At 65.5% G+C, this 54,076-nt stretch carries 65 protein-coding genes (2 of these 65 cut by a window edge); 49 read left to right on the top strand and 16 right to left on the bottom strand.

The annotated features are described in order from the left end of the window. The 35 genes from fusA (ACM9LZ_RS04525) to ACM9LZ_RS04695 all read left to right on the top strand — a co-directional run. A protein-coding gene (fusA, locus tag ACM9LZ_RS04525; RefSeq protein WP_416618156.1) for an elongation factor G crosses the window boundary here: on the top strand, nt 1-1,147 show its 3' portion. 926 nt of this gene lie to the left of the window's left edge; only the last 1,147 of its 2,073 coding nucleotides appear in the window; its start codon lies beyond the left edge, outside the window; the stop codon is at nt 1,145-1,147. A gap of 37 nt (nt 1,148-1,184) precedes the next feature. Next, nucleotides 1,185-2,372: an elongation factor Tu gene (tuf, locus tag ACM9LZ_RS04530; RefSeq protein ID WP_416618142.1), complete on the top strand. Its 1,188-nt coding sequence runs from the start codon at nt 1,185-1,187 to the stop codon at nt 2,370-2,372. A 106-nt stretch (nt 2,373-2,478) separates the two neighbouring features. Continuing rightward, nucleotides 2,479-2,787, top strand: coding sequence for a 30S ribosomal protein S10 (gene rpsJ, locus ACM9LZ_RS04535; RefSeq protein ID WP_029013602.1), 309 nt, complete (start codon nt 2,479-2,481; stop codon nt 2,785-2,787). A 66-nt stretch (nt 2,788-2,853) separates the two neighbouring features. After that, nucleotides 2,854-3,558 carry a 50S ribosomal protein L3 gene (rplC, locus tag ACM9LZ_RS04540; protein ID WP_416618157.1) on the top strand — a complete coding sequence of 235 codons (705 nt, stop codon included), beginning with the start codon at nt 2,854-2,856 and terminating at the stop codon, nt 3,556-3,558. A gap of 3 nt (nt 3,559-3,561) precedes the next feature. Continuing rightward, entirely contained in the window at nt 3,562-4,182 is a 621-nt protein-coding gene (gene rplD / locus ACM9LZ_RS04545; protein WP_416618158.1) for a 50S ribosomal protein L4, read from the top strand. Then, nucleotides 4,179-4,496 carry a 50S ribosomal protein L23 gene (locus ACM9LZ_RS04550; protein WP_416618159.1) on the top strand — a complete coding sequence of 106 codons (318 nt, stop codon included), beginning with the start codon at nt 4,179-4,181 and terminating at the stop codon, nt 4,494-4,496. Before rplD ends, ACM9LZ_RS04550 begins: the two co-directional genes overlap by 4 nt. A 10-nt stretch (nt 4,497-4,506) precedes the next feature. After that, entirely contained in the window at nt 4,507-5,331 is an 825-nt protein-coding gene (gene rplB / locus ACM9LZ_RS04555; RefSeq protein ID WP_416618160.1) for a 50S ribosomal protein L2, read from the top strand. A 12-nt stretch (nt 5,332-5,343) separates the two neighbouring features. Continuing rightward, the gene (rpsS, locus tag ACM9LZ_RS04560; protein WP_054168362.1) at nt 5,344-5,622 is read left to right on the top strand and encodes a 30S ribosomal protein S19; all 279 of its coding nucleotides are present in this window, start codon (nt 5,344-5,346) and stop codon (nt 5,620-5,622) included. Nucleotides 5,623-5,624: 2 nt separating this feature from the next. Beyond that, nucleotides 5,625-6,023, top strand: a complete 399-nt coding sequence (gene rplV / locus ACM9LZ_RS04565) for a 50S ribosomal protein L22 (RefSeq protein ID WP_416618161.1) — start codon at nt 5,625-5,627, stop codon at nt 6,021-6,023. Continuing rightward, nucleotides 6,023-6,700: a 30S ribosomal protein S3 gene (gene rpsC / locus ACM9LZ_RS04570; RefSeq protein WP_416618162.1), complete on the top strand. Its 678-nt coding sequence runs from the start codon at nt 6,023-6,025 to the stop codon at nt 6,698-6,700. The genes rplV and rpsC overlap by 1 nt, the downstream gene beginning before the upstream one ends. 42 nt (nt 6,701-6,742) lie before the next feature. After that, nucleotides 6,743-7,168, top strand: a complete 426-nt coding sequence (gene rplP, locus ACM9LZ_RS04575; RefSeq protein ID WP_416618163.1) for a 50S ribosomal protein L16 — start codon at nt 6,743-6,745, stop codon at nt 7,166-7,168. After that, complete coding sequence (gene rpmC, locus ACM9LZ_RS04580) at nt 7,165-7,374, top strand: 50S ribosomal protein L29 (RefSeq protein WP_416618164.1); 210 nt, start codon at nt 7,165-7,167, stop codon at nt 7,372-7,374. Before rplP ends, rpmC begins: the two co-directional genes overlap by 4 nt. 12 nt (nt 7,375-7,386) lie before the next feature. Beyond that, complete coding sequence (gene rpsQ, locus ACM9LZ_RS04585; protein ID WP_416618165.1) at nt 7,387-7,644, top strand: 30S ribosomal protein S17; 258 nt, start codon at nt 7,387-7,389, stop codon at nt 7,642-7,644. An 18-nt stretch (nt 7,645-7,662) separates the two neighbouring features. Next, the gene (rplN, locus tag ACM9LZ_RS04590) at nt 7,663-8,031 is read left to right on the top strand and encodes a 50S ribosomal protein L14 (RefSeq protein ID WP_094456275.1); all 369 of its coding nucleotides are present in this window, start codon (nt 7,663-7,665) and stop codon (nt 8,029-8,031) included. Next, nucleotides 8,028-8,348 (top strand): 50S ribosomal protein L24, encoded by a 321-nt coding sequence (rplX, locus tag ACM9LZ_RS04595; RefSeq protein WP_211098329.1) that lies wholly within the window; start codon nt 8,028-8,030, stop codon nt 8,346-8,348. Before rplN ends, rplX begins: the two co-directional genes overlap by 4 nt. Before the next feature lie 8 nt (nt 8,349-8,356). Continuing rightward, nucleotides 8,357-8,917 (top strand): 50S ribosomal protein L5, encoded by a 561-nt coding sequence (gene rplE / locus ACM9LZ_RS04600; RefSeq protein ID WP_416618166.1) that lies wholly within the window; start codon nt 8,357-8,359, stop codon nt 8,915-8,917. After that, nucleotides 8,910-9,215 carry a 30S ribosomal protein S14 gene (gene rpsN / locus ACM9LZ_RS04605; protein WP_416618167.1) on the top strand — a complete coding sequence of 102 codons (306 nt, stop codon included), beginning with the start codon at nt 8,910-8,912 and terminating at the stop codon, nt 9,213-9,215. The genes rplE and rpsN overlap by 8 nt, the downstream gene beginning before the upstream one ends. A gap of 13 nt (nt 9,216-9,228) precedes the next feature. Then, the gene (gene rpsH / locus ACM9LZ_RS04610; RefSeq protein ID WP_416618168.1) at nt 9,229-9,627 is read left to right on the top strand and encodes a 30S ribosomal protein S8; all 399 of its coding nucleotides are present in this window, start codon (nt 9,229-9,231) and stop codon (nt 9,625-9,627) included. Between the two features lie 11 nt (nt 9,628-9,638). After that, a complete protein-coding gene (gene rplF, locus ACM9LZ_RS04615) occupies nt 9,639-10,172 on the top strand; it encodes a 50S ribosomal protein L6 (RefSeq protein ID WP_416618169.1) in 534 nt (177 codons plus the stop codon). An 11-nt stretch (nt 10,173-10,183) separates the two neighbouring features. Next, complete coding sequence (gene rplR / locus ACM9LZ_RS04620; protein WP_416618170.1) at nt 10,184-10,546, top strand: 50S ribosomal protein L18; 363 nt, start codon at nt 10,184-10,186, stop codon at nt 10,544-10,546. 10 nt (nt 10,547-10,556) lie between these two features. Continuing rightward, entirely contained in the window at nt 10,557-11,183 is a 627-nt protein-coding gene (gene rpsE / locus ACM9LZ_RS04625; protein WP_416618171.1) for a 30S ribosomal protein S5, read from the top strand. Next, nucleotides 11,183-11,374, top strand: a complete 192-nt coding sequence (gene rpmD / locus ACM9LZ_RS04630) for a 50S ribosomal protein L30 (RefSeq protein WP_416618172.1) — start codon at nt 11,183-11,185, stop codon at nt 11,372-11,374. The genes rpsE and rpmD overlap by 1 nt, the downstream gene beginning before the upstream one ends. 35 nt (nt 11,375-11,409) lie before the next feature. Further along, entirely contained in the window at nt 11,410-11,880 is a 471-nt protein-coding gene (gene rplO / locus ACM9LZ_RS04635) for a 50S ribosomal protein L15 (protein ID WP_416618173.1), read from the top strand. A 404-nt stretch (nt 11,881-12,284) separates the two neighbouring features. Beyond that, nucleotides 12,285-13,628: a preprotein translocase subunit SecY gene (gene secY / locus ACM9LZ_RS04640; RefSeq protein ID WP_416618174.1), complete on the top strand. Its 1,344-nt coding sequence runs from the start codon at nt 12,285-12,287 to the stop codon at nt 13,626-13,628. After that, nucleotides 13,625-14,269 carry an adenylate kinase gene (locus tag ACM9LZ_RS04645; protein ID WP_416618175.1) on the top strand — a complete coding sequence of 215 codons (645 nt, stop codon included), beginning with the start codon at nt 13,625-13,627 and terminating at the stop codon, nt 14,267-14,269. Before secY ends, ACM9LZ_RS04645 begins: the two co-directional genes overlap by 4 nt. A gap of 366 nt (nt 14,270-14,635) precedes the next feature. After that, complete coding sequence (gene rpsM, locus ACM9LZ_RS04650) at nt 14,636-15,004, top strand: 30S ribosomal protein S13 (RefSeq protein WP_416618176.1); 369 nt, start codon at nt 14,636-14,638, stop codon at nt 15,002-15,004. 17 nt (nt 15,005-15,021) lie between these two features. Next, nucleotides 15,022-15,417 carry a 30S ribosomal protein S11 gene (rpsK, locus tag ACM9LZ_RS04655; RefSeq protein ID WP_416618177.1) on the top strand — a complete coding sequence of 132 codons (396 nt, stop codon included), beginning with the start codon at nt 15,022-15,024 and terminating at the stop codon, nt 15,415-15,417. A gap of 130 nt (nt 15,418-15,547) precedes the next feature. After that, nucleotides 15,548-16,564 (top strand): DNA-directed RNA polymerase subunit alpha, encoded by a 1,017-nt coding sequence (locus tag ACM9LZ_RS04660; protein WP_416618178.1) that lies wholly within the window; start codon nt 15,548-15,550, stop codon nt 16,562-16,564. A 155-nt stretch (nt 16,565-16,719) separates the two neighbouring features. After that, a complete protein-coding gene (gene rplQ, locus ACM9LZ_RS04665) occupies nt 16,720-17,148 on the top strand; it encodes a 50S ribosomal protein L17 (protein WP_102113032.1) in 429 nt (142 codons plus the stop codon). Between the two features lie 683 nt (nt 17,149-17,831). Next, entirely contained in the window at nt 17,832-19,973 is a 2,142-nt protein-coding gene (fusA, locus tag ACM9LZ_RS04670) for an elongation factor G (RefSeq protein ID WP_416618179.1), read from the top strand. 111 nt (nt 19,974-20,084) lie between these two features. Beyond that, nucleotides 20,085-20,975, top strand: coding sequence for a DMT family transporter (locus ACM9LZ_RS04675; RefSeq protein ID WP_416618180.1), 891 nt, complete (start codon nt 20,085-20,087; stop codon nt 20,973-20,975). A gap of 136 nt (nt 20,976-21,111) precedes the next feature. After that, on the top strand, nt 21,112-21,375 hold the full coding sequence (locus ACM9LZ_RS04680) for a DUF2312 domain-containing protein (RefSeq protein ID WP_054168339.1): 264 nt from the start codon (nt 21,112-21,114) through the stop codon (nt 21,373-21,375). 207 nt (nt 21,376-21,582) lie between these two features. Beyond that, a complete protein-coding gene (locus ACM9LZ_RS04685; RefSeq protein WP_416618181.1) occupies nt 21,583-23,037 on the top strand; it encodes a TrkH family potassium uptake protein in 1,455 nt (484 codons plus the stop codon). An 88-nt stretch (nt 23,038-23,125) separates the two neighbouring features. Next, a complete protein-coding gene (locus ACM9LZ_RS04690; protein ID WP_416618182.1) occupies nt 23,126-24,919 on the top strand; it encodes an acyl-CoA dehydrogenase in 1,794 nt (597 codons plus the stop codon). Nucleotides 24,920-25,146: 227 nt separating this feature from the next. Next, complete coding sequence (locus ACM9LZ_RS04695; RefSeq protein ID WP_416618183.1) at nt 25,147-26,214, top strand: Rieske 2Fe-2S domain-containing protein; 1,068 nt, start codon at nt 25,147-25,149, stop codon at nt 26,212-26,214. Nucleotides 26,215-26,235: 21 nt separating this feature from the next. Here ACM9LZ_RS04695 and ACM9LZ_RS04700 read toward each other — a convergent pair whose 3' ends face one another. Together ACM9LZ_RS04700 and ACM9LZ_RS04705 are read right to left on the bottom strand one after the other, a co-directional pair. Continuing rightward, a complete protein-coding gene (locus ACM9LZ_RS04700) occupies nt 26,236-26,709 on the bottom strand; it encodes a thermonuclease family protein (protein WP_416618184.1) in 474 nt (157 codons plus the stop codon). 160 nt (nt 26,710-26,869) lie between these two features. After that, nucleotides 26,870-27,043 carry a succinate dehydrogenase assembly factor 4 gene (locus tag ACM9LZ_RS04705; protein WP_416618185.1) on the bottom strand — a complete coding sequence of 58 codons (174 nt, stop codon included), beginning with the start codon at nt 27,041-27,043 and terminating at the stop codon, nt 26,870-26,872. Between the two features lie 226 nt (nt 27,044-27,269). Between ACM9LZ_RS04705 and htpX the strand changes: the two genes are divergently transcribed. Beyond that, nucleotides 27,270-28,259, top strand: coding sequence for a zinc metalloprotease HtpX (gene htpX / locus ACM9LZ_RS04710; RefSeq protein WP_416618273.1), 990 nt, complete (start codon nt 27,270-27,272; stop codon nt 28,257-28,259). A gap of 39 nt (nt 28,260-28,298) precedes the next feature. On the opposite strand, the gene ACM9LZ_RS04715 is transcribed toward htpX, so the two are convergent. Further along, complete coding sequence (locus ACM9LZ_RS04715; protein WP_416618186.1) at nt 28,299-29,180, bottom strand: ribose-phosphate diphosphokinase; 882 nt, start codon at nt 29,178-29,180, stop codon at nt 28,299-28,301. Between the two features lie 324 nt (nt 29,181-29,504). Here ACM9LZ_RS04715 and ACM9LZ_RS04720 point away from each other — a divergent pair, with 324 nt between their 5' ends. Then, on the top strand, nt 29,505-30,482 hold the full coding sequence (locus ACM9LZ_RS04720; protein ID WP_416618187.1) for a protein phosphatase CheZ: 978 nt from the start codon (nt 29,505-29,507) through the stop codon (nt 30,480-30,482). A 6-nt stretch (nt 30,483-30,488) separates the two neighbouring features. Then, on the top strand, nt 30,489-31,754 hold the full coding sequence (locus ACM9LZ_RS04725; protein ID WP_416618188.1) for a pentapeptide repeat-containing protein: 1,266 nt from the start codon (nt 30,489-30,491) through the stop codon (nt 31,752-31,754). Nucleotides 31,755-31,915: 161 nt separating this feature from the next. Here ACM9LZ_RS04725 and acs read toward each other — a convergent pair whose 3' ends face one another. Then, complete coding sequence (acs, locus tag ACM9LZ_RS04730) at nt 31,916-33,856, bottom strand: acetate--CoA ligase (RefSeq protein ID WP_416618189.1); 1,941 nt, start codon at nt 33,854-33,856, stop codon at nt 31,916-31,918. 299 nt (nt 33,857-34,155) lie between these two features. Between acs and ACM9LZ_RS04735 the strand changes: the two genes are divergently transcribed. Continuing rightward, nucleotides 34,156-34,377 carry a hypothetical protein gene (locus tag ACM9LZ_RS04735; RefSeq protein ID WP_416618190.1) on the top strand — a complete coding sequence of 74 codons (222 nt, stop codon included), beginning with the start codon at nt 34,156-34,158 and terminating at the stop codon, nt 34,375-34,377. Nucleotides 34,378-34,441: 64 nt separating this feature from the next. Here the strand turns inward: ACM9LZ_RS04735 and ACM9LZ_RS04740 are convergent, their stop codons facing one another. The 5 genes from ACM9LZ_RS04740 to ACM9LZ_RS04760 form a co-directional block, all read right to left on the bottom strand. Then, nucleotides 34,442-34,777, bottom strand: a complete 336-nt coding sequence (locus tag ACM9LZ_RS04740) for a Rieske (2Fe-2S) protein (protein ID WP_416618191.1) — start codon at nt 34,775-34,777, stop codon at nt 34,442-34,444. Next, the gene (locus tag ACM9LZ_RS04745) at nt 34,774-35,187 is read right to left on the bottom strand and encodes an EVE domain-containing protein (protein WP_416618192.1); all 414 of its coding nucleotides are present in this window, start codon (nt 35,185-35,187) and stop codon (nt 34,774-34,776) included. Before ACM9LZ_RS04745 ends, ACM9LZ_RS04740 begins: the two co-directional genes overlap by 4 nt. 47 nt (nt 35,188-35,234) lie before the next feature. Then, the gene (locus tag ACM9LZ_RS04750) at nt 35,235-35,516 is read right to left on the bottom strand and encodes a YciI family protein (RefSeq protein ID WP_416618193.1); all 282 of its coding nucleotides are present in this window, start codon (nt 35,514-35,516) and stop codon (nt 35,235-35,237) included. A 127-nt stretch (nt 35,517-35,643) separates the two neighbouring features. Beyond that, the gene (locus tag ACM9LZ_RS04755; protein WP_416618194.1) at nt 35,644-36,159 is read right to left on the bottom strand and encodes a L,D-transpeptidase family protein; all 516 of its coding nucleotides are present in this window, start codon (nt 36,157-36,159) and stop codon (nt 35,644-35,646) included. Nucleotides 36,160-36,183: 24 nt separating this feature from the next. After that, nucleotides 36,184-37,488: a penicillin-binding protein activator gene (locus ACM9LZ_RS04760; protein WP_416618195.1), complete on the bottom strand. Its 1,305-nt coding sequence runs from the start codon at nt 37,486-37,488 to the stop codon at nt 36,184-36,186. Nucleotides 37,489-37,528: 40 nt separating this feature from the next. On the opposite strand from ACM9LZ_RS04760, the gene rsmI reads away from it, so the two are divergent. Both rsmI and ACM9LZ_RS04770 read left to right on the top strand, forming a co-directional pair. Next, the gene (gene rsmI / locus ACM9LZ_RS04765; RefSeq protein ID WP_416618196.1) at nt 37,529-38,506 is read left to right on the top strand and encodes a 16S rRNA (cytidine(1402)-2'-O)-methyltransferase; all 978 of its coding nucleotides are present in this window, start codon (nt 37,529-37,531) and stop codon (nt 38,504-38,506) included. Continuing rightward, nucleotides 38,490-38,873: a YraN family protein gene (locus ACM9LZ_RS04770; RefSeq protein ID WP_416618197.1), complete on the top strand. Its 384-nt coding sequence runs from the start codon at nt 38,490-38,492 to the stop codon at nt 38,871-38,873. The genes rsmI and ACM9LZ_RS04770 overlap by 17 nt, the downstream gene beginning before the upstream one ends. A 157-nt stretch (nt 38,874-39,030) precedes the next feature. Here the strand turns inward: ACM9LZ_RS04770 and ACM9LZ_RS04775 are convergent, their stop codons facing one another. After that, nucleotides 39,031-40,353 (bottom strand): RsmB/NOP family class I SAM-dependent RNA methyltransferase, encoded by a 1,323-nt coding sequence (locus ACM9LZ_RS04775; RefSeq protein WP_416618198.1) that lies wholly within the window; start codon nt 40,351-40,353, stop codon nt 39,031-39,033. A 145-nt stretch (nt 40,354-40,498) separates the two neighbouring features. Between ACM9LZ_RS04775 and msrA the strand changes: the two genes are divergently transcribed. Beyond that, nucleotides 40,499-41,008: a peptide-methionine (S)-S-oxide reductase MsrA gene (gene msrA, locus ACM9LZ_RS04780; protein ID WP_416618199.1), complete on the top strand. Its 510-nt coding sequence runs from the start codon at nt 40,499-40,501 to the stop codon at nt 41,006-41,008. A gap of 21 nt (nt 41,009-41,029) precedes the next feature. Here the strand turns inward: msrA and ACM9LZ_RS04785 are convergent, their stop codons facing one another. Then, nucleotides 41,030-42,196, bottom strand: a complete 1,167-nt coding sequence (locus ACM9LZ_RS04785; protein ID WP_416618200.1) for an iron-containing alcohol dehydrogenase — start codon at nt 42,194-42,196, stop codon at nt 41,030-41,032. A gap of 214 nt (nt 42,197-42,410) precedes the next feature. Between ACM9LZ_RS04785 and ACM9LZ_RS04790 the strand changes: the two genes are divergently transcribed. Next, a complete protein-coding gene (locus ACM9LZ_RS04790) occupies nt 42,411-42,824 on the top strand; it encodes a cytidine deaminase (protein WP_416618201.1) in 414 nt (137 codons plus the stop codon). Nucleotides 42,825-42,855: 31 nt separating this feature from the next. After that, the gene (gene deoC, locus ACM9LZ_RS04795) at nt 42,856-43,617 is read left to right on the top strand and encodes a deoxyribose-phosphate aldolase (protein ID WP_416618202.1); all 762 of its coding nucleotides are present in this window, start codon (nt 42,856-42,858) and stop codon (nt 43,615-43,617) included. Here the strand turns inward: deoC and ACM9LZ_RS04800 are convergent. The 4 genes from ACM9LZ_RS04800 to ACM9LZ_RS04815 all read right to left on the bottom strand — a co-directional run bounded on the left by ACM9LZ_RS04800 (nt 43,611) and on the right by ACM9LZ_RS04815 (nt 46,415). Beyond that, entirely contained in the window at nt 43,611-44,255 is a 645-nt protein-coding gene (locus ACM9LZ_RS04800; protein ID WP_416618203.1) for an ATP-binding cassette domain-containing protein, read from the bottom strand. The genes deoC and ACM9LZ_RS04800 overlap by 7 nt on opposite strands. Further along, complete coding sequence (gene modB, locus ACM9LZ_RS04805) at nt 44,248-44,943, bottom strand: molybdate ABC transporter permease subunit (protein WP_416618204.1); 696 nt, start codon at nt 44,941-44,943, stop codon at nt 44,248-44,250. Before modB ends, ACM9LZ_RS04800 begins: the two co-directional genes overlap by 8 nt. A gap of 3 nt (nt 44,944-44,946) precedes the next feature. Continuing rightward, complete coding sequence (gene modA, locus ACM9LZ_RS04810) at nt 44,947-45,714, bottom strand: molybdate ABC transporter substrate-binding protein (RefSeq protein ID WP_416618205.1); 768 nt, start codon at nt 45,712-45,714, stop codon at nt 44,947-44,949. Nucleotides 45,715-45,791: 77 nt separating this feature from the next. Continuing rightward, nucleotides 45,792-46,415 carry a DUF938 domain-containing protein gene (locus ACM9LZ_RS04815; protein WP_416618206.1) on the bottom strand — a complete coding sequence of 208 codons (624 nt, stop codon included), beginning with the start codon at nt 46,413-46,415 and terminating at the stop codon, nt 45,792-45,794. 173 nt (nt 46,416-46,588) lie between these two features. On the opposite strand from ACM9LZ_RS04815, the gene fdxA reads away from it, so the two are divergent. The 4 genes from fdxA (at nt 46,589) to ACM9LZ_RS04835 (ending at nt 50,089) form a co-directional block, all read left to right on the top strand. Continuing rightward, nucleotides 46,589-46,921 (top strand): ferredoxin FdxA, encoded by a 333-nt coding sequence (gene fdxA, locus ACM9LZ_RS04820; RefSeq protein WP_416618207.1) that lies wholly within the window; start codon nt 46,589-46,591, stop codon nt 46,919-46,921. Nucleotides 46,922-47,260: 339 nt separating this feature from the next. Beyond that, nucleotides 47,261-47,761, top strand: coding sequence for a CarD family transcriptional regulator (locus ACM9LZ_RS04825; protein WP_416618208.1), 501 nt, complete (start codon nt 47,261-47,263; stop codon nt 47,759-47,761). A 169-nt stretch (nt 47,762-47,930) separates the two neighbouring features. Continuing rightward, on the top strand, nt 47,931-48,749 hold the full coding sequence (locus tag ACM9LZ_RS04830; RefSeq protein WP_416618209.1) for a metallophosphoesterase family protein: 819 nt from the start codon (nt 47,931-47,933) through the stop codon (nt 48,747-48,749). Nucleotides 48,750-49,114: 365 nt separating this feature from the next. Further along, nucleotides 49,115-50,089, top strand: a complete 975-nt coding sequence (locus tag ACM9LZ_RS04835) for an RNA polymerase factor sigma-32 (RefSeq protein ID WP_416618210.1) — start codon at nt 49,115-49,117, stop codon at nt 50,087-50,089. Between the two features lie 214 nt (nt 50,090-50,303). On the opposite strand, the gene typA is transcribed toward ACM9LZ_RS04835, so the two are convergent. Next, entirely contained in the window at nt 50,304-52,127 is a 1,824-nt protein-coding gene (gene typA / locus ACM9LZ_RS04840) for a translational GTPase TypA (RefSeq protein WP_416618211.1), read from the bottom strand. A 337-nt stretch (nt 52,128-52,464) separates the two neighbouring features. Here typA and ACM9LZ_RS04845 point away from each other — a divergent pair, with 337 nt between their 5' ends. Next, on the top strand, nt 52,465-54,076 hold the 5' portion of the coding sequence (locus ACM9LZ_RS04845) for an autotransporter assembly complex protein TamA (protein WP_416618212.1). The gene runs 194 nt beyond the window's last position; 1,612 of the gene's 1,806 nt are visible here — the first part of the coding sequence; it begins with the start codon at nt 52,465-52,467; its stop codon lies off the right edge, out of view.

Consider the following 54,076-nt stretch of genomic DNA (forward strand, 5'->3'; position numbering starts at 1 on the left):
CGCCCTGGCGTTCAAGGTGATGAACGATCCGTTTGTCGGGTCATTGACCTTCGCCCGTATCTATTCCGGCACTTTGCGTCAGGACGCCATGATGGTGAACCCAGGCAAGAAGCTGGAAGAGACGGCTGGCCGCATGCTCCTGATGCATGCCAACAGCCGGGAGGAGATCGGGGAGGCGTTTGCAGGTGACATCGTCGCCTTCGCCTCCCTTGAGGGGACGACGACGGGGGATACGCTGTGTGATCCGGCCCATCCGATCCTGTTGGAGCGGATGGAGTTTCCCGAGCCGGTGATCGAGGTGGTGGTCGAGCCGCGCACGCAGCCCGATCATGACCGGATGGCGGTGGCGCTTGGCCGTCTGGCGGCCGAGGACCCGTCGTTCCGGATCGGCCGCGATCCTGAATCGGGGCAGGTGATCCTGCGGGGCATGGGTGAACTCCATCTGGAGATCATCGTGGACCGCATGCGGCGGGAATTCCGGGTGGAAGCGGCGGTCGGCACTCCGAAGGTGGCCTACCGGGAGACCGTGACCGCGCGGGGCGAGGCCGATTATACCTATCGGCGCCAGATCGGTGCCGTTGGCCATTTCGCCCGCGTCAAGCTGGCGATCATGCCGGCGGTGGCGGGACAGGGGCTGGTATTCGTGAATGATCCGGCGGCCGAAGCGCTGCCAAAGGAATTCGTCACGGGCGTGCAGAAGGGGCTTGAGGCCGCCAGAACCTCGGGGATCGTCGCCGGATATCCGGTGGTCGATATCCGGGTGGAACTGGTCGATGGCGCCTTCCACGATGTGGAGAGCTCTGCGCAGGCGTTTGAAATCGCGGCGCGGGCGGCATTGCGGGAAGGGCTGGCCAAGGCTCGCCCCGTCCTGCTGGAGCCTGTGATGAAGGTCGAGGTGGTGACCCCGGACGAATATCTGGGGGACATCATCGGCGACCTGAACAGTCGCCGGGGGCAGATCCTGGGCATCGACCAGCGGGGCAATGCCCGGGTGATCGATGCGAAGGTGCCGCTGGCGACGATGTTTGGTTACGTGAACACGCTCCGGTCCGTCAGTCAGGGCCGGGCACAGTACTCGATGCAGTTTGAACGTTATGAACAGGCGCCGCACGCCATTGCGGAGGAACTCCGCAGCAAAGTGGCTTGAACCGGTCGTCAACCGATTGAAATGAGGACGGAACATCATGGCTAAGGCAAAGTTTGAGCGCACGAAGCCGCACTGCAACATCGGCACGATCGGCCACGTCGACCATGGCAAGACGTCGCTGACGGCCGCCATCACGAAGGTGCTGGCTGAAAAGGGCGGCGCGACCTTCACCGCCTACGATCAGATCGACAAGGCGCCGGAAGAGAAGGCCCGCGGCATCACGATCTCGACCGCTCACGTTGAGTACGAGACGGACAACCGCCACTATGCCCACGTGGACTGCCCGGGCCACGCCGACTATGTGAAGAACATGATCACGGGTGCGGCGCAGATGGACGGCGCGATCCTGGTGTGCTCGGCCGCCGACGGCCCGATGCCGCAGACGCGCGAGCACATCCTGCTGGCCCGTCAGGTCGGCGTGCCGGCGCTGGTGGTGTTCCTGAACAAGATGGACCTGGCCGATCCGGACCTGGTCGAGCTGGTTGAGCTGGAGCTGCGCGAGCTGCTGTCCTCCTACGGCTTCCCGGGCGACGATATTCCGATCGTGAAGGGTTCGGCGGTCTGCGCGCTGAACGACACGCAGCCGGAGATCGGCCGCGAGGCGATCCTGGCGCTGATGGCCGAGGTGGACAAGTACATCCCGCAGCCGGAGCGTCCGATCGACCGGCCGTTCCTGATGCCGATCGAAGACGTGTTCTCGATCTCGGGCCGTGGCACCGTGGTGACGGGCCGCGTCGAGAAGGGCATCGTCAAGGTGGGTGAGGAAGTCGAGATCGTCGGCCTGAAGGCCACGGTGAAGACGACCGTGACGGGCGTCGAGATGTTCCGCAAGCTGCTGGACCAGGGCCAGGCTGGCGACAATATCGGTGCGCTGCTGCGCGGCACGAAGCGTGAGGACGTGGAGCGCGGCCAGGTTCTGGCCAAGCCGGGCTCGATCACCCCGCACACGGACTTCGAGGCCGAGACCTACATCCTGACCAAGGAAGAGGGCGGCCGTCACACCCCGTTCTTCGCCAACTACCGTCCGCAGTTCTACTTCCGTACCACGGACGTGACCGGCTCGGTGACCCTGCCGGAAGGCACGGAGATGGTGATGCCGGGCGACAACATCCGCATCGGCGTCAAGCTGATCGCCCCCATCGCCATGGACGAAGGCCTGCGCTTCGCCATCCGCGAGGGCGGCCGCACCGTCGGCGCCGGCGTCGTGTCGAAGATCGTCAAGTAAGCCTATCGCTTCGACGCATCACAGCAATGTGGTGGGGCCGGCCCGAAAGTACTTGGGGCCGGCCCACTCTTTGGGTATAAACCCTGCTCTTTTTGGGGTCTAGGACATGGACAATCAGAATATCCGGATCCGCCTTAAGGCGTTTGATCATCGCGTGCTCGACCAGAGCACCAGCGAGATCGTCAACACCGCGAAGCGGACCGGTGCGCGCGTCCGCGGTCCGATTCCGCTGCCCACGCAGCTGGAGAAGTTCACGGTGAACCGCAGCCCGCATATCGACAAGAAGTCGCGCGAGCAGTTCGAGATTCGCACCCACAAGCGCCTGCTGGACATCGTCGATCCGACGCCGCAGACGGTTGATGCGCTGATGAAGCTCGACCTGGCCGCCGGCGTCGATGTCGAGATCAAGCTGTAATCAGTTTTGGTGTGAGTACGGGACCTCTCCCGATCTGAGGATGTCCCGAGTGATGGAGAAAAACAGATGCGATCCGGATTGATCGCGCAGAAGGTCGGCATGACCCGCGTCTTCACCGACGAGGGTGAGAGCGTGCCGGTGACTGTGCTGAAGCTGGACCAGGTCCAGGTCGTCGCCCACAAGACGGAAGCGAAGGATGGCTACACCGCCCTCCAGCTCGGCGCCGTCAAGGCCAAGGTGAAGAACGTCGCCAAGGCCCAGCGTGAGGTGTTCGCCCGGGCCAAGGTCGAGCCGAAGAAGAAGCTCGTCGAGTTCCGCGTGGCTCCCGCCAACCTGATCGAGGTTGGTGCCGAGCTGACCGCGGATCATTTCGTTGCCGGCCAGTTCGTGGACGTGCAGGGCACGACCCTGGGTAAGGGTTTTGCCGGCGGTATGAAGCGCTGGAATTTCGGCGGTCTGCGGGCGACCCACGGCGTGTCCGTGTCGCACCGCTCCATCGGTTCGACCGGTGGCCGTCAGGATCCGGGTAAGACCTTCAAGAACAAGAAGATGCCCGGTCATCTGGGCTCTGAGACCGTCACCGTCCAGAACCTGAAGGTCGTGTCGGTCGACGCCGAGCGCGGTCTGATCCTGGTCAAGGGTGCCGTCCCGGGCCATGAGGGCGCCTTCGTCCTCGTCAAGGACGCCGTCAAGAAGAAGCTGCCCGAGGGCGTGCCGTTCCCCGGTGCCTTCCGTGCTCCGGCTGCTGAAGCTGTCGCGGCGGAGGGCTGATAAATGAAGACGTCCATCAAGAACCTGAACAACGAGACCGTCGGCGAGATCGAGCTGTCGGAAGCCGTGTTCGGCCTGCCGGCCCGCCAGGACATCCTGGCTCGCATGGTGCTGTGGCAGCTCGCCAAGCGCCGCGCCGGCACGCACAAGACCAAGGGGATCTCCGAGATCTCCGGCACCACGAAGAAGCCGTGGCGTCAGAAGGGCACCGGCCGCGCCCGTCAGGGTTCCGTCCGTTCGCCGCAGTTCCGCGGCGGTGCGCGCATTTTCGGGCCGGTCGTTCGTTCCCACGAGCATGACCTGACCAAGAAGGTTCGCAAGCTGGCCCTGAAGACCGCCCTGTCGGTCAAGGCCGCCGAGGGCAAGCTGGTCGTGCTGGAAGCTGCGAAGACCGATAGCCACAAGACCAAGGCGCTGTTCGGCCAGCTCCAGGCCCTCGGCCTGAAGTCGGCTCTGATCATCGACGGCGCCAATGTCGACGTGAACTTTGCCCGTGCCGCCGGCAATATTCCGCACATCGACGTGCTGCCGGAACAGGGCGCCAACGTGTACGACATCCTGCGCAAGGACGTTCTCGTCCTGACGCGCAACGCGGTCGAGCAGCTGGAGGCTCGCCTGAAATGAGCACGAGCAAGAAGACCATCATCTCGGCCGAGCGCATGTACGATCTGATCGTCGCGCCCGTGATCACCGAGAAGGCCACCATGGGCTCCGAGCATAACCAGGTCACCTTCAAGGTGCGCCTGGATGCGAAGAAGCCCGAAATCAAGGCCGCGATCGAAGGCCTGTTCAAGGTGAAGGTCACGGCGGTGAACACCGTCGTGGTCAAGGGGAAGACCAAGCGCTTCCGTGGGACGATCGGTCGCCGGTCGGACTACAAGAAGGCCGTGGTCACCCTCGCCGAGGGCAGCTCCATCGACGTGACCACCGGCGTGTGAGGGTAGAGCTATGGCTTTGAAGACTTTCCGTCCGATTACGCCCAGCCTCCGCCAGCTCGTTCTGGTGGATCGCTCGGAGCTGCACAAGGGCAAGCCTGTGAAGATGCTGACCGAGGGCCTGTCCGGCTCCGGCGGTCGCAACAACACCGGTCGCATCACGGCCCGCCGCATGGGTGGCGGGCACAAGCGCACCTACCGTATCGTGGACTTCAAGCGTCGCAAGTTCGACGTCCCGGCCACGGTGGAACGCCTGGAATATGACCCGAACCGTACCGGCTTCATCGCCCTGGTGAAGTACGAGGACGGCACGCTCTCCTACATTCTGGCCCCGCAGCGCCTGAAGGCCGGCGACGTCATCGTCTCCGGCGAAAAGGTCGATGTGAAGCCCGGCAATGCCATGCCGCTGAAGAACATCCCCGTCGGCACCATCGTCCACAATGTGGAGCTGAAGGCCGGCAAGGGTGGTCAGCTGGCTCGTTCCGCCGGTACGTACCTGCAGCTCGTCGGTCGCGACCAGGGCTATGCCCAGCTCAAGCTCCCCTCGGGCGAGCTGCGCATGGTCCGTGGTGAGTGCATGGCCACCATCGGTGCTGTGTCCAATCCGGACCAGTCCAACGTGGTCATCGCCAAGGCCGGCCGTAACCGCTGGCTCGGCAAGCGCCCGGCTGTTCGCGGTGTCGCCATGAACCCGATCGACCACCCGCACGGTGGTGGTGAAGGTCGCACCTCCGGTGGCCGTCATCCGGTCACGCCGTGGGGCAAGCCGACCAAGGGTAAGAAGACCCGTCAGAACAAGGGCACGGATAAGCTCATTATCCGCCGCCGCGCTAAGTAAGGGAGTGCTGCCGTGACTCGTTCCGTTTGGAAGGGGCCGTTCGTAGACGGCTACCTGTTGAAGAAGGCAGACAAGGCGCGGGCGTCGGGCCGCAACGAGATCATCAAGATCTGGTCGCGTCGCTCCACCATCCTGCCGCATTTCGTTGGTCTGACCTTCGGCGTGTACAATGGCCAGAAGTTCGTGCCGGTGCTGGTGACCGAAAACATGATCGGCCACAAGTTCGGTGAATTCTCGCCGACCCGTACGTTCTACGGTCATGCGGCCGACAAGAAGGCGAAGAGGAAGTAATCATGGGAAAGCCTGCTGCAGAGCGGCGCCTCAGCGAGACTGAGGCCAAGGCGTTCGGCGGAATGATCCGCACGAGCCCGCAGAAGCTGAACCTGGTTGCGCAGCTGATCCGCGGAAAGTCCGCTGGTGAAGCTGTCGCCCTTCTGACATTTTCCAAGCGTCGTATCGCTGGCGAAGTGAAGAAGGTCCTCCAGTCCGCCATCGCGAACGCCGAGAACAACCACCAGCTGGATGTCGATCGTCTGTATGTGTCCCATGCGACGGTCGGCAAGGCTCTGGTCATGAAGCGCTTCCACGCCCGCGCCCGCGGTCGTGGCGCCCGTGTCGAGAAGCTGTTCAGCAACCTGACCGTGATTGTGCGTGAGCGCGCTGAGGACAAGGCCGAGGGGGCCGCTGAATAATGGGTCAGAAAGTCAATCCGATCGGCCTGCGCGTTGGCATCAACCGCACCTGGGACAGCCGCTGGTACGCGGGCCGCGACTACGCCAAGCTGCTCCACCAGGACCTGAAGCTGCGCGGCTACCTGCAGTCCCGTCTGCAGGCGGCCGGTGTCAGCCGAGTCATCATTGAGCGTCCGGCCAAGAAGGCCCGCGTCACCATTCATACGGCCCGTCCGGGTGTGGTGATCGGCAAGAAGGGCGCGGACATCGAGAAGCTGCGCACGGAACTGAGCCGCATGGCCGGGTCCGACGTGAACCTGAACATCGTCGAGATCCGCAAGCCGGAACTGGACGCCCGGCTGATCGCCGAGAACATCGCCAGCCAGCTGGAACGCCGCGTGGCGTTCCGCCGCGCCATGAAGCGCGCCGTGCAGTCGGCGATGCGTCTGGGCGCCCAGGGTATCCGGATCAACTGCTCCGGTCGTCTGGGTGGTGCGGAAATCGCGCGTATCGAATGGTACCGTGAAGGCCGCGTGCCGCTGCACACCCTGCGTGCCGACATCGATTATGGTGTCGCGACCGCGAAGACCACCTATGGCACCTGCGGTGTCAAGGTGTGGGTGTTCAAGGGTGAGGTGTTGGCCCATGATCCGATGGCGCAGGACAAGCGCGCCGCGGACCAGACGGCCGCCCGCTGATCATCCGGATACTGGCAAGGGATCTAGAGAAGGCTACATGCCATGCTGAGTCCGAAGCGTACCAAGTATCGCAAGGCGCATAAGGGCCGTATTCACGGCGCGTCGAAGGGCGGTACCACTCTCAATTTCGGCGCTTTCGGCTTGAAAGCTGTCGAGCCGGCGCGTATCACGGCCCGTCAGATCGAGTCCGCGCGTCGTGCCATCACCCGTCACCTGCGTCGCCAGGGGCGCGTGTGGATCCGGATTTTCCCGGATCTGCCCGTTTCCTCGAAGCCGGCGGAAGTGCGCATGGGTTCCGGTAAGGGTTCTCCGGAATTCTGGGCCGCGCGCGTTGCGCCGGGCCGTATCATGTTCGAACTCGATGGCGTGCCGGCCGAACTGGCCACGCGCGCTTTCGAACTGGCCGCTGCGAAGCTGCCGATCAAGGTGCGTATGGTCACCCGTCTGGGTGAAGGGGGTGAGGCATGACGAAGGCTACCGACCTTCGCGCCAAGAGCGTGGACGAGCTGAACGATCAGCTCCTCCAGCTCAAGAAGGAGCAGTTCAACCTGCGTTTCCAGAAGGCCTCCGGCCAGCTGGAGAACACGGCGCGGGTTCGTGTGGTGCGTCGCGATATCGCCCGCATCAAGACCATCCTGGGCCAGCAGACGTCGTCTGCTGCGTCCGCGTCCTAAGGGGGTTAAGCGATGCCCCGTCGCGTCCTGCAGGGTACCGTGGTGTCCGACAAGGGTGACAAGACCGTCACCGTCCTGGTCGAGCGCCGCGTGATGCATCCTGTCTACAAGAAGTTCATCAAGCAATCCAAGAAGTACGCCGCTCACGACGAGGCGAACGCATTCAAGATCGGCGATACCGTCCAGATCGAAGAATGCCGTCCGATCTCCAAGTCCAAGCGGTGGACCGTTATTGTGGCCCCGGCCGCAGACGGCAATCCGAACGCCTGAAGATAAGGAAGACATTCCATGATTCAGATGCAAACCAACCTGGAAGTCGCGGACAATAGCGGCGCGCGCCGGGTGCAGTGCATCAAGGTGCTGGGCGGCGCTGGTCGTCGCTTCGCCGCCATCGGCGATATCATCGTCGTGTCGGTGAAGGAGGCGATCCCGCGCGGCCGTGTGAAGAAGGGTGACGTGCAGCGCGCCGTCATCGTTCGCACCGCAAAGGAACTGCGCCGTGAGGACGGTTCCGTCATCCGCTTCGACCGCAACGCCGCCGTGCTGATCAACAAGCAGGGCGAGCCGATCGGCACCCGTATTTTCGGGCCGGTCACCCGCGAGCTGCGCGGTAAGAAGTTCATGAAGATCATTTCGCTGGCGCCGGAGGTGCTCTGATGGCTGCGAAGATCCGCAAGAATGACCGTGTCGTTGTCATCGCTGGCAAGGACAAGGGCAAGACGGGCGAAGTCATCGAAGTGCTGCCGACCGAAGGTCGCGTCAAGGTGCGCGGTGTCAACCTGGTGAAAAAGCACCAGCGTCAGACGCCGATGCAGCAGGGCGGCATTGTCGAGATCGAAGCTGCGCTGGACGTGTCCAACGTCGCGCACATCGACCCGAAGACCAACAAGCCGACCCGCGTCGGCTTCCGGACCCTGGAAGACGGCCGCAAGGTTCGTTTTGCCAAGGCGTCCGGTGAAGTGATCGATCAGTGAGGCGCGCCATGGCTGCTCGTTTTAAGGAACGCTATGACGCGACCATCCGTGCAAAGTTGAAGGCGGAGTTCAACTACGCCAACGACATGCAGGTGCCGCGTCTGGAAAAGATCGTGATCAACATGGGCGTCGGCGAAGCCGCCGGCGATGGCAAGAAGGTGAACCAGGCGGCCGCCGAGCTGGCTGCCATCACCGGCCAGAAGCCCGTGATCACCAAGGCCCGCAAGTCCATCGCGCAGTTCAAGCTGCGTGAAGGCATGCCGATCGGCTGCAAGGTGACCCTGCGCCGCGACCGCATGTACGAGTTCCTGGACCGTCTGGTCACCATCGCGCTGCCCCGCGTCCGCGACTTCCGCGGCATCAAGGGCGATGCCTTCGATGGCCGTGGGAACTACGCCATGGGTCTGAAGGAACAGATCATCTTCCCCGAAATCGATTACGACAAGATCGATGAGATTCGGGGCATGGACATCATCTTCGTCACGACGGCCCAGACCGACAAGGAAGCCAAGGCTCTCCTGAAGGGTTTCGACATGCCGTTCGCCGGGGAGGCGGGGACCAATGGCTAAGAAGAGCTCGATCGAGAAGAACAAGCGCCGCACCGAGCTGGCGGCGAAGCATCGGGAAAAGCGGGCTGCCCTGAAGGCCACCGCGAAGAACCGCGAACTGTCCGATGAGGAGCGTTTTGCGGCCGTCCTGAAGCTGGCGCAGCTGCCCCGTAACGGCAGCCGCACCCGCATCCGGAACCGTTGCGAGCTGACGGGGCGTCCGCGCGCCTTCTATCGCAAGTTCCGCTTGTGCCGTGTTGCCCTGCGTGATCTCGCCAGCAATGGCCAGATCCCGGGCATGACCAAGTCCAGCTGGTAAGGAGGGTCGGGTAATGAGCCTGAGCGATCCCCTGGGCGATATGCTGACCCGCATCCGCAATGGTCAGAAGGCCCGTATGTCGGTCGTGACGAGCCCCGCCTCGAAGCTCCGTGCCAATGTGCTGGAGGTTTTGAAGCGTGAAGGTTACATCCGCGGTTATTCCGTGGAAGAGGACCGTCCCGGTGTGCAGTCCCTGCGCATCGAACTGAAATACTTCGAAGGCGAGCCGGTCATCAAGGAAGTGCATCGCGTTTCCAAGCCGGGCCGCCGCATCTATTCGAAGATCGCCGATCTGCCGCGGGTCTTTAATGGCCTGGGCATTTCGATCCTGTCGACGCCGCGTGGCGTCATGTCTGATGCGGAAGCCCGCGCTGCCAATGTCGGCGGCGAGGTCCTCTGCAAGGTGTTCTAAGGAGCACGGCCATGTCGCGTATCGGAAAGCATCCGGTGCCGGTCCCGGCCGGGGTTACCGTCCAGGTCACCGGTCAGACCATCACCGCGAAGGGCAAGCTGGGCGAGCTCAGCCTGACCCTCATCGACGAAATCGAAGCCAAGCTGGAGGACGGTAAGATCACCGTCCTGCCGCGCGCCGAAACGGTCCGCGCCCGCCAGAACTGGGCGACGGCCCGCACCAATGTTTCCAACTTGGTGACCGGGGTGGAGAAGGGTTTCACGCGCAACCTCGAAATCACCGGCGTCGGCTACAAGGCCGCCGTCGCTGGCAGCGAGCTTGTGCTGAACCTCGGTTTCAGCCACGACATCCGTTACCCCATTCCCGCGGGTATCACGATGAAGTGCGACAAGCCGACCTCCATCTCGATCAGCGGTGCTGATAAGCAGCAGGTTGGTCAGATCGCCGCGGAGATCCGTGGTTATCGTCCGCCCGAGCCCTACAAGGGCAAGGGTGTGAAGTACGATAACGAGACGATCATCCGCAAGGAAGGCAAGAAGAAGTAAGGCGGACGTCGATGAGCAAGCAACAGGATCTCAACGCGCGCCGCAAGGCGCGGGTGCGTGCCCGGCTCCGCAAGGTTGGCGGCGGTCGCGTGCGTCTCTCCGTTTTCCGGTCGAGCCAGCATATCTATGCCCAGATCATCGACGATACGGAGGGCCATACGCTGGTCTCCGCGTCGACTCTGGAAAAGACGCTGCGCGACGGCCTGAAGACCGGTGCGGACATCGAGGCGGCAAAGGCGGTCGGCAAGTTGATTGCCGAACGCGCCGTCGAGAAGGGTGTCAGCAGCGTTTATTTCGACCGTGGTCAGTACCTGTATCACGGGCGTGTGAAGGCCTTGGCCGACGCCGCCCGTGAGGCCGGCCTGCAGTTCTAAGGGGGTAGCAATGGCTCGTAATGAGAACAGCGCGGCCGGCGGCGAGGGTGAGCGGCGGAACCGCGATCGCGGCGAACGCCGTGATCGCGGGGACAACCGCGAGCGTCGCGAAGAGCGCGAAGGCGACGATCTCGTCGAGAAGCTTGTCGGGATTAACCGCGTCGCCAAGGTGGTGAAGGGTGGCCGTCGCTTCGGCTTTGCCGCCATCGTCGTGGTCGGTGATGCGAAGGGCCGCGTCGGCGTCGGATCGGGCAAGGCCCGTGAAGTGCCGGAAGCCATTCGCAAGGCCACCGACCAGGCCAAGCGCTCCATGATCCGCGTACCCCTGCGCGAAGGTCGCACGCTGCATCATGACGTGTACGGTCACTTCGGTGCCGGCAAGGTCGTGCTGCGCGCTGCCCCTCCGGGTACCGGCATCATCGCGGGCGGCCCGATGCGCGCCATCTTCGAAGCGCTGGGCGTGGCGGACGTGGTGACCAAGTCGGTCGGCACCTCCAACCCGCACAACATGATCAAGGCGACCTTCGACGCCCTGGCGCAGTGCGTCAGCCCGCGTTCGGTTGCTGCCCGTCGTGGCCGCCGCGTCTCCGACATTCTCGGCAAGCGCGATGGCGCTGGTGAGAAGGAGGCCGCATAATGGCTGAGAAGAGCACCGTCATCGTGACCCAGACGGGCAGCCCGATCGGACGCAAGTCCGATCAGCGCGCGACCCTGATCGGTCTGGGCCTCAACAAGCTGAACCGCACCCGCGAACTGGAGGATACCCCCTCCGTCCGCGGGATGATTGCCAAGGTTCGGCACCTCGTGCGCGTCGAGGAGGCCTCGTAAGAGGCGTCCCCGATACGGCCTGAAGGATCAAAACCATGAAGCTCAACGAAATCACCGAAAACGAAGGCGCCCGCAAGGGCCGCATGCGTATCGGCCGCGGGATCGGGTCCGGCAAGGGCAAGACCGGTGGTCGTGGCGTGAAGGGCCAGAAGTCGCGCACGGGCGTGTCGATCAAGGGCTTCGAAGGCGGCCAGATGCCTCTGCATCGCCGTCTGCCGAAGCGTGGTTTCTCCAACGCTCCGTTCGCCAAGGACTATGCCGTGGTCAATGTCGGCGCCGTGCAGAAGGCCATCGATGATGGTCGCCTGAACGCCGCGGAGACCGTGAACGCCGAAGCGCTGGTGAATGCCGGTCTGGCTCGTGCCGCCCGCGATGGCGTGCGCCTGCTGAACAAGGGCGCCATCACCGCCGCTGTCACCTTCGATGTTGCCGGCGCTTCCGCCGGTGCCGTCGAGGCCGTGCAGAAGGCGGGTGGCAAGGTGAACGTCCCGGCCGTCGAGGCCTGAGCGAGCACCCTTGCGACAGTGACGTTGGTGACGAGGCCCCGGGGCGACCCGGGGCCTCGTTGCGTTTGGTTCCCACGCACTTTCCTGCATCAGCGAAGCGGGGAGCAGGGGAGTTCCTGGTGGTTTCTCCATGGAAAGGGCATGGCTCTGTCAACGTCGGCACGACCCCGACGATAGTGGCATTGACCGTGCGACGGTTTGCGGGATATTTCCCCGCGGCAGACCGGAAGGGGAAGGCCCCTGACCCGTCGAAGCGAGGGACGGCGAACCCCCGCCAACAGCACATGGCATCGTGGCGCGACCGTTTTTCATGTTGACCGCATGGCCCTATGTCCTGTTGATACGCTGTGAGAAGGACTGGCCGTGTGTTTCGGCCAGCAATGTGACTTGCCAAGAGGCCTTTTATGGCATCCGCCGCTGAACAGCTTGCCGCGAATATGAGTTTCGGCGCCTTTTCCAAGGCGACCGAGCTCAAGAAGCGGATTTGGTTCACCCTGGGGGCGCTGATCGTCTACCGTCTGGGGACCTATATTCCGCTGCCGGGTATCGATTCCGGCGCCTTCGCCAGTTTCTTCGCCGACCAGTCGGGCGGCATCCTGGGCATGTTCAACATGTTCGCCGGTGGTGCTGTCGAGCGCATGAGCATCTTCGCGCTCAACATCATGCCCTACATTTCCGCCTCGATCATCATTCAGCTCATGACCGCTGTGTCGCCGACGCTGGAGACCTTGAAGAAGGAAGGCGAATCGGGCCGGAAGAAGATCAACCAGTACACGCGCTACCTGACGGTGGCCCTGGCCGTGGTGCAGTCCTACGGGCTGGCGCTTGGCCTGGAGGGCATGAACCAGGCGGGAGGCGGTGTCGTGATCGATCCGGGCTGGTTCTTCCGCCTGTCGACCGTCATCACGATGGTTGGCGGCACGATGTTCCTGATGTGGCTGGGTGAGCAGATCACGGCGCGCGGCGTTGGCAATGGCATCTCGCTGATCATCTTTTCGGGCATCGTCGCGGCATTGCCCGGTGCGCTGGCCCAGATCCTGGAGTTGGGCCGTACCGGCGCCATGAGCACCTGGTTCATTATCGGCGTGCTGCTGCTGGCCGTCATCGTGATCACGGGGATCGTGTTCTTCGAGCGCGCGCAGCGCCGCTTGATCGTGCAGTATCCCAAGCGCCAGGTTGGCAACAAGATGTATGGCGGTGAAGCCTCGCATCTGCCGCTGAAGCTGAATACGGCCGGCGTCATTCCGCCCATTTTCGCGTCGTCGCTGTTGCTGCTGCCGCTGACGGCGGTCGGCTTCTCGTCGAGCGGTGGGCCGGAATGGCTGTCCATGATCACGCGCAACGTGGCCCACGGCACGCCGCTTTATATGATCCTGTATACGGCGCTGATTGTCTTTTTCTGTTTCTTTTATACCGCCATTGTCTTCAATCCGACCGAAACGGCGGACAATCTGAAGAAGTATGGCGGGTTCATACCGGGCATCCGGCCCGGCAAGAACACGGCCGATTATCTGGATTTCGTGCTGACCCGTTTGACGGTGGTGGGGGCCGCCTACATCACGGTGGTCTGCCTGCTGCCCGAACTGATGATGGCGGAGTATGGGGCCGCCTTCTATTTCGGCGGTACCAGCCTGCTGATCATGGTGACGGTGACCCTGGATACGGTGGCTCAGATCCACTCCCACCTTCTGGCGCATCAGTATGAAGGCCTGATCAAGAAGGCCAAGCTGCGTGGGAGACGTGGATGAACCTGATTTTGTTGGGACCGCCGGGGGCGGGCAAGGGGACGCAGTCCCAGCGTCTGGAGAAGAAGTACGGCACCGTGCAGCTTTCGACCGGTGATATGCTCCGGGCGGCCGTGCGCAGTGGCTCCGAACTGGGGCAGCGGGCCGATGCCATCATGAAGGCCGGCCAGCTTGTACCCGACGAGGTCATGATTGCCATGATCGCCGAACGGATCGAACAGCCGGATTGCGCCAAGGGCTTCATCCTTGACGGTTTCCCGCGCACCGTGCCGCAGGCCGAGGCGCTGGACAGCATGCTGGCCGAGAAGGGCCTGAAGCTGGATCATGTGATCGAGATGAAGGTGGACGGTCCGGCACTGGTCACCCGAGTGACGGGGCGCTTCACCTGTGCCAAGTGCGGCGCCGGCTATCACGACACGTTCAAGCCGACCGCCACGTCCGGCGTGTGCGACAATTGCGGTTCGACCGAGTTCACCCGCCGCGCCGATGACAATGCCGAGACCTTCGGCAAGCGTCTTGCCGCCTATGAACGCGACACGGCACCCATCCTGCCCTACTACCGCGGTCGCGGTGTGCTGAAGCAGGTGGACGGCATGGCTGACATGGATGAGGTCACCCGGCAGTTGGAAGCCATCATCGGCTGATCAGCTTCCGGAAGTCCGGACCTGGGCGAACGAGAACGGGGCGGGCCTTGGGCACCGCCCCGTTTCTTTTGTGCCGCGCATGCCAGACCCTTGCCGGGATGCTTGACAGTGCCGGCGCGCTGCCTATACTCCGCGCCTTCGATCCCGCAAGGATCGGACGCGCACGACCATACCCGTCCATCGGCTTTTCGCCGGGGGCGTCGTTGGCGTGTGTATGCATTTGGAGGCCTGGAGCCGTATCCGGGTTTCTTCGGATGAGATGTCCCGAAGCCGACCGGTCGCCCCGCCACGGGTGCCGGAACCGGCAGGCGGGATGTGGACGAAGATCGTCCGGCCGTCCGGCCGGGCATAACGAGGAGAAGACACGTGGCGCGTATCGCTGGCGTCAATATCCCCACGGCAAAGCGTGTGGTGATCGCCCTTCAGTACATTCACGGCATTGGTCCGAAGTTCGCTTCCGACATCTGCGCCAAGGTTGGCATCCCGGCCGAGCGCCGCGTCAACCAGCTTACCGACGACGAGGTCCTGCGGATCCGCGAGACCATCGACAGCGACTACAAGGTCGAAGGTGACCTGCGTCGCGAAGTCGCCATGAACATCAAGCGTCTGATGGACATGGTTTCCTACCGCGGCCTGCGTCATCGCAAGGGCCTGCCGGTTCATGGCCAGCGCACGCATACCAATGCGCGCACCCGCAAGGGCCCGGCCAAGCCGATCGCCGGTAAGAAGAAGTAAGACGGGAGTAGGACCAAATGGCCAAGCCCAATGCCGCCGCGCGTCTTCGCCGTCGCGAGCGTAAGAACATCACCTCTGGCGTCGCGCATGTGAATGCCAGCTTCAACAACACCATGATCACCATCACCGACGCCCAGGGCAACACCATTGCCTGGTCCTCGTCGGGCACGATGGGCTTCAAGGGTTCGCGCAAGTCCACGCCCTACGCGGCGCAGGTCGCTGCCGAGGATGCCGGCCGCAAGGCGCAGGAACACGGCATGAAGACCCTGGAAGTCGAAGTGAAGGGTCCGGGTTCGGGCCGTGAATCGGCTCTGCGCGCCCTGCAGTCGATCGGCTTCCAGATCACGTCCATCCGCGACGTGACGCCGATCCCGCACAACGGCGTTCGCCCGCCGAAGAAGCGTCGCGTCTGATTTCTGTTGCTCATCGTCCCGGAGCAGGCTCCGTTCGGGAAAGGCCGCCACATGCCATCGTGGCGGCCCAGAATGGAACGGAACCCCTGCGCCGGGACGTTGTTTTCCCCCGATGGCATGAGGCACAGCCGTGATCCAGAAGAACTGGCAGACTCTCGAAAAGCCGAACAAGTTGGAAATCACGCCGGGCAATGACCCGAAGCGTGACGCCGTCATCGTCGCCGGCCCGCTGGAGCGTGGCTTTGGCCTGACGCTGGGCAATTCGCTGCGTCGCGTCCTGCTGTCGTCCCTGCAGGGTGCCGCTGTCACGTCGATCCATATCGACGGCGTGCTGCATGAATTCTCGTCGATCCCGGGCGTGCGCGAGGATGTGACGGACATCGTCCTGAACATCAAGGCCATGGCGCTGAAGATGGGTGCCGAAGGCCCCCGCCGCATGCGTCTGCGCGCCGAAGGCCCGTGCAATGTCGTTGCCGGCATGATCGACACCGGCGCCGATATCGAGGTGCTGGACCCCGATCACGTGATCTGCACGCTGGACGCCGGCGCGCGGCTCAACATGGAACTGACCGTTCATTCGGGCAAGGGCTATATCCCCGCCTCCATGAACCGTCCGGAAGACGCCCCGATCGGCCTGATCCCGGTCGACAGCATCTTCTCGCCCGTCCGCAAGGTCGCCTACAAGGTGGAAAACACCCGCGTCGGCCAGACCACGGACTATGACAAGCTGCTGCTGACCGTTGAGACCAACGGTGCGGTCACGCCGGAAGACGCGGTGGCCATCGCCGCCCGCATCCTGCAGGACCAGCTGCAGATGTTCATCAATTTCGAGGAGCCGCAGGCTGCCGTGGCCGAGTCGAAGGCGGACGAGATCCCCTTCAACAAGAACCTGCTGCGCAAGGTCGACGAGCTGGAACTGTCGGTCCGTTCGGCCAACTGCCTCAAGAACGACAACATCGTCTATATCGGTGATCTGGTGCAGAAGACCGAGGCGGAGATGCTCCGTACCCCGAACTTCGGCCGCAAGTCGCTGAACGAGATCAAGGAAGTGCTGGCCCAGATGGGTCTGCATCTCGGCATGGAAATCCCGAACTGGCCGCCTGAGAATATCGAGGACCTGGCCAAGCGTCTGGAAGAGCCGTACTGAGCTTGATTTTACGGGCGGAGCCGTCTAGGTTCCGCCCGCTTTTGCGTACCGGGCATTCCGCCCACCCCCGCCGTACTGGCCCTTCCGGGTACCGGCGCTTGCGGGGATCGCCATCGGTTCCGCCCAGCGGGGCCATGCTATGAAGGAGAGTACCCATGCGTCATGGAATGTCCGGGCGTAAGTTCAGCCGCACCACCTCCCACCGTCTGGCCATGTTCTCCAACATGGCGAACGCCCTGATCAAGCACGAGCAGATCAAGACGACCCTGCCGAAGGCCAAGGACCTGCGTCCGATCGTCGAGAAGCTGATCACGCTCGGCAAGAAGGGCGGCCTGGCCAACAAGCGTCTGGCCTATGCCGAGCTGCGCGACAATGCCGTTGTGGACAAGCTGTTCACCGTCATCGCCGAGCGTTACAAGGATCGCAACGGTGGCTATACCCGCGTCCTGAAGGCCGGCTTCCGCTATGGCGACAACGCCCCGATGGCCATCATCGAGTTCGTTGACCGCGACGTGGCCGCCAAGGGCCAGGACAGCGGCCCGGTCCTGGTCAAGGATGAGGACGGCGAGGAAGCCGCCGCCTGATTTCAGGTGTACGGTTGATCGTATGAAAAACCCCGGCGGGAGCAATCCCGTCGGGGTTTTTTTTATGTACGCCGATATCTTGTGCCGATCGATCCTGCATGGAATGCTGCGGTTCAACCCGCAGATCCTTCCAGGCGAGAAGTATCAGAGTCCGCTTTAAGGCGCCCACCCGTGATCCAGTCACAAGCCGGCAGGTGCAGAATCCAGCCTTCCTGATTGCGACTGGCGCCCAACGGGGCCGCGAGCGCAGTCCGCGTCATCTCCTGTTGACCCATTGCTTTCGAAACTGGGGTCTTCACGGTCGAATGCCTCCACCCAGTCCGGTACCGGCTCGTTACCAGCAGCCATCCGGAATAACCTCACCTGGAAAATCGTGGCGGGTGACGTGGCGCGTATAGTGGGAACGGCGGATGGTGGTGCTGAAAAGTACGCGCGCCCATGCCGTCCCCATCCCCCCGCGCTTACCCGTCATGCCATATCCCCCCTTGGCATATAGGCGCATCCGCGCTAAATAGGCCGCCACCGGGGAACCGAGGCCTTTGTGCTTTCGGCACCCCGGTTTTTTTCGTGCGGGATGGGTGCTGCGGCCTCGTGGTTCCTCCCGCCTCATCCACGCACTCGACCTCACCACGCCGGGTCGTTTGATCTGTTTTGACACGACGCTGGACGACGGAGCCCTTCTTATGCCCCGCACTACCCCGCTTTCTGATATCCGGAATATCGGCATCATCGCCCACGTCGATGCCGGCAAGACGACGACGACCGAGCGCATCCTGTACTATACCGGTCGCAAGCACACGATCATCGACGTTCATGATACCAAGGATCTGAAGACGTCGACGACGACCGACTACATGGAGCAGGAACAGAAGCGCGGCATCACGATTCAGTCGGCGGCCGTGTCCTGCTTCTGGAAGGGCAAGAAGATCAACGTCATCGACACCCCGGGCCACGTGGACTTCACCATCGAGGTGAACCGTAGCTTGCGCGTGCTCGACGGCGCTGTCGTCGTGTTCGACGGTGTGGCCGGCGTGGAGCCGCAGACCGAGACCAACTGGCGCCTCGCGGACAACTACAAGGTTCCGCGCATGTGCTATGTCAACAAGCTGGATCGCTCGGGCGCGAATTTCCGCCGCACGGTGAAGATGGTTGTTGACCGCCTGGGCTCGCGCCCGGTGCCGCTGCAGATGCCGATCGGCTCGGAAGATGATTTCCACGGCATGATCGACCTCGTCGAGATGAAGGCCTATGTCTGGTTCTCCGACGAGAAGGATGCCAAGTGGGAAGAGTGGGAAGTCACGGATGATCTGGCTGACAAGCTGAAGATCACCAACGCCTACGACCGCGAGCTGCTGTCCCAGTACAAGCAGTATCGCCAGGATCTGGTGGAAGCCTGCGTCGAGCAGGACGAAGATGCCATGGAAGCCTATCTGACGGACGGCAGCGAGCCGTCGGTCGATGTGCTGAAGGCTTGCATCCGCAAGGCCACCATCGATGGTGCCTTCGTGCCGGTCCTGTGCGGCTCCTCCTACAAGAACAAGGGCGTGCCGCAGCTTCTGGACGCCGTTGTGGCTTACCTCCCGGCCCCGACCGACGTGGAAGCCATCAAGACGGTGGACCCCGATGGCAACCCGGACGGCGAGCGCGTCTGCTCCGACGACGAGCCCTTCTCGGGCCTGGCCTTCAAGGTGCTGAACGACAAGTACGGCTCGCTGACCTTCGTCCGCGTCTATTCGGGCGTCGTGACCAAGGGTTCCGCCCTGCTGAACACCACCCGTGGCAAGCGTGAGCGCATCGGCCGTATCGTGGAGATGTTCGCCAAGGACACCAACGATCTGGATGAGTGCCGCGCCGGCGACATCGTCGCCTTCGTGTCGCTGGCCGAAACCGATACCGGCGACACGCTGTGCGATCCGACCGCTCCCGTCGTGCTGGAGCGCATGCGCTTCCCCGACCCCGTGATCTCCGTCTCCATCGAGCCGAAGAACCGCGGTGACCAGGACAAGTTCGGTGCCGCCATCGGCAAGATGGTCCGTGCCGACCCCTCGCTGCGTCTGGAAACCGATCGTGAGACCGGCCAGACCCTGCTGCGCGGCATGGGCGAACTGCACCTGGAAGTCACCCTGGACCGCGTCCGCACCGAATATGGTGTGGAAGGCGTCATGGGCCGTCCGCAGGTGGCCTATCGCGAGACGATCACCCGTCCGGTCACGCATATCTATACCCACAAGAAGCAGACCGGCGGTTCGGGCCAGTTCGCTGAAGTGAAGATCGTGTTCGAGCCGCAGGAGCGGGGCCAGGGCTATGCGTTCGTCGACCAGGTGGTCGGCGGTACCGTGCCGCGTGAATACATCCCGTCGGTCGACAAGGGCCTGCAGATGCAGAAGGAAGACGGTGTCATCGCCGGCTATCCGACTGTGGACTTCAAGGCCACGCTGATCGACGGCAAGTATCACGACGTCGACTCCAACGCCCTGACCTTCGAAATCGCCGCGAAGGCCTGCTTCCGTGAGGCCATGAAGCTGGCCGGCCCGGTGCTGCTGGAGCCGATCATGAAGGTCGAGGTCGTGGTGCCGGAGGATTACCTGGGTGACGTGATCGGCGACGTGAACCGTCGTCGCGGCACGATCCTGGGTCAGCTGGAGCGCGGCAACAACATCGCCGTCGAGAGCCACGTTCCGCTGTCCGAAATGTTCGGCTATATCGGCCAGCTGCGTGGCATGACGTCGGGTCGCGGCTCCTTCACCATGGAGTTCTCGCACTACGATCCGGTGCCCCGTAACGTGGCCGACGAAATCGTCGCCAAGCAGGGCAAGAACGGCTGATCCGGCATATCCATTGCCGGCTGATTGCCTGAGGTTTACGGCCGTCCCCATCCGGGGGCGGCCGTTTTCCGTTCCAGAGCCTTCATCCATGTCCACCCGGTGCCCGTCCCGATGTCGACCCCGTCCACCCCGCGCATGACCGCCCCCCATTGGCAGCAAGCCGCGCCCGCCCTGTTCGTGCTGCTGTGGAGCACGGGCTTCATCGGCGGCAAGCTGGGGCTTCCCCATGCGGAGCCGCTGACTTTCCTGCTCTGGCGCATGGCGCTGGTGGCCGTGGCGCTGACGATCGTTTCCGCCTGGGTGAAGGCGCCCTGGCCCGGCAGCTGGCGGGCGGCCGCCCACATCGCCGTGGCCGGGCTGCTGGTTCACGGGCTTTATCTGGGCGGTGTGTTCGCGGCCCTGGACCAGGGCGTGCCGGCGGGCCCGGTGGCCGTCATCGTCGGCATGCAGCCCCTGCTGACAGCGCTGGCGGCGGGTCCCCTGTTCGGCGAAAGGCTGACCCGGCGCCAGTGGCTCGGGCTGGTGCTCGGCCTTGGCGGCGTGGTGGCCGTGGTGTGGGAGAAGCTGGCCCTGGGTATCGGAACGCCGCTGGGGCTCGCCCTGTGCGGTGTGGCCCTGATGGGCATCACAGGGGGTACGCTCTATCAGAAGCGCTATTGCGCGGAAATGGATCTGCGTACCGGCACCGCCATCCAGTACGGCGCGACAGGCGCCGTCCTGGCCATTCTGGCGCCGATGCTGGAAACCATGCATGTCCGGTGGACGGGGGCGTTCATTTTCGCCCTGCTCTGGCTTTGTCTGGTCCTGTCGGTGGGGGCCGTGTTCCTGCTGTTCGCCCTGATCCGGCAGGGGGCGGCGTCGAAAGTGGCCAGTCTGTTCTATCTGGTGCCGCCGGTCACGGCGGTGATGGCCTGGGCGCTGTTCGGTGAGCGCTTGGGGCCGCTGGCGTTGGCTGGCATGGCGTTGACGGCCGGCGGTGTGGCCCTGGTCCTGCGGCGGTGACCGGGCGGTAGAACCTCCCACGCGCGCGGTGGGGCCGGCGGCCGGCCGGCGATGGCGTCACCAACCGGCTTGCGTCCGTCGGGCCGGCTGGCTAAGGTCCCCCCACTTCCAACACTATCGCAAGGTAAGAGGCATCATGTCTGACGCCGCAACCTCCAACGATGTCGGCGGTATCGCGGCCGACCGTCTGCGCTCCTTCATCGAGCGTATCGAACGCCTGGAGGAGGAGAAAAAGGGTATCCAGGACGATATCAAGGATATCTATGCCGAGGCGAAGGGCACCGGCTTCGATACAAAGGTGATGCGCCAGATCATCCGCATCCGCCGGATGGAGAAGGAAGACCGTCAGGAGATGGACGCCCTTCTGGAACTGTACAAGGCGGCGCTGGGGATCGAGTGATCCTTCTGCCGCCCTGATCGATGAGCGCCGGGCCTTCCCGGAAATCATCGGCACCGGCGGCAACGGCTGCCACCGCGCCGGGCGGCGCATATACTTGGATCGGCCGGGTATCGTCCCGGCCGTCCGTTTTTCGGCATCAAGTCCTTGACGGCCGGACGCCCTTCGCGAAGGGTGGCATATGCCGGCCGGCCCAACCATCGGAGTGCCATGCTCTCCCTGGACGTTCGCCCCATCTTCTATGTCATCGGTGCGCTTTTGTCGGTCATCGCGCTGGCGATGGTGGCGCCGCTGACGGCCGACCTGGCCGCCGGCCATGATGATTGGCGTGTCTTCGCCGTGTCGTCGGCGCTGACCCTGTTTTTCGGCGTGCTGCTGATGCTGATGAACCGGTCGGGGCGCATCGCGCTGTCGTTGCGCCAGACATTCATCCTGACATCCGTCGCCTGGATCATCGTCTGCGCCTTCGCGGCCCTGCCATTCGTCTTCACCGAACAGGGGCTGTCCTATACCAATGCCTATTTCGAGGCCATGTCGGGCCTGACCACCACGGGGGCCAGCGCCTATTCGTCGGTCCAGACATTGCCGCCCGGCGTGCTGCTTTGGCGCTCGCTGCTGGTCTGGCTGGGCGGTATCGGTATCGTGGGCATGGGCATCGTGATCCTGCCGTTCCTGCGGGTCGGCGGGATGCAGCTTTTCCGCAGCGAATCATCGGACAAGTCCGACAAGGTGGTGCCGCGCGCCGCCGATATGGCCCTTGGCTTCGGCTGGGTTTATCTCGCGCTGACCATCATCTGCATCATCCTGTTGAAGATGGCGGGCCTCGGCATGTTCGACGCCATCAATCATTCGATGACCGCGCTGGGGACGGGTGGCTTCTCCACCAAGGACAGTTCGATCGGCTATTTCCAGAACCCTGCCGCCGAATGGATCATCATCCTGTTCATGTTCCTGGGCAGCCTGCCGTTCGTCCGGTTTATCAGCATGATCAAGGGCGATGTCAAGGCCCTGTGGCATGACAGTCAGGTCCGTACCTATACGGCCTTTACCGGGATTGTGGCCTCACTGCTGGCCATCTATCTGATGGCCACGGGGCAGATGGGGGCTACCGATGCCATCCGCCATTCCTTCTTCAACTGCGTCTCGCTGATCACCACCACGGGCTTCTCTTCCACCGATTATCTGGCCTGGGGTCACGGGCCCGTGGCGCTGTTCTTCATCCTGACCCTGGTGGGCGGCTGCACGGGTTCCACTTCCGGCGGGATCAAGATGTTCCGGTTCGAGATCCTGTGGCTGGCGATGCGCATGCAGGTCCACCGGCTGTTCAGCCCCAATCGCGTCATGCCGCTTTCCTATAATGGCAAGCTGGTGGATGCCGACGTCATCGTCTCGGTGATGAGCTTCATCTTCCTCTACATGGCGCTGATCCTGGTCTTCGGTGTGCTGCTGGCCCTGACGGGGCTGGATTACGTCACGGCCATTTCCGCGGCGGCGACGGCCGTCAGCAATGTCGGCCCCGGTCTTTCCCAGGCTATCGGTCCGGTCGGCAATTACGACCCGTTGCATGATTTCGGCATCTGGATCATGTCGCTTGGCATGTTGCTGGGCCGGCTGGAACTGTTCACGGTGCTGGTCCTGATCAGCCCGTCCTTCTGGCGACGGTAAAGCCGCTCGACGGGCGGCCTCTCCGCATTTAAACATTTGTTTGAAGCCCGGTGCGAGCGGGCCGCGAACAAAGGGGAGGGACTGGCACATGAGCCGGATGGATCGCCGCGAGATCGATTTTCTGCTGGATGGCCTGCTGGACCTGGAGGGGCTGCTGTCGCGCCCGCGCTATGCGCATCTGGACCGTGACGCGCTGTCCCAGGTGCTGGATACGGCTGCGGGTCTGGCCGACACGAAGTTCGGCCCCCATTACCACGACACCGACAAGCATGAGCCGGAGCGCATCGACGGCAAGGTCGTGATGCTGCCGGCCGTGAAGGAGGCTGTGGATGCCCTGGCGGGTGCCGGCTTCATGGCTGCCCACCATGACGAGGAACTGGGTGGCCTTCAGCTTCCCTGGTGTGTCGTGCAGGCGGCCTTCAGCTTCTTCCAGACGGCGAACATCGCCACGGCCGCCTATCCGTTCCTGACCATCGGGGCCGGCAACCTGATCCGCAGCTTTGGCAGCCCCGGGCAGCAGGCGATGTTCCTGGCCCCCATGCTGACGGGCCGCTTCTTCGGCACCATGGCCCTGTCGGAACCCCAGGCCGGCAGCAGCTTGGCCGATATCCGCACCGGTGCGGTGCCCAATGCCGACGGTTCCTATGCCATCACGGGGACCAAGCAATGGATCAGTGCCGGCGAGCATGAGTTGTCGGAAAACATCGTCCATATGGTGCTGGCCAGAATCAAGGGCGCGCCGGCCGGCGTGAAGGGCATCAGCCTGTTCATCGTGCCGCGCCATCGCATCAACGCGGATGGCAGTCTGGGTCCGGATAATGACGTGCGGCTGGTCAGCCTGCTGCACAAGATGGGGTATCGCGGCACCACCAGCACCATCCTGTCCTTTGGAGAGGAGGGGCGCTGCCAGGGCTTCCTGGTGGGGCAGGCGCATCAGGGACTGGCCTATATGTTCCAGATGATGAACGAGGCGCGGATCGGCGTGGGGCTGGGGGCGGCGGCCCTGGGGTATGCCGGCTATCGCTATTCCGCCGATTATGCGCGCACGCGCACGCAAGGGCGGCCCCTGGCGGCCCGCGATCCGGCCAGCCCCATGATCCCCATCATCGAACATGCCGATGTCCGGCGCATGTTGCTGCAGCAGAAGGCGGCCGCAGAGGGCGCCATCGCCCTTTGCCTCTATTGCGCCCGACTGGTGGATGAGGAGAAGACAGCGCCCGACGCGGCCGACCGGCGCCGGGCCGGCCTGCTGCTGGAACTGCTGACACCCATCGCCAAGTCCTGGCCTTCCGAACATTGTCTGGAAGCCAATAAATGGGCCATCCAGATTCTGGGTGGCTATGGCTATACCCGCGATTATCCGGTGGAGCAGTATTATCGCGACAACCGCCTGAACCCGATCCATGAGGGCACATATGGTATCCAGGCCAATGACCTGCTGGGTCGCAAGCTGTTCATGGAAAACGGCGCGGCGCTGGAGGAGCTGGGCCGTACCATGGGGGTCACCATCGCCCGGGCGGCCGGCATGCCCGATCTGGCCGGCCACGCGGCCGACCTGCGCGATGCCCTGACCCGCGTGGCCAGCGTCACCGCCCGCCTGGGGCAGGTACGGGCCGCGGGGGATGTGGCGCTCTGCCTGGCCAATGCCACGGCGTATCTGGAGATGTTCGGCCACACGGTGCTGGCCTGGATCTGGCTGCGCCAGGCCATGGCCGCCGCCGACCGGTTGGCGACGGGGCAGGGGGATGCCGATTATCTGAACGGCAAGCTGGCCGCCTGCCGCTGGTTCTTCGCGCACGAACTGCCCAAGACGATAACGCAGGCGGCATTGCTGGCCAGCCTGGACCGAACCGTGCTTGATGTCCGGCCGGAATGGTTGTGATGGTAAAAAGCCATCATGATCCGCTTATACTATTTTGCGGTGATCAGAACCAATAGGCTCTGATCACCCCCCTCAATTGCCGGCGCCAACATGTGTTGGCTTGGCTACGCCGCCGAAGCGGCGCGGCGCCGGTTGCCGCCAACCTAGGTGCGATGAGTAGAACTCATCGCACCTAGGTTGGCGGGACCTGCCCGACGGGGCTTTGGCGGGCCGCGACCGGCGGTGCTATGGTGCGCCCGTCCGCTGCCGAAAGCCGCCCCATCATGGCCAATCCATCGCCCTTCCTGACTGACATCTGGTATTTCGCGCTGCCGTCCACGGCCCTGAAGCGGGGAGGCATGCTGGCCAGGACCCTGCTGGGCCAGCCGGTCCTGTTCGCGCGGGACAATGACGGCCAGGCCTTCGCCCTGCGGGACATCTGCCCCCATCGCGGCATCCCGCTTTCCTGCGGCCGTTTCGACGGGCGGGAGGTGGAATGCCGCTATCACGGCTGGCGTTTCGACGCGGCCGGTGCCTGCACGGCCATCCCGTCACTGGTCCCCGACCAGGATTTCGACCTGACGCGCATCAAGGTGCGCCGCCATCCGGTGTCGGAGGCGCAGGGGAACCTGTGGATATGGATGGGGGAAGGCCCCCCGGAGGGAGAACCGCCGCAAATGCCCGACATGGATGGGCGCGTGCCCAACATGACCGAAACCATGGCCTTTCCCTGTCCGGTCGACCACGCCGTGATCGGCCTGATGGACCCGGCCCACGGACCTTTCGTGCATCAAAGCTGGTTCTGGCGTTCTTCCCGCTCCATCCATGAGAAGTCCAAGGCCTTTGGCCCCGCGCCGCTGGGCTTTGCCATGAAACGGCACCGTCCCTCGTCCAATTCCGCCGCGTACCGCCTGCTGGGCGGGGCGCCGGAGACCGAGATCACCTTCAGACTGCCGGGCATCCGCGTGGAGCATATCGCGGCGGGCCGGCACCGTATCGTCAACCTGACCACCGTCACGCCCGTCGATGCCACGAACACGGAAGTCACCAACAGCTTCTATTGGACGCTGGGCTGGGCCGATCTGGCGCGGCCCGTCCTGCGCCGCTTCGTGCGGCGTTTCCTGGGCCAGGACCGGGATGTGGTGGTGATGCAGCAGCAGGGGCTGGCGCATGACCCGACCCTGATGCTGATCAAGGATGCCGACACCCAGGCACGCTGGTATCACCAGTTGAAGAACGAGCATCAGCGCGCACGGGCCGAGGGGCGGGAATTCGTCAATCCCGTGCGCGACACGGTGCTGCGCTGGCGGAGTTGACCGCGATCCCGGCCGTTCCGCCTACATCCCGGCGCACCAGGGCTCACGCTTGCCCCCGGTATAGGGGCGGGCATGGCCAGTCTTGATCAGGGCCTGTGAAAGGTCCGTGCCGTCGGCCAGCGTCACACGGGCCCGCACCCGGCCACCATATTTGTCATAGACGACATCATGCAGCCGGATGGTGCCGTCGCCCCGGCCTTCGGTTGCCGGGGCCACCAGATCGGCCAGCATGCGGCGCGCCTCCTGCGCCATACGCTTTTCCGCCGCGCATCTGGACCGGCTTTCGGGTGTGTCGATACCGTCCAGCCGGACCCGTGCCACCACCTCCTGATCCAGCCAGATCAGGGCACGGACATTCAGCGTGTCGCCGTCCACCACCTCCGTCACCCGCGCCGGCACCGGGCCGGCCAGCCGGCTGATGGCCAGCGATGGCACCGCCCCCAGCACAAGGGCGAGTAGAAGCGGCAGAGGCAAAAGGGCGGAACGCATGGACATGGGGCCGCTGGGGCATCGGGGACAAGGATTTAAGCCTGCATCCTATGCCGAACCAGTCCAGGGCGGAACAAGAATCTATGATCTATTTCCTAAGTAGAATACACTTAGGATCATTGACGCATAATGAGAGCGTTTCTGGGCGCATGCGCAACCAGTGGGGTTAAAAGTCGCTGCAGCGGCCCTTGAATTCCCAATCGCCGAACCGTGTCGGTTCGGGCCCGGCCGGACCGCCGATCTCCCCCGGCGGCTGTAAGATCGCGGGCTTGCGGGGCGGGCTGGGCGGTTGGCCGGCCGGAACCGCCGCCTGGGGGTCGCGCTTGCTCTCGTCCGTCATCAAGAGGTCTCCATCCGTGTCGGGCATTAATACTGTCTCGCGGTGATCGGAACCTGTTGGTTCTGATCACCGCCCTCAGCGCCGGTGCCAGCATCCGCAGATATGGCGCGCCGGCGGGCCGCTGCCAAGCCTTAACAACTCTTGATGCGGCGGGGGCAGGGGCCATATCAGGAAGGCGGGCGTCATGCCCGCTCGCATCAGGCATGAAGGGAGCCTTGAGGAACCCATGAACGGCTATTTCCGAACCGCGATGCTGCTGGCAGGGCTGACCGGCCTGTTCCTGGCGGTCGGCTATATGCTGGGGGGGCAGGGAGGCATGGTGGTGGCGCTGGGGATCGCGCTGGCCATGAACTTCTTCGCCTACTGGAATTCCGACAAGATGGTGCTGCGCATGTATGGCGCGCGGCAGGTGGATGCGGCGACCGCGCCGCAATTCTACACCATGGTCCAGCGTCTGGCGCAGCGGGCCGAACTGCCCATGCCGAAGGTCTATATCATCGACAATGACCAGCCCAACGCCTTCGCCACGGGCCGCAACCCCGAGAACGCGGCCGTCGCCGCCACGACCGGCCTGTTGAAGCGACTGTCGGGCGAGGAGGTGGCGGGCGTGATGGCCCATGAACTGGCCCATATCAAGAACCGCGACACGCTGATCATGACGATCACGGCGACGCTGGCCGGTGCGTTGTCCATGCTGGCCAATTTTGCCATGTTCTTCGGTGCCAGCGGCAACAGCGACAATCGCAACAACCCGCTGGGCATTGTGGGCGTGATCCTGGTCGCCATCCTGGCCCCGCTGGGTGCCATGCTGGTGCAGATGGCCATCAGCCGGTCGCGGGAATATGAGGCCGATCGCATCGGCGCGGAAATCTGTGGCAAGCCCACATGGCTGGCCGATGCGCTGGAAGGCATCCAGTCCGGTGCCGCGCGCGTCATGAATCATCAGGCGGAAAGCAATCCGGCCACCGCGCATATGTTCATCATCAACCCGCTGCACGGGCGTGGGGTGGACAGTCTCTTCTCCACCCATCCCAGCACGGCGGAACGGGTGCGCCGCTTGCGGGCGATGGCGATGGGTGGGGACCGTTCCGGCAGCCCTCCCCCTTATCGTCCCGCCGCCGGCCCCGCGACGCCCCCGCCCCCGCCCCCGTCGCGTCGCGCCGGCAGCGTTCCCAATGCCGGTGGCAAGGCGCCGCCGCGGTCACCCTGGACCTGATACCCTTTGCTGCGCCCCGCCCGGTCCGGGGCGGGGCGGTCACAGGGTGGCCAGGCAGTCCGCGATCAGGCCGGTCAGGCCGATGGCGTTGGTGGGGTGGTCGATGCCGTCGGCCGACACCACGGTTTCGATCCCCGCCGCCTGGAAGGCGGCCATCCGTTCCATGGGGAACACGGCATGCGCCGTGGCGGCCAGGAACCGTGTGGCCCCATGGGCACGGGCAACCTTTGCGGCGTCGATCAGGGTGCCCCCGGAACTGACGATGTCGTCGACGAACAGCACGGTCCGGCCCGTCAGGTCCGTGCCGGCCGGCAGGCCGACGGACACATCATGATCCCCGCGCCGCACCTTCAGCCCCACCAGTGCCTGCGCGCCTGCGGCCTGCGCCGCGCCATGGACCAGATGCTCGGACTCCTCGTCCGGCCCCAGAATCACCCAGCCCGCATCAGCCCCCTGTTCGCGGGCCCAGCGGCCCAGCAGCGGTCCGGCCGACAGGGCGGCACTGCGTGTCCCGGGAAAGACCGCCGTCAGGTCATGGGTGCGGTGCAGGTGCGGTTCCACCGTGACGATGCGGTCGAACAGCCCGCCCAGCCATCGGCCCATGATGCGCTGGCTCACCACCTCGCCGGGCCGGAACTCAATGTCCTGGCGCATATAGGCCAGGTAGGGGGCGACCAGCGTCAGTTCCCGGCACCCGCGTTCCCGCAGGGCACCGGCCAGGAATTGCAACTCCACCAGCTTGTCATTGGGCCGATCCAGGGAGCGGACGATCACCGCCCGTTCCGGCGCGCCCTCCAGCCGCACCAGGCTTTCCCCGTCGGGAAACCGGTGCAGCGCCACCATACGCAATCCCAGCCCCAGCCGTGAGGCCAGCCGGCCGGCCAGTGCCTCGCCTTCCGGAAAGCCGATCAGAATGTCCATCGCGTTTCTTCCCCCGACGGGCCGCCTCGCCGGCCCCTTTCGTGATCCCTGGAACGGAACCCGCCTTTGGGGTCCGCCTCCCCCCTGTGCATCGCCCCGTTGCCAGATTACACCGGCCACGGGCCATGACGCATCCGGGAAGCGCAAAAGGTCAGTTCAGTGTGGCGAAATTCGGGGTTAGGATTTATTCGACTGAAAAATGGGTGCGTTTCGTTCATTCTTATCCATGGCTTGTCCATGGCTGCGGGGCATGCCCCGCGGGTGTGGCGGTGTGCAGCGGTTGAAAGGGGTGGCCCGATGTGGGGGCTAGGCGGAAGCGGCGGCATGGACCCGATGGAGCTGTCGGAGAAGGAATATTCAGCCCTGGAAGAGGCGCTGATGGCGTCGGCCCGCGGCCGGGCCTTCCTGCGTCAGCGCGACCGGCAGACCCGCATCGTGGCCCAGGATGACTGGCGCGCCCTGTTGCAGGGCATGACCGAGCAGGTGGGGCGCCTTCAGGGTATCGGCGGGGGCGGTGCCGCGGCCGCGGTCGTGGGTGACCAGAGCCCGCACCTGCACATCATGCGCGAGGAACTGAAACAGCTTTCCAACTATATCGAACAGACCCGTCAGGAGATCGCCCAGCTTCGCCCCATGGATGCCGGCGCCAATCGCATCATGGCCGCCACCAATGAGCTGGACGCCATCGTGACGGCGACCGAACGCGCCACATCCGACATCCTGAACGCGACGGAGCGGATACAGTCGCTGGTCTCCCGACTGCCACCCAGCGACATCACCAACGATATCGACGCCCAGACGATCGAGATCATGACGGCCTGTTCCTTCCAGGACATCACGGGCCAGCGCACGACCAAGGTGGTGAACACGCTTCGCTATATCGAACAGCGCGTCAACACCATGATCGAGATCTGGGGGGTCGAGGAGACCGACGGCGCCCCCAACAAGGTGGGCGCGGACGGGTTGATTGCGTTGCGCCCGGACGACACCCGACCGGACAAGCACCTGTTGCATGGCCCCGCCATGGAACCGGTCAGCCAGGCCAATATCGATGCGCTGTTCGACAGCCTGGACAATGACGAACCGGCCAAGGCCGACCCCAACGATGCCCTGACCAACATGGATGATTGGGGACTGGCGGCAGAGGACGTGGCAGCCCCGCCGCCTCCGCCTCCGCCTCCGCCTCCGCCTCCGCCGCCCCCACCTCCGCCGCCTCCACCTCCGCCCCCGCCTCCTCCCCCTCCGCCACCGGCGGCCGGCGCCACCGTATCGCAGGCCGATATCGACGCCTTGTTCGGGTAAGCTCGCATGTCCGAAGACAGCAACAACGTCGCCCCGCGTGTGCGCCTGACGCAGGCACAGCTTGACCGTGCCTGCGAACGGCATCTGGCCTATCTTTCCGGCCTGCAGGGCGGGGCCAAGCTCTCGTTGCCCTTTTTCGACCTGTCGGAATTATCGTTCAACGGCCGCAACCTGACGAACGCCAACCTGTCCGGCGCTATCCTGCGTGGCACGCGCTTCGTGGGGGCGAAGCTGGACTATGCCGATTTGTTCGGGTGTGACCTGTCGGAGGCCGATCTGACACGGGCGCAACTGACCCGCACCGACCTGCGGGCGGCCAGTCTGCGCCGGTCGGTGCTGCGCGGTGCGCGGATGGTGGAATGCGACCTGCGCGACGGCAACATGGCGGTCAGCACGCGGGCCGATTTCCGGGTGCTGGGGCTTGATATCGGTCCCGCCGATATCTCACTGGCCATCATGGCCGATGCCGACCTGACGCGGGCGCGGCTGACCGGCTCCTGCGCGCGGGAGGCGGATTTTTCCGGCGCCATCATGTCCGGTGCCCATCTGGCGCGGACCGATCTGCGCGACGCGCAGTTCAAGGCCACTGACCTGGAAGGGGCTGATCTGGCTGATGCCGATCTGCGTGGCGCCGACCTGTCGGGCGCCAAGGTCTCCCTCCAGGCATTGCAGAGCGCCATCCGCACGGACGAGGATGCGGCCCGCCGCGCCATCCGGATGGAGGAAGGGGCAATGCCCGCGCCCGACCGGCCGCCGGAAGGCCCCCCGTCACCGGAGCGGCTGGATGCCATGCTGCGAGCCCATGCCCAATGGGTGGGTACGGGCGGGCGCTCGGGCCACCAGTTGGATATCAGCGGGCTGGACCTGTCACAGGTCGATCTGGCGGGGCGGGTCCTGACGCTGATGAAGGCCACGGGCGTGATCTTGCGCGGGGCCGACCTGCGCGGCGCACAGATGCAGGCGGCGCAATTGTCCGGTGCCGACCTGCGATCCACCGACCTGGGCTTCGCCGATCTGCGCGGCGCCAGCCTGGATCGTGCCAACCTGATCGACGCCAATCTGGAAAAGGCCAATCTGGCCATGTTGAAGACCGCGCGCGGGCATGAATTGCGGACCTCTCTGGTCCGGGCCCGGCTGGCGGCGGCCATCCTGCGCGGGGCCGACCTGACGGGTGTGGATTTTTCCGGCGCCGACCTGACCGAGACGGTGATGGATGGGGCGACGCTGACCGACGCCACGATTGCGGCGGCGCGCGGCATCAGCCTGGGCTGAACCCCGTCGCACCCTCCCCCTCGGGCTCGCGGGCACGGACCCGCCAGCCCGTGCAGAAACAGCAGGGTGGTGAAATGAGTGGTGAAATGAAAACGGCGGGGTCTATCCCCGCCGTTTTCATTCGTCTGCGTGTGCTGCTGCGTGTGCTGCACCGATGACGGTCAGCCGCGGTTCATGCGGCTGCCGACCAGATCGCTGACGACGCCGGGATCGGCCAGCGTGCTGGTATCGCCCAGCGCCTCATGCTCATTGGCGGCGATCTTGCGCAGGATGCGGCGCATGATCTTGCCCGAACGGGTCTTGGGCAGGCCGGGCGCCCACTGGATCAGGTCCGGCGTGGCGATGGGGCCGATTTCCTTGCGCACCCAGGTCACCAGTTCGCGGCGCAATTCGTCGGTGGGCTCCTCGCCGGCATTCAGGGTGACATAGGCGTAGATGCCCTGGCCCTTCAGGTCGTGCGGATAACCCACCACGGCGGCCTCGGCCACCTTGGGATGGGCGACCAGGGCCGACTCGATCTCCGCCGTGCCCAGCCGGTGACCGGACACGTTGATCACGTCATCGACGCGCCCCGTGATCCAGTAATAGCCATCCTCGTCCCGGCGGCAGCCATCGCCCGTGAAATACTTGCCCTTGAAGGTGGAGAAATAGGTCTGGACGAAGCGCTCATGATCGCCGAACACCGTGCGCATCTGGCCCGGCCAGCTATCGGTGATGCAGAGATTGCCTTCCGTCGCCCCTTCCAGGACCTGACCGTCATTATCCACGATCTCCGGCTTCACGCCGAAGAAGGGCAAGGTGGCCGATCCCGGCTTCTGGCCAATGGCGCCGGGCAGCGGAGTGATCAGGATGCCGCCCGTTTCCGTCTGCCACCAGGTATCGACGATGGGGCAGCGGCCGTCACCGACCACGCCATGATACCACAGCCAGGCTTCGGGGTTGATCGGTTCCCCCACCGAGCCCAGCAGACGCAGGCTGGCGCGGCTGGTCCGCTTCACCGGCTCCTCCCCCTCGCGCATCAGGGCGCGGATGGCGGTGGGGGCGGTATAGAAGATGTTGACCTTGTGCTTGTCGATCACTTCCCAGAAGCGGCTGACGGTCGGGTAATTGGGGATGCCCTCGAACATCAGGGTCGTGGCACCGTTGGCCAGCGGTCCATAGACGATGTAGCTGTGGCCCGTCACCCAGCCTACATCGGCCGTACACCAGTAGATGTCACCCTCGTGATAGTCGAAGACATATTGGTGCGTCATGGCGGCATAGACCAGGTAGCCGCCCGTGGTGTGCAGCACGCCCTTGGGCTTGCCCGTCGAACCGGAGGTGTAGAGGATGAACAGCGGGTCTTCCGCCCCGATCTTCGCGGCCTCGTTCTCCGCGGGGACCTTGGCCACTTCCTCATGATACCAATGGTCGCGGCCGTCCTTCCAGCCGACGGTGCCGCCCGTGCGCTTGACCACGATGACGGAGGTGACGTCGGGCAGGCTTTCCAGCGCCTTGTCGACATTGGCCTTCAGCGGCACCTTGCGGCCGCCGCGCAACCCCTCATCGGCCGTGATGACGACCTTGCCCTGGCACCCTTCGATCCGGTCGCGCAGGCTGTCGGGGGAGAAGCCGCCGAACACCACGGAATGCACGGCCCCGATGCGCGCACAGGCCAGCATGGCATAGGCGGCTTCCGGGATCATCGGCATGTAGATTGTGACGCGGTCCCCCTTTTCCACGCCATGCGCCTTCAGCACATTGGCCAGCCGGCCGACCTTCTCGTGCAGTTCCCGGTAGGTGATATGGGCGCTTTCGCTGGGATTGTCGCCTTCCCAGATGATGGCGGTCTGGTCGCCGCGCGTGGCCAGATGCCGGTCGATGCAGTTATAGGCGACATTGGTCACCCCGTCCTCGAACCAGCGGATGGAAACATCGCCCTCGAAGCTGGTGTTCTTCACCTTGGTGAAGGGGGTGAACCAGTCGATGCGCTTGCCATGCTCTGCCCAGAACGCTTCCGGGTCGGCGAGGGACTGCGCATACATGGCCTTGTATTTGGCCTCATCGATCCAGGCGCTGCCGGCCACCTCTTCCGTCACGGGAAAGAACGAAGGGCTGCTCATGGCGTTGTTTCTCCCAATCGGTTGGCGGGCGGTGCGGCGCACCGGCCGGTGACCCGGCCCCGCTTATCTCCCATCCCGGTCCCGGCGCCGACAGCAAGGAAAGCCGACGCGGACCATGGTTTACGCAAGCTTATGTAAGCAACGGCCGCCTGTTTTGGAACATGTACATTCGTCGTGTCGGCATTTCGCCGCATTCAACGGTTTTTCAAGGGGAAAGACGGCGGCGATAGCGCGTGCCATGGGTTGCACAGCATGGTATGGTCCGCCTTCAATCTTCGATACAAACCGGGCAGGATGGCATGACGGGGGGCGTTCCCGGGGGCGGGGAAATCGCGGTGGCGGAAGGGGATGTGGCCAGGCTGGGCATGCGCACCAGCCTGATGACCCTCGACCTGCTGCTGGCTGTGTTGCCGCCGGACGGCTCCGGCTATGCCGATGCCGCGGCGGAGGCATGCATCCTGTCCCGCCGCATCGGCACGGCGACGGCCGATTTCGCCGAAATGATGCGGATGGCGCGCTGAGCGGCAGCGAGCGGCTCCGGTTGGGCAGCTTGGGGCCACGGGGCCCGGCCTTTCTGCGGCGGCATCAATCCCCGACGGATACCATGCCCCCCGTGATGCTGACCGGCACGGACCGCAGCGGCCGGCCGATGCAGGGGCCCAGCACGCACATGCCGTCTTCCACACGGAACTGCGCGCCATGGGTGCTGCATTGCAGATGCAGCCCGTCCAGGCTCATGAAATCGTCGGGGTCCAGTTCCAGCGGCACGCCGACATGCGGGCAGGCGTTGCGATAGCCGAAGACCCGGTCGCCCCTGCGCGCGACCAGGATTTTGACCTTTGTTTCCCCGCGCGGCCAGTCGAAGCCGCGGGCCGTGCCGTCGGGAATATCCTCCACCCGGCACAGCACATGGCCTGTCATGCCGACACCCCGGCCAGCATGCAGATATGCGCCCATTGTTCATCGGTGACGGGGCAGACCGACAGCCGCGACTGCTTGATCAACTGCATGTCGGCCAGGGCGGGATCGGCCTTCATCTGCTTCAGCGTCACGGGGGTGGCCACGGGTTTCACCGGTGCCAGATCGACCATCACGAAACGGCCGGCCGGATCGCTGGGATCGGGATAGGCCTCGCGCACGATCTCGGCGATGCCGACGATCTCCAGCCCTTTGTTGGAATGATAGAAGAAGGCATGTTCGCCCACCTTCATGCTTTTCAGGTTCAGTGCTGCCTGATGGTTGCGCACGCCGTCCCAATGGGTGCGGCCGTCCTGCACGAACCGGTCCCAGGAATATTTGAACGGTTCCGATTTCACCAGCCAGTAAGCCATCTCGTCTCCCTCTCAACGGTCATTCGCATCGGTCGCCATCCGCGCCATCAGGCCGGCAGGACCTTGCGGTAGGGGCGGATGGTGACGGACTTGAACAGGCCCGCCCTGGCATAGGGATCGTTGGCGGCGAAATCCTCCGCGCCGGCGCGGTCGGGATAATCCAGGATGATCAGGCTGCCCACGGGCCTGCCCCCGTCGGCGTCCAGGATGGGACCGGCGATGACGATATGGTCCAGCCGGCTTTCCATATAGGCCAGGTGCTCTGGCCGCGTGGCCATGCGCAGGTCGAGCCCGCCGTCCTTGTCGTGACATTCCAGGATGAAATGCATGGGGGAACCGTCCCGTCGCTCGAAGGTTGGAAAAAGTCCAGGCAGAGTGCATAGCCGCCCCGTGCGGCGGCGTCCAGAACCAGAAAGGGCCCGTCGCCACGGGTGCCGCCCAATGCCCGCCCGCCGGTCAGCCATGGGCCGGAATGACGATCCGGTCACCCGGCCCGGCTGCGGTCAGCAGCGCCAGCATGTCATCCGGCTGCACGGCGACGCAACCGGCCGTCGGGCCATAGTCGGGTCCTGTCAGGTGCAGGAAGACCGCGCTGCCCAGCCCCGGCACGGGCGGGTCGTCATTGTGGCCCAGCACGACGACGATGTCGTAGACGCCGCGTTCCATCCACATCCGCTCGTGCGAGGCGGCGAAGGGCAGCGTCACGGGCCGGTTGTAGTCGGGATGGGCCGGGTCGTCGCACCAGCCATCATCGGGACCGATGGTTGAGACCGGCAGGCCCGTGCGCGGTCGGGCTTGCCGGTCGGCACGGTAGAGCACGCGGCGCAACGCGAAGGCGCCCACGGGTGTGGCCCCGTCGCCTTCGCGCTTGTCCTGCCGGATGCCGCCGCGGCCCAGCGCGCAACGCGCCTGCCCGCCGTTCCAGGAAAGGTGATGCCGCCCGTCCGCGCCGGGAATGACGATGATATCCATGGGCAGGGCTTCCCGGCCGGCTTGTCAGGACGTGGGGGCGGGGGCGGACAGGAAACTCTGCGGCGCGGGATCGACCTCCATCGTGCCCGTCCGCGTCACCTCCATCACGGCCAGTCCGCGTTCGGCGATGCCGGCGGGCAGCAGGCGGAAAATGCCTTCCACGCCTGCGAACCCGTTGGCATTGGTCAGGTCGGGCAGCGCGAATCCGTTGCCACCGCGTGCCAGCACGGCGGCCAGGGCCGTGGCATCATAGGCCAGCGTGGCCAGCCGGTGCGGGCGATAGCCATAGGCCTGCTGGAACCGCGTCTCGAACGCGGCGCGTCCGATCGGGGACGGGGCGGCGAACCAGCCGCCGATCAGCGACGGTTCCCGGCCCAGCCCGGCCTCGTCCCACAGGCCGGTGCCCAGCAGGCGTACCGGCCCCGGATCGATGTCGAAGAAGGGGAACAGGGCTGCCAGTTCACGCAGCGTCTGTCCCCCCTCCGCGATCAGCACGGCATCGAAGGGCAGCGGGCCGAACGTGTCGGCATTGGACAGGCGGCGCAGGACGGCGAGCGACTCCGGATCACCCAGTGCCTGAAGGCGGGACCGTTCCGCCGCCAGGGCCGCCTGACGCTGGTCGAAATCGGACAGGCGGCGCACCAGGTCGGTCAGATTGGTGGCACCGGCGGTGTAGCGTTCCACCTTCGTCACCTCCCCACCCATCCCGATGACGGCGTCGCGCAGCGATTGCACGGCGGCGTCGCCATAGGGTGTGGCCGGGGCCAGCACGCCGAAGCGCATAAGCCCGCGCGACGCGGCCAGATCGACGACGCGGCGCACCTGTTCCTGCGGCTGGAAGCCCAGGGTCCAGACCCCGCCGCCGGCAACGTTCCAATCGCTGGAAAAGGACAGAACGGGCCGGCCGGCCTGGGCGGCAACGGGTTTCACGGCGGCGGCCTCGCCCCCGAACAGGGGGCCCAGGATGATGCCGGCCCCTTCATCGACCAGCCCCTTTGCCGCCGTCGCCGCGATGCCGGGGCTGCCCTGCGTGTCGCGCGGCAGCAGCGTGAACCTGTCGTCCCCCAGGTCGAACAAGGCCATCTGTGCCGCGTCCAGCATGGACTGGCCCAGCGCGGCATTGGCCCCGGACAGCGGCAGCAGCAGGCCCACGCGCACCTTCCCGTCCTGCGGCAGGGCGGGCGGCAATTCCGCCGGCGGTGCTTCGGGTGGCAGGGCCGTTACCGGCGGGGGTTGCGGGACGGGGGGCGGGGCCGGTACGCTGCGGGGGCTGGCGCAGGCCCCCAGCAGGCCGGCCGCCGCCGTCAGCGTCACCAGCAACGACGCCATGCGCCAACCAGAATTCCTTAGCATCCGGGACCCTTTCCCCTTGACGTCAGACCCTATGGACGACCAGACCCACCTTGACGCCGACCTTGACGGGGAGGATGTCCCCGACCTGGACGACGGCGATGCGGACGCGCAGCCTAGCGGCAGCGGCGCCATCCGTAAACCGGGGCCGGGGCTTTACATCGTCGCGACCCCCATCGGCAATGCCGGCGACATCAGCCTGCGTGCGCTGGACATCCTGCGCGGGGTCGATGCCATCGCCTGCGAGGATACCCGCGTCACGGCCAAGCTGTTGCGCCGGTACGGCATTCGCACGCGCATGGTGCCTTATCATGACCATAACGCGGCAAGGATGCGGCCGGTTCTGCTGGACCGTATCGCCGGCGGCCAGGCCATCGCCCTGGTCAGCGATGCCGGCACGCCGCTGGTCAGTGATCCCGGTTTCAAGCTGGTGCGTGAGGCGCGCGACCGCGGCCTGGGCCTGACGCACCTGCCCGGCGCCAATGCGGCGGTCACCGCCCTGGTCCTGTCCGGGCTGCCATCCGACCGCTTCCTGTTCGGCGGGTTCCTGCCGGCCAAATCGGCGGCACGGCGCAGCGAACTGGAGATGTTCCGCGCGCTGCCGGCCACGTTGATCTTCTATGAATCCGCCCAGCGGCTGGCCGAGATGCTGGCCGACGTTGCGGCCGCGCTGGGCGCGCGCGAAGTGGCCGTGGCCCGCGAACTGACGAAGCTGTTCGAAGAGGTGCGGCGCGGCACGGCCGCCGACCTTGCCCACCATTATACGCAATCCGGCCCGCCGAAGGGGGAGGTCGTCGTCGTCGTGGGCCCGCCGGCGGCCGATGCGGCGGCGGCCGATGCGGCCGACATGGACAGCCTGTTGCGGCAGGCGCTGAGCGGGGGGATGAGCGTGCGCGACGCGGCGGCGCATGTGGCCACCATCACGGGCCAGCCGCGCAAGCAGGTCTATGCCCGCGCCCTGCAACTGGGGACGGGGGGCCATGGCGCGGGTCCGTGAGCGCATCGACCGCCGGCGGGCGGAACGGCTGGGCCGCATCGCCGAGTGGCTCTGCTGCCTTGTCCTGTGGCTGAAAGGGTATCGCATCCTGGCCACCCGCCTGCGTCTGCCCATGGGGGAGGTCGACATCATCGCCGCCCGGCGTGGCGTGCTGGTGGTGGTGGAGGTGAAGGCGCGGCGCACCCTGGCACAGGCGCTGGGCGCGTTGCCGCGGACAAGCTGGCGCCGCCGTCACGCTGCCATCAGCCATTTCATCGCCCGCCGTCCCCACCTGGCCCGGCTTGGTATCCGCTTCGACCTGATGGCCGTGCTGCCCCGGCGGCTGCCGCGCCATATCAAGGATGTCTGGCGGGTGGAGGGGTTGTAGGCCTGCAGGCATGAAACGACCCCGGCCCATCCGCCGTTTCCTAAGCAGGTTCCTCCAGGCCGGGCCACACATGGCCCGGCCTGGAGGAACCTGCCGACTCCATGGTTTGCAGATTTTCCGAGCCCGCCCATCTGTGGGCGGCGTTCGGAAAATCTGCTTAGCCCGTCCGCCGCAGCCGGGCCGCGAAGAACCCGTCCATGCCGCCCTGTTCGGCCAGATGGCCCGGCGTGCAGCGCACGAAACCGTCCCCGGTCAGCAGGTCGGTCAAGCCGCCGACTTCGTCGGGCGTGACGGGTTCGATCACCATCTCCGGCCGGCGATAGAGCAGGTTGGTGATCTGGTTCTCCCCTTCCTCCGGCTGGAGGGAACAGGTGCAATAGACCAGGGTGCCGCCAGGCTTCAGCATGTCGACGGCGCGATAGAGCAGGCGGGACTGGATGCGGGCCAGCTTCTCCACATCCTCTTCCGTCTTCAGCCGGGCGACATCGGGATGGCGGCGGATCGTGCCTGTCGCGCTGCAGGGCGCATCCAGCAGAACCGCGTCCACGGGGGCCGCCGGCCGCCATTCGGTGGCGTCGGCCACGATGGTCGCGACCTGGCCGGCCAGGTCCAGCCGGGCCATGTTCTCCGTCAGCCGGGCCAGGCGCCGGTCCGACCGGTCCACGGCCGTGACCTGCGCGCCCGCCGCGGCCAGTTGCGCCGTCTTGCCACCGGGCGCGGCGCACAGGTCGATGGCGGTGCGGCCGGTCAGGTTCCCGAACAGCCGGGCGGGGATGGCGGCGGCGGCATCCTGCACCCACCAGCCCCCCTCATCGAAGCCGGAAAGCTCTGTCACCTGCCCGCCCGCGGTCCGGCGCAGGGAACCGGTGGGCAGGGGCACCGCCTCCAGCCGCCCGGCCCAGGCGCCCGCATCGCCCTTGACGGTGATGTCCAGCGGGGCTTCGGCCAGATGGGTTTCCACGATGGCCCGTGTCAGCGCCGTGCCATAGGTCTTGCGCCAGGACAGCCACAGCCAGTCCGGTGTGTTCAGCCGCCCGGCGTCCTGGGCCGCCAGGATGGCATCCCGTTCCCGGTCCAGGCGGCGCAGAATGGCGTTGATCAGCCCCTTGTACGGGTGCTGCCGGCGGGCCACGGCCAGTTCCACGGCCGTGTCAACGGCGGCATGGGCGGGGGTGCCCAGGAACAGGAGCTGTGCCGCCCCCAGGCGCAGGATATCCTGCACCACGGCCTTCAATTGTTGCCCCTGCTTGGTCAGCATGGACTGGATGGCATCGTCGATCTGTCCCAGCCGGCGCAGGGTGGTGGCGACCAGCAGGCGCGTGAAGGCGCGGTCGCGCGGGGCGAGCGCCCGCAGGCCGCGGCTGCCTTCCCAGGCATCGTCGAAGGGCACGCGCTTGGCCAGCACGTTGAACAGAAGGTCCAGGGCCACACCGCGCGTGGCAAGCGCGCTGTCGGCCGGGGCGGGGGTCTCGTCGGTCATGGCCGGGGTGTACCCCGGTCTACCCCGCTTGTCGAACGCCGATGACGCAACTGTGCCCGGAAGCGCGCGCCGCATCGCCCTGGACAGGCGGGCGTCGCGTCACCAAATTCCCAGGCCTAACCTTTTTCCGAGAGGAACCAAGCTCATGGCGATCGAACGGGCCATTCTGGCCGGTGGCTGCTTCTGGGGCATGCAGGATCTGATCCGCAAGGTGCCGGGCGTGGTGGGAACCCGCGTCGGTTACACCGGCGGCGATCTGGAGAACCCCACCTACAAGGATGTGAAGACGGGCCATACCGGCCATGCGGAGGCCATCGAGATCAGCTTCGACAATGACAAGCTGAGCTATCGCCGCCTGCTGGAATTCTTTTTCCAGATCCACGATCCCACGACGCAGGACCGTCAGGGCAACGATACGGGCAGCCAGTACCGCTCCGCCATCTTCGTGGCCGATGCCACCCAGGCCGGCACGGCCCGTGCCGTGAAGGCCGATGTGGAGGAAAGCGGACGCTGGCCCGGCAAGGTGGTGACGGAGATTACCGATGTCGGCCCCTTCTGGGAGGCGGAGGATTTCCATCAGGACTACCTGGAGCGCACGCCCGACGGCTATACCTGCCATTGGGTGCGCCCCGACTGGGTCCTGAACGGGGACTGACGGGGTGCTCCTGCCCGGAGATCAGTCGCCGTTCCAGGCCTGGCGGTAGAGCGCCACCATCGCCGCCACGTCGGGCACAAGCGGGTTGTTGCCGGGGCTGCCCGATGCCAAGGCCTGTGCCGCCATGGTCTCCAGCAGCCCGTCCCAGCGGGCAGGGTCGATGCCGTAATGGCGCGGGCTTGGCACCGACAGGTCGGCGTTCAACTGGCGCAGGGCCATGACGAGGGCCAGGCCCGCCGCCGCATCATCCTGCTCCGGCCCGGCCACGCCCATGGCGCGGGCACAATCGGCATAACGGCCGGGCGCGCCCGGCAGCGACCAGGCCGTGACGGCCGGCAGCAGCATGGCGTTCGACAGGCCGTGCGGCACATGAAAGAAGGCGCCGATGGGCCGGCTCATCCCATGCACCAGTGCTACGGAGGCGTTGGAAAAGGCCATGCCCGCCAGGGTGGCGCCCAGCATCATGGCTTCCCGCGCGGTCCGGTCGCCGGGGTCGGCGCAGGCACGGCGGATATGCGGGGCGATCTGGCGGATCGCCGCGATGGCCATGGCATCGGTATAGGGGCTGGCCTTCACGCTGACATAGGCCTCGATGGCGTGGGTCAGCGCGTCGATGCCCGTGTCCGCCGTCAGGCGCGGCGGGCAGGTCAGGGTCAGTTCATAATCGATGATGGCGGCGGCCGGCACCAGCATGGGGCCGGCGATCAGCATCTTCTCATCCGTTTCGGTATCGGTGATGACGGTGAAGCGCGTCACCTCCGATCCGGTGCCGGCCGTGGTGGGAATGGCGATGACGGGAACGCCCGTGCGCGCAATGGGATTGGGCACCTTGTAATCGCGCATGCGCCCGCCATTGGCGGCCAGCACGGCCATGGCCTTTGCGGTGTCGATGGGTGACCCGCCGCCAAGCGCCACCAGCCCGTCATAGCCGCCCGCCAGCAGCCGTTCCACCCCGGCGGCGATCACATCCGTCGTGGGGTCGGGCACGGTCTCGGCGAACATGTCGGCGGTGAAGCCGGCGGCGCGCAGGGGGGCCAGCAGCCGTTCGGCATGGCCGCTGTCACGCATGAAGGGATCGGTCACCACGAGCGGCCGGGTCACCCCCAGGCGGGACAGCACGGCCCCGATGCGGCCGATGGCTCCGCCGCCGATCTCCATGACGGGGGGGACCAGGATGGTGGCGATCATGGCATGTTCCTTGGTTCATCCGATTGTGGCCGCCAGGGCGGGGCACCATGTTTGGCCACACCCCGGTGATTTGCCAAGTCCCTTCCCGTGCGAGGAAAATGCATGGGGCGATGCGGTCCCCTCATCGCGCACCTTCCCCTCGCACGCCATCTGGCCGCCGTGCGTGCAAGCGCCTATGCTAGGGGCCGATACCGGTTTTCCAGGCTGAAAGCGCATGAGCAACCCCGCCCCCGACCTTTTCGACGCCGCCCTGGCTGTCCGCCTTCAGGCGCACGCCCCCTATTCCGGCTTCCGGGTGGGGGCGGCCATCCGGGCGGATGGCGGGCGCATCCATGCCGGTTGCAACGTGGAGAATGCCGCCTATCCCCAAGGCCAGTGCGCGGAGGCCACGGCCATCGGCCTGATGGTGGCTTCCGGCGACCGGCGGATTGCAGAGATCGTGGTGGTCGGCGGTGATGCCGGGGCCGGGGTTCTCTGCACCCCCTGTGGCGGATGCCGCCAGCGCATCCGGGAATTTGCCGGCCCCGACACGCCCATCCATGTCTATGATGCCGGGGGGCATCGCCGCACCTTCACGCTGGGGGAACTGCTGCCCTTCAGCTTCGGCCCCGACAATCTGGGGTTTTGACGTTATGATGGATCATTCCGATTCCGAAATAATGGTTGCCGCCATTGCCACACGCGCGCTGCCCCTTGTCGATCTGACCAGCCTGAACGATGCCGACGATGTCGCCAGCACCGCGGCACTCTGCGCCAAGGCGGTGACGCCGGCCGGGAACGTGGCTGCGGTCTGTCTTTGGCCTGAATTCGTTGCGCAGGCGAAACATGCCTTGATGGGCACGGGTATTCGCGTGGCGACCGTTGTGAATTTTCCTGGCGGCTCGCTGCCGGCGGAAAAGGTCGTGGACCAGATCGCCCGCGCCCTTGCCGACGGGGCGGAGGAGATCGACATCGTCATGCCCTATGGTGCCATCATGGTGGGGCAGGGGGGGGACCAGCGGGCGGCGGACCATCTGGCCGCCTGCCGGGCGGCGTGTGGGGCCGCCACCATGAAGGTCATCCTGGAAAGCGGGTCCCTGGCCAAGCCGGCCCTGATCGAGCGCGCGGCCCGGGTGGCGGTCGATGCGGGGGCGGATTTCCTGAAGACCTCCACGGGCAAGGTGCCGGCCGGGGCCACGCCCGGTGCGGCGCGCATCATGCTGGAAGCCAGCCGTGCGGCGGGCCGGCCTGTCGGCTTCAAGGCGTCGGGTGGCATCCGCGATGTGGAGACGGCGGGCCAGTATCTGGCCCTGGCCGACGAGATATGCGGCCCCGGCTGGGTTTCCCCGGCCCGTTTCCGGTTCGGGGCGTCCGGATTGCTGGATGCGATTCTGGCCGTACTGGGGCACGGGCCGGCGGCGGTGACGTCTGCCGGTTACTGACCCGGCAGCACACGCCCCTTTTCCACATGCAGCCAGGTGGTGGCCAGTTCGGCCAGTTCGTCCGCCTGATGCGTGACATAGAGCATGGGCAGCCCGGCCCCATCGCGCAGACGGATCAGATAGGGCAGCATCTCGGCCCTTCGCGCGGGGTCCAGGGCCGACAGGGGCTCGTCCAGCAGCAGCAGGCGGGGTGCAGACAGCAGGGCGCGGCCGATCGCCACCCGCTGCCGTTCCCCGCCCGACAGATCACGCGGCCGGCGCGACAGCAGGGGGGCGATATCCAGCAGGTCGATGATGGCGCCGGGCGCGGGCCCGCCGGTGTCGGCACCCGCGAACAGCCGGCCGTACAACAGGTTCTGCCGCACCGACAGGTGCGGGAACAGCCGCGCATCCTGGAACACCTGTCCGATGCGCCGCCGGTGGGGCGGCAGCCAGCGACGGGTCGTGGTGTCGACCAGTACAGTGCCATCCAGCACGATACGCCCGCGGGTCGGCCGGGCCAGCCCCGCGACCAGGGCGAGCAGCGTCGTCTTGCCGGCACCCGACGGCCCCGTGATGACGGTGACACCGGGGCCGATGGCCAGTTCCGCCGACAGCCTGAACTCGCCGATCTGGTGGGTCAGCGCGATCTCAAGCATCGCGCCCCTCCACCCGTCGGCGCACGCGCCGGGCCAGCAGCTCGCTGGCGGCGACGGCGAAAACGGCGATGACAACCGCCACCATGGTCAGCCGCAGGGCGGCCGCATCGCCACCCGGCACCTGTGTCAGGCTGTAGATGGCGGCCGGCATCGTCTGGGTGACGCCCGGAATGGCCGCCACGAAGGTGATGGTGGCCCCGAATTCCCCCAGCGCCTTGGCGAAGCACAGGATGGCGCCCGACAGGATGCCGGGCAGGGACAGGGGCAGGGTGATGGTCAGGAACACGGCCCAGGGCGGTGCCCCCAGCCCTGCCGCCGCATCCTCCAGCCGGTTGTCCACAGCCTCCATCGACAGCCGTATGGCCCGGACCAGCAGGGGAAAGGCCATCACCGAACAGGCCAGCACCGCCCCCGTCCAGTTGAAGGCCAGGACGATGCCCATCTCCGCCAGCACGGCCCCGAATGGCCCCTGTCGCCCGAACAGCAGCAGAAGAAGATAGCCCGTGACGACGGGGGGCAGCACCAGGGGCAGATGTACCAGCGCATCCAGAAGAATGCGGCCGGGAAAGGATTTGCGGGCCAGCAGCCAGGCCACCAGGATGCCGGGCACCAGACTGACCATCGTGGCCCAGCAGGCCACCTTCAGCGACAGCCAGATGGCCGTCATCTCCTCCGGCGTGAAATCCATCACTTACCTGGCCAGTATCGTGAAGCCCTGGTTCGTGAAATGGCGATGGCCATCCTCGGACAGGAGATAGTCCAGCAACGGCCGGGCCGTGGCCGCATCCGCCCCCTTGACCAGGGCGATCGGATATTCGATGGCCGGATGGCTGCCGGCCGGGAAAATACCGACGATGGCGACGCCGGGCTCCACCCGCGCATCCGTGGCATAAACGATGCCGGCCCCCGCCTCGCCACGTGCCACCATCGCCAGGGCGGCGCGTACATTCTCCGCCGGGGCCAGCCGGTCCTGCACCTTGTCCCACAGGCCCAGGCTGGTCAGGGCGGCCCTGGCATAGCGGCCGGCCGGCACGGCGTTGACATCGCCCACCGCAAGCCGGTTGCCGGCCAGCAGGCCAAGGATGTCCAGGTCCCCATCCACTGTCAGCCGCCTGGCCTGTGACCGCTGCACGACCAGCACGAGCTGATTGCCCAGGAAGGTGCGGCGGCTGTCGGGCTGGATCAGCCCGGTCTTCTCCAGATGGTCCATCCATTCCTGATCGGCGGAGATGAAAATATCGGCAGGCGCCCCCGCCTCGATCTGCCGGGCCAGGGCGGACGAGGCGGCATAGGCCGCCGTGGCATCCGCGCCGGCCCTTTCCTTGTAGCCGGCCAGCGCCTGGTCCAGCGCGGTCCGCAGGCTGGCGGCGGCATAGACGCTGGCATCGCGTGCCGCGGCGGCCGGCGCCAGCAGCAGGGAAAGGGCGATCAGCAGGCGGGACAGGCGGGAACGCAGCATGGGGCCACTCCGGCGGGGTCGGGAAGGGCAGATTATCGTTATGTTTTGTTAAATACAACGATAGCGCATTCCACTGTCTATCGCCGCCGGAAGCAGAGCGTCAGGTTGTTGGCGGGCATCTGGATGATGTCGGGCGCCCCGAACCCCTGACTGTCGGCCAGTTCCGCCACCGTTTCCAGGTCGCGCACGCCCCAGGCGGGGTTGCGGGCGCGCAGGTCGGCGTCAAAGGCAGCGTTGCTGTCGGCCGTGTGCCGTCCGTCACGGCGATAGGGTCCGTAGAGCAGCAGCGGCGCCCCCGGCGACAGTAGCCGGCCGGCGCCCGTGAACAGGCCGATGGCGGCCTGCCACGGTGCGATATGGATCATGTTCACGCACAATATCGCGTCCGGTGCCGCGCTGCCGGGCCATTCGTCGGACCACTTGTCGGGCTGGGTGGCATTGATGGCCAGCGGCGGGCGCAGGTTGGGCAATGCCGCCTCTGCCGCCCAGGCGCGGATGCTGGCGCGGGCCGCCCCGTCGGGATCGCTGGGCTGGATGATGAGGCCCGGCAGGTTCGCGGCCAGGAACAGGGCATGTTCCCCGCTGCCGCTGGCGATTTCCAGCAGCAGGCCGGTTTCGGGCAGGCGGGGACGCAGGGCCTCCAGCAGCGGCTGGCGGTTGCGCAGGGTGGCGGGCGCGTGGCGCTTGTCGTCGGTCATCATGGGAACCAAGCTATGCCGGAAGCCGGCAGCCCGCCAAGCCCCTTGGCCTGCGCATGTCCGGGTCGCAGGGGATGGCACCATGGAAGCAGTTGCGCTGCCGGCCTTGATTGTCTACCTCTCCCCCTTGATCGATCTGCGGCGCGCGCCGGCCCGTTTTTGTGGAGTGTTTGGGGATGCCCTACGTCGTCACCGAAGCCTGCATCAAGTGCAAGTACACCGATTGCGTCGAAGTCTGCCCGGTGGACTGCTTCTATGAAGGTGAGAATACGCTGGTCATCGCCCCGGACGAGTGCATCGATTGCGGCGTCTGCGAACCGGAATGCCCGGCTGAAGCCATCCTGCCCGACACCGATCCGCGTGCCGAGCAGTGGCTGGAGATGAACCGCGAATACGCCGCGCAATGGCCCAATATCAATCGTAAGAAGCCGGCCCTGTCCGATGCCGACGACTGGAAGGGCGTGCCGGACAAGTATGCCAAGTATTTCAGCGACAAGCCTGGCAAGTAAACGGCCTCGCAAGGGGGCTGCGACTCGCCCCGCCGATGCACCGCTGGAACAGTGTTTCGCGTTCGCCCATGCGGCCGGTGCATGACCGACATAACGTGTCCCCCGCGGAACTTTCTGCGATTGGGGCCTTCTGGGTCTGTCATCTTGGCGTAACATCGACTATATTGATGTTCAAGCGAGGATCGGCACGGCGCCCTGAGAGTGGCGGCGGACATGTAAGCCATCCGCTATCGCCAGAGCATGTGTGACGATCCGTGTCCCGCCGCCCGTGCGGTCGGGGCTCCGAGTTTTTTGTTCCCGTGGCGCGCAGCCCGCGCGGAAAAAGAGAGCAAACCGAACATGTCTGAGAGCCTAGATTTCACCACTGGTGATCACGTTGTCTATCCGGCCCACGGTGTGGGCCAGATCATCGGGATCGAGAACCACAGCATCGCTGACATCAATGTCACGCTCTATGCCATCCAGTTCGAAAAGGAACGGATGACGCTGAAGGTTCCGGTGGCGAAGGCCAAGGCTTCCGGCTTGCGCCGCCTGTCCACCAAGGACCGGATCAAGGCCGCGATGGAGACCCTGCAGGGTCCCAGCAAGGTGAAGCGCATCATGTGGAGCCGCCGCGCCCAGGAATATGAGGCGAAGATCAATTCCGGCGACCCCGTCTCCATCGCCGAGGTGGTGCGCGACCTTTATCGCGGTGAGGACCAGTCCGACCAGTCCTACAGCGAACGGCAGATTTATCATGCCGCGCTGGAGCGCCTGGCCCGTGAACTGGCGGTTGTCGAGAAGATCGACGAGCGCAAGGCGACGGAGAAGCTGGAAGCCGTGTTGAGCAAGGCCGCCTGATCCCTTCTGTCACGGCCCGTTCCAATGGTGCCGGACACAAGATGAAGCATCCCGTTCTTACCCGGATGGGCTATTTAGTATGAAAGAGGCGTCCTAGAACGGGACGCCTCTTTTTTTGCACCGCCGCAGGCTCTACACTGCGAACCTCGTTGCCAGCCGCCGGAATCAGATGTCGGACGATCGCAAATATGCCTTGCTGGGTCGGCCCCGCCATGTGTGGGCCGTGGGGTCTGTGCATGGGGAGGCGGCGCGGCTGGCCGCGCTGCATGATGATATCGGCCGCCGGTTCCAGCCGGGCGACCGGCTGGTCTATCTGGGCAACATGATCGGCCGCGGTGCTGCCGTGCGGGACACGATCGAGGAGTTGTTGTCCTTCCGCCGGCACGTCCTGGCCATGCGGGGGGTGGTGGTGACTGACATCACCTATCTGCGTGGCGGACAGGAGGAAATGTGGCACAAGCTGTTGCAGCTCCAGTTCGCGCCCGACCCGGCTGCCGTGCTGCAATGGATGGTGGGGCAGGGGCTGGATGCCACATTGGCGGCCTATGGCGGCACGGCGGCCTATGGCCTGGCGGCGGCCCGGGATGGCGCGGTATCGCTCTCGCGCTGGACGGGGGAGTTGCGGGCCGCCCTGCGCGCCTCGCCCGGCCACGACAATCTTTTGAGCGCGCTGCGCCGCTGTGCCTACACCAGCGCGGCGGACGGGGCGCCGACCGACCTGCTGTTCGTCAGCGCCGGGCTGGACCCGGCCAAGCCGCTGCATATGCAGGCCGATACCTTCTGGTGGGGCGGGGGCAGTTTCGCCCGCATCGATGCCCCCTATAACGGCTTCCGCCGGGTGGTCCGCGGCTATGACCCCACGCATGCGCCGGGTCCGACCGTGACGGATTTCACGGCCAGCCTGGATGGCGGTGCCGGTTTCGGTGGCCGGCTGATCTGCGCCTGTTTCGCCCCCGACGGGCGGATGCTTGAACTGGTCGAAGCCTGATTGGTATTAAGGGGCATTGAGAAAGCTCTTTGGTATGCCTGAGTGACGGGAGAATCCCGGAACCGGGGATACCTGAGCCCGTGCGGCGGTTAATACCAACTTGCGGTGAGTGGAACTCATCGCAAGTTGGTCCGGCGGCGACTGCCGCCGCGCCGCTCGTGCGGCGCAGCCAAGCCAACGAATGTTGGCGCCGGCAATTGAGGGCGGTGACCAGAACCTATAGGTTCTGGTCACCGCAAAATAGTATAAGCATTTCACCGAACTATTCGGCACATGAATATATGGCAGGTTGGGCGCGGGAGGCCGCCCCGCGCAGGCTCAACCCTCCTGCCTTCACCCGCATGATGAAAAAATAACGACGGGCGGTGATCCGCCCGTCAGGCCGCTGCGTACCAAGCTTCGAGAACCGGCCCGTGACGGGCCGGCCCGCGACAGCGACGGAGCAGGCGGCGATGGCGCATATTGATGATCCCGAGACCCAGCGGGCCAACCTGGCCTTCATCCGTAGCGCCATGCGCGCGCCGCTTCTGGCGCGCGACCATGAAATGGAACTGGCTCGCCGCTGGCGCGAGAATGGGGATCAGAAGGCGCTGCATGAACTGGTACGCAGCTATACCCGCCTGGTCGTCTCCATGGCTGCCCGCTTCCGCCATTACGGCATTCCCTCCGGGGATCTGGTGCAGGAGGGGAATGTCGGTCTGATGCAGGCCGCCAGCCGGTTCGAGCCGGAGCGCGACGTGCGCTTTTCAACCTATGCGGCCTGGTGGATCCGATCGGCCATCCAGGATCACATCCTGCGCAACTGGTCCATCGTGCGCACGGGCACGACGGCGGCGCAGAAGACGCTGTTCTTCAACCTGCGCCGGCTGCGCGCGAAGATCGCCGACAATCCGTCCGGTGAGCGCCTGTCCGACATGGCCCGACAGGAGATTGCCCGGGAGCTGGATGTCGAGGTGGCCGAAGTGGAAAGCATGGAGGCACGGCTATCGGGCAGCGACCAGTCGCTGAACGCCGTCATGGCCGCCGACGGCGATGCGCAATGGCAGGATTTCCTGGCGGACACCCGGCCCGATCCTGAAGAGGTGGCCATCGGCACGCGCGATGGCCGCATGCGGTCACGCTGGCTGGCCGCCGCGCTGGGGGAATTGTCGCCGCGGGAACGCCGCATCATCGCCGAGCGCCGCCTGCGCGACCAGGGGGCCACGCTGGAGGAACTGGGCAAGGCGCTGGGCGTTTCCAAGGAGCGGGTACGCCAGCTGGAGAGCCGTGCCCTCAATAAGCTGCGCGCCAGCATGATGAAGCGTGTGGCCGATGGCAGGGATCTGTTGATGGAGGCGTGATACAATTTGCGGTGATCAGAGCCAATTGGTTCTGATCACCGCCTTCAATTGCCGGCGCCAACATTCGTTGGCTTGGATACGCCGCACGAGCGGCGCGGCGGCGACCGCCCTGCATCGTATCCCGTGGGGCTGACCATCCCCGACAAGACAAAAGCCCCCGCCGGCATCACCGGCGGGGGGTTTCGTGTCATGGTCCCGGACGAGGGGCCGGGGATCAGCCGGCTTCGGCCTGACGCTCGGCACGCTTGCGGGCGTTGGGGTCCAGCAGCTTCTTGCGCAGCCGGATGGATTTCGGCGTCACTTCCACCAGTTCATCATCCTGGATATAGGCCAGGGCCTTTTCCAGGGACATGCGGATGGGCGGCGTCAGGACGACGGCTTCATCCTTGCTGGTGGTGCGGATGTTCGTCAGCTTCTTGCCCTTCTGAACATTGACCTCAAGGTCGTTCTCGCGGGTATGCTCGCCGACGATCATGCCTTCATAGACCTTCCAGCCGGGCTCGATCATCATCGGGCCGCGATCTTCCAGGTTCCACAGCGCATAGGCCACGGCCTCGCCATCGGAATTGGAGATCAGCACGCCGTTGCGGCGGCCGGGGATCGGGCCCTTGAAGGGGGCGTAATCATGGAACAGGCGGTTCATGACGCCCGTGCCGCGCGTATCGGTCAGGAATTCACCCTGATAGCCGATCAGGCCGCGGGACGGGACATGGAACACCAGACGGACCTTGCCGGCGCCCGACGGACGCATTTCCAGCATCTCGCCCTTGCGCTCGGCAACCTTCTGGACGACGACGCCGGAAAATTCCTCGTCCACGTCGACGACGACTTCCTCGATCGGCTCCTGGCGCTGGCCGTTGGCGTCGGTCTTCATGACCACGCGGGGACGGCTGATCGACAGCTCGAAGCCCTCGCGGCGCATGGTCTCGATCAGGATGCCGAGCTGGAGTTCACCGCGGCCGGCGACCTCATAGGCGTCGGCATTGTCCGTCTCGCGGATGCGCAGGGCGACGTTGCCTTCGGCCTCGCGCATCAGGCGGTCGCGGATCATGCGGCTGGTGACCTTGTCGCCTTCGCGGCCGGCCAGCGGGCTGTCATTGACCGAGAAGGTCATGGCCAGCGTCGGCGGATCGATCGGCTGCGCCGGCAGGGCGTTCTCGACGCTCATGTCGACGATGCTGTCGGCGACCGTGGTCTTCACCAGGCCGGCGATGGCGACGATGTCACCCGCCTGCGCCTCTTCCACGGGCACGCGCTCCAGCCCGCGGAAGGCCAGCACCTTCGACGCGCGGCCCTGCTCGATCAGCTTGCCGTCGCGCGACAGGGACTTGATCGCCATGTTGGTCTTGATGCGGCCCGACTGGATGCGGCCCGTCAGGATGCGGCCCAGATAGGGGTTGGCTTCCAGCGTCGTGGCCAGCATGGTGAAGGGCTCATCGACACTGTCGACCTTGGGCGGCGGCACATGGTTGACGACCAGTTCGAACAGCGGCGTCAGGTCCTTGCGCTCGTCATTCAGGTCGACCACGGCCCAGCCGTTGCGGCCCGACGCGAACAGCGTGGGGAAATCAAGCTGCTCGTCGGAGGCGTCCAGCGAGGCGAACAGATCGAAGATCTCGTTGTGGACCTCGTCGGGGCGGGCGTCCTGACGGTCGATCTTGTTGACGACGACCATGGGGCGCATGCCCAGCTTCAGGGCCTTGCCCAGCACGAACTTGGTCTGCGGCAGCGGGCCTTCGGCGCTGTCCACCAGCAGGCAGACACCGTCGACCATGTTCAAGATGCGCTCCACCTCGCCGCCGAAATCGGCGTGGCCGGGCGTGTCGACGATGTTGATGCGCACGTCGTTCCAGACGACGGACGTACACTTGGCCAGGATCGTGATGCCGCGCTCACGCTCCAGGTCGTTGCTGTCCATGGCGCGCTCGGCGACCTGCTGGTTTTCGCGGAAGGTGCCGGACTGCTTCAGCAGCATGTCCACCAGGGTGGTCTTGCCGTGGTCGACGTGGGCGATGATGGCGATATTGCGCAATTGCATGAGGGTACGGTCCTGCGTGCCTGGTGCTGGTCGCGCGCCGCCCAATGACTATGTCCGCCGGATCGGGGTTCGCGCATGAAAAACGCCCGGCCACCTTTGTCGTCCCGCCCGGGATCGGGCGGCGGAACAGGGGTGGCCGGGCTGATGTCGCGGCGCAATATAACGATGACGGCACCGTCCGGCTAGGGCCGGGAACGGGGGGCTGCCTTGCGTTTCAGACCTTCGGCCGGGGGCTGCCGGGGGGCCTACTCCGAAAGTGGACGAGCTTACCCCTGGAAAGCCCGCGCCCACCCGTGCCACCATGGCAAGGCAACCGGGGGAGGATATGGCAACGCCCATGGCACGGAAATGGATGCTGGTGCTGGCGACGGCGGCGCTGCCTGTGGCGACCGTCGCGCAGGCACAGCAGACCCCCTATAAGGTGGTGATCGAAGGGATCGACGACCAGCCGGCCCTGTCGGACCTCATGCGGAACGTCTCCAGCCTTGTGGAGCTGCAGGACGAGCCGCCCCCTTCCCCCATCGGGCTGGGACGCCGGGCCGACGCGGATCTGGACCGGTTCAAGGCGGCGCTGCGGTCCGAAGGCTTCTACGACGCGCTGGTCGTGGCAGAGATCGACACCGACGTTTCCCCTGCCACCGTCGTGATCAAGGTGGAGGAGGGCAGCCCCTATCGCGTGACGCGGGTCTCCCTGGTGTCGGCGGACGGTGCGTCCCTGCCGGAAGGGGCGCCGCTGGCCGACGGGCTGGGGTTGCCCGTCGGGGCCGTGGCGCGGGCGCCGGCGGTCATCGATGCTGAAAGCCGCATCCTGCCGCGCTTCGCCGAACGCGGCTATGCCTATGCCCGGCTGCTGGATCGCAAGCTGGTGGTCGATCATGCCACTCGTGGCATGGATGTGACCTATGTTGTCGATCCGGGACCGAAGGTCACCTTCGGTCCCATCACGATCAACGGGTTGGAGGAAGTGTCGGAGAGGGCGGCCCGCCGGCGCCTGCCCTGGCGCGTGGGCGACGATTACCATCCGGCCACGATGGAGGAGGGCCGGCAGGCCCTGGCCGACCTGGGGGTCTTCTCCTCCGTCCGGCTGCGGCTGGCGGACGAGCCGACGCCCGACCAGCAGGCGCCCGTGATGGTCGACCTGGCCGAACGGGCCATGAATTTCGTGGGATTCGGCGCCGATTACGGAACCGAGGATGGATTTGGTGCCAACGCCTATTGGGGTGATCGCAATTTCCTGGGCAATGCCGAACGGTTCCGTGTCGATGCGCGGTTGGCCGGTATCTCCCGCCGGGGGGAGACGAGTGCCAGCGATTTCGACTACCGCCTGGGCACCTCCTTCATGCAGCCAGACTTCCTGTCCAGAGGCCAGTCCCTTAACCTCTCGGCGGAAGCATTGTCGGAACGGCCCGATGCCTACCGGCGCAAGGCGCTTGTCCTGACGGCAGCCGTGGAACGACGGCTGTCAAAGGGGCTGACGGCCAGCCTGGGCGTGACGGCAGAACAATCCCGCGTGGCGGAAAACACGCAGAAGACCTCCAACACCCTCGTCGGTATTCCGCTGGCGCTGAACTGGGACCGGTCGAACGATCTTTTGAATCCGACCAAGGGATTCCGTCTGTCCGGCGCGGTCACGCCCTATCTGGCAGCACTGGGTGACAGCAACAGCTTCGCCATCGCGCGGGTGGGGGGCAGCACCTATTTCGATTTCAGCGACAATGGCGATTACGTCGCCGCGCTGCGCGGCGTCTATGGTGCCGTGATCGGCGGCGGCCTGCTGGATGTGCCGGCCGACAAGCGTTTCTATGCCGGCGGCGGCGGGTCCATCCGTGGCTATGGCTATCAGGAGGTGGGGCCGCGCGATGCGCTGGGCGACCCGCTGGGGGGCGTATCGCTGCTGGAGATGTCGGCCGAGATGCGCATCAAGGTGACGGAGAATATCGGGGTCGTGC

This window comes from Niveispirillum fermenti, from assembly GCF_048066175.1.
GTDB lineage: Bacteria > Pseudomonadota > Alphaproteobacteria > Azospirillales > Azospirillaceae > Niveispirillum > Niveispirillum fermenti.

Coding starts and splice junctions, on each gene's coding strand:
- rplR (WP_416618170.1), top strand. CDS start 10,184: ATGAGCAAGCAACAGGATCTCAACGCGCGCCGCAAGGCGCGGGTGCGT.
- ACM9LZ_RS04785 (WP_416618200.1), bottom strand. CDS start 42,196: ATGATCGCCACCATCCTGGTCCCCCCCGTCATGGAGATCGGCGGCGGA.
- rpsQ (WP_416618165.1), top strand. CDS start 7,387: ATGCCCCGTCGCGTCCTGCAGGGTACCGTGGTGTCCGACAAGGGTGAC.
- ACM9LZ_RS04715 (WP_416618186.1), bottom strand. CDS start 29,180: ATGGACATTCTGATCGGCTTTCCGGAAGGCGAGGCACTGGCCGGCCGG.
- rpsK (WP_416618177.1), top strand. CDS start 15,022: ATGGCCAAGCCCAATGCCGCCGCGCGTCTTCGCCGTCGCGAGCGTAAG.
- ACM9LZ_RS04740 (WP_416618191.1), bottom strand. CDS start 34,777: ATGACAGGCCATGTGCTGTGCCGGGTGGAGGATATTCCCGACGGCACG.
- rpsE (WP_416618171.1), top strand. CDS start 10,557: ATGGCTCGTAATGAGAACAGCGCGGCCGGCGGCGAGGGTGAGCGGCGG.
- ACM9LZ_RS04705 (WP_416618185.1), bottom strand. CDS start 27,043: ATGACGGACGAGAGCAAGCGCGACCCCCAGGCGGCGGTTCCGGCCGGC.
- ACM9LZ_RS04825 (WP_416618208.1), top strand. CDS start 47,261: ATGTCTGAGAGCCTAGATTTCACCACTGGTGATCACGTTGTCTATCCG.
- rplF (WP_416618169.1), top strand. CDS start 9,639: ATGTCGCGTATCGGAAAGCATCCGGTGCCGGTCCCGGCCGGGGTTACC.
- ACM9LZ_RS04790 (WP_416618201.1), top strand. CDS start 42,411: ATGAGCAACCCCGCCCCCGACCTTTTCGACGCCGCCCTGGCTGTCCGC.
- rpmD (WP_416618172.1), top strand. CDS start 11,183: ATGGCTGAGAAGAGCACCGTCATCGTGACCCAGACGGGCAGCCCGATC.
- ACM9LZ_RS04815 (WP_416618206.1), bottom strand. CDS start 46,415: ATGATGACCGACGACAAGCGCCACGCGCCCGCCACCCTGCGCAACCGC.
- rpsH (WP_416618168.1), top strand. CDS start 9,229: ATGAGCCTGAGCGATCCCCTGGGCGATATGCTGACCCGCATCCGCAAT.
- rplO (WP_416618173.1), top strand. CDS start 11,410: ATGAAGCTCAACGAAATCACCGAAAACGAAGGCGCCCGCAAGGGCCGC.
- ACM9LZ_RS04800 (WP_416618203.1), bottom strand. CDS start 44,255: ATGCTTGAGATCGCGCTGACCCACCAGATCGGCGAGTTCAGGCTGTCG.
- ACM9LZ_RS04550 (WP_416618159.1), top strand. CDS start 4,179: ATGAGCACGAGCAAGAAGACCATCATCTCGGCCGAGCGCATGTACGAT.
- msrA (WP_416618199.1), top strand. CDS start 40,499: ATGGCGATCGAACGGGCCATTCTGGCCGGTGGCTGCTTCTGGGGCATG.
- ACM9LZ_RS04680 (WP_054168339.1), top strand. CDS start 21,112: ATGTCTGACGCCGCAACCTCCAACGATGTCGGCGGTATCGCGGCCGAC.
- modA (WP_416618205.1), bottom strand. CDS start 45,714: ATGCTGCGTTCCCGCCTGTCCCGCCTGCTGATCGCCCTTTCCCTGCTG.
- ACM9LZ_RS04775 (WP_416618198.1), bottom strand. CDS start 40,353: ATGACCGACGAGACCCCCGCCCCGGCCGACAGCGCGCTTGCCACGCGC.
- ACM9LZ_RS04725 (WP_416618188.1), top strand. CDS start 30,489: ATGTCCGAAGACAGCAACAACGTCGCCCCGCGTGTGCGCCTGACGCAG.
- ACM9LZ_RS04685 (WP_416618181.1), top strand. CDS start 21,583: ATGCTCTCCCTGGACGTTCGCCCCATCTTCTATGTCATCGGTGCGCTT.
- deoC (WP_416618202.1), top strand. CDS start 42,856: ATGGTTGCCGCCATTGCCACACGCGCGCTGCCCCTTGTCGATCTGACC.
- rplC (WP_416618157.1), top strand. CDS start 2,854: ATGCGATCCGGATTGATCGCGCAGAAGGTCGGCATGACCCGCGTCTTC.
- rpsJ (WP_029013602.1), top strand. CDS start 2,479: ATGGACAATCAGAATATCCGGATCCGCCTTAAGGCGTTTGATCATCGC.
- modB (WP_416618204.1), bottom strand. CDS start 44,943: ATGGATTTCACGCCGGAGGAGATGACGGCCATCTGGCTGTCGCTGAAG.
- ACM9LZ_RS04735 (WP_416618190.1), top strand. CDS start 34,156: ATGACGGGGGGCGTTCCCGGGGGCGGGGAAATCGCGGTGGCGGAAGGG.
- ACM9LZ_RS04720 (WP_416618187.1), top strand. CDS start 29,505: ATGGACCCGATGGAGCTGTCGGAGAAGGAATATTCAGCCCTGGAAGAG.
- tuf (WP_416618142.1), top strand. CDS start 1,185: ATGGCTAAGGCAAAGTTTGAGCGCACGAAGCCGCACTGCAACATCGGC.
- typA (WP_416618211.1), bottom strand. CDS start 52,127: ATGCAATTGCGCAATATCGCCATCATCGCCCACGTCGACCACGGCAAG.
- fdxA (WP_416618207.1), top strand. CDS start 46,589: ATGCCCTACGTCGTCACCGAAGCCTGCATCAAGTGCAAGTACACCGAT.
- ACM9LZ_RS04690 (WP_416618182.1), top strand. CDS start 23,126: ATGAGCCGGATGGATCGCCGCGAGATCGATTTTCTGCTGGATGGCCTG.
- ACM9LZ_RS04745 (WP_416618192.1), bottom strand. CDS start 35,187: ATGGCTTACTGGCTGGTGAAATCGGAACCGTTCAAATATTCCTGGGAC.
- ACM9LZ_RS04700 (WP_416618184.1), bottom strand. CDS start 26,709: ATGTCCATGCGTTCCGCCCTTTTGCCTCTGCCGCTTCTACTCGCCCTT.
- ACM9LZ_RS04830 (WP_416618209.1), top strand. CDS start 47,931: ATGTCGGACGATCGCAAATATGCCTTGCTGGGTCGGCCCCGCCATGTG.
- ACM9LZ_RS04750 (WP_416618193.1), bottom strand. CDS start 35,516: ATGCATTTCATCCTGGAATGTCACGACAAGGACGGCGGGCTCGACCTG.
- rplV (WP_416618161.1), top strand. CDS start 5,625: ATGGGAAAGCCTGCTGCAGAGCGGCGCCTCAGCGAGACTGAGGCCAAG.
- rplP (WP_416618163.1), top strand. CDS start 6,743: ATGCTGAGTCCGAAGCGTACCAAGTATCGCAAGGCGCATAAGGGCCGT.
- ACM9LZ_RS04645 (WP_416618175.1), top strand. CDS start 13,625: ATGAACCTGATTTTGTTGGGACCGCCGGGGGCGGGCAAGGGGACGCAG.
- ACM9LZ_RS04675 (WP_416618180.1), top strand. CDS start 20,085: ATGTCGACCCCGTCCACCCCGCGCATGACCGCCCCCCATTGGCAGCAA.
- rpmC (WP_416618164.1), top strand. CDS start 7,165: ATGACGAAGGCTACCGACCTTCGCGCCAAGAGCGTGGACGAGCTGAAC.
- fusA (WP_416618179.1), top strand. CDS start 17,832: ATGCCCCGCACTACCCCGCTTTCTGATATCCGGAATATCGGCATCATC.
- rpsN (WP_416618167.1), top strand. CDS start 8,910: ATGGCTAAGAAGAGCTCGATCGAGAAGAACAAGCGCCGCACCGAGCTG.
- rplE (WP_416618166.1), top strand. CDS start 8,357: ATGGCTGCTCGTTTTAAGGAACGCTATGACGCGACCATCCGTGCAAAG.
- ACM9LZ_RS04755 (WP_416618194.1), bottom strand. CDS start 36,159: ATGGATATCATCGTCATTCCCGGCGCGGACGGGCGGCATCACCTTTCC.
- secY (WP_416618174.1), top strand. CDS start 12,285: ATGGCATCCGCCGCTGAACAGCTTGCCGCGAATATGAGTTTCGGCGCC.
- ACM9LZ_RS04695 (WP_416618183.1), top strand. CDS start 25,147: ATGGTGCGCCCGTCCGCTGCCGAAAGCCGCCCCATCATGGCCAATCCA.
- acs (WP_416618189.1), bottom strand. CDS start 33,856: ATGAGCAGCCCTTCGTTCTTTCCCGTGACGGAAGAGGTGGCCGGCAGC.
- rpsC (WP_416618162.1), top strand. CDS start 6,023: ATGGGTCAGAAAGTCAATCCGATCGGCCTGCGCGTTGGCATCAACCGC.
- htpX (WP_416618273.1), top strand. CDS start 27,270: ATGAACGGCTATTTCCGAACCGCGATGCTGCTGGCAGGGCTGACCGGC.
- ACM9LZ_RS04760 (WP_416618195.1), bottom strand. CDS start 37,488: ATGGCGTCGTTGCTGGTGACGCTGACGGCGGCGGCCGGCCTGCTGGGG.
- rplB (WP_416618160.1), top strand. CDS start 4,507: ATGGCTTTGAAGACTTTCCGTCCGATTACGCCCAGCCTCCGCCAGCTC.
- rplQ (WP_102113032.1), top strand. CDS start 16,720: ATGCGTCATGGAATGTCCGGGCGTAAGTTCAGCCGCACCACCTCCCAC.
- rplN (WP_094456275.1), top strand. CDS start 7,663: ATGATTCAGATGCAAACCAACCTGGAAGTCGCGGACAATAGCGGCGCG.
- rplD (WP_416618158.1), top strand. CDS start 3,562: ATGAAGACGTCCATCAAGAACCTGAACAACGAGACCGTCGGCGAGATC.
- ACM9LZ_RS04770 (WP_416618197.1), top strand. CDS start 38,490: ATGGCGCGGGTCCGTGAGCGCATCGACCGCCGGCGGGCGGAACGGCTG.